This window comes from Cryobacterium levicorallinum, from assembly GCF_004402405.1.
GTDB classification, from domain to species: Bacteria; Actinomycetota; Actinomycetes; order Actinomycetales; family Microbacteriaceae; genus Cryobacterium; species Cryobacterium levicorallinum.
The window spans coordinates 1-57,671 of sequence record NZ_SOFE01000022.1; the positions used below are offsets into that span (position 1 = coordinate 1).

Below are 57,671 nucleotides of genomic sequence, written 5' to 3' on the forward strand. Positions count from 1 at the left end.
CCGCACACACGAGATCAATGAACTCAGTGCGAGTATTCGGCGGAAACAACTTGACCATAAAACGCTCCAATCACTAGAGCGTTGCTACGACCATATGACTTTGCCGCGGGTTCTCGGGCCGAAACTCACGACTCGGCGGCCGAAACTCACGGGTCGATGGGGGGAACTCACGGTTCGGTGACGGCAGACCAGGTCTTCGCCAACCGGATGTCGTTAGGCGCGCTCGAAGATGGCCGCGAGTCCCTGCCCACCGCCAATACACATGGTTTCGAGGAGGTAACGGCCTTCGGTACGCTGCAGGTGGCGGGCGGCGGTGGCGAGGATACGTGCGCCGGTGGCGCCGACCGGGTGGCCGAGCGAGATGCCCGAGCCGTTGACGTTGGTGCGGGCCCAGTCTTCCGGGGTGAAGTTCCACTCCCGGCTGACGGCGAGTACCTGCGCGGCGAAGGCCTCGTTGAGTTCGATCAGGTCGATGTCGGCCAGGGTCAGGCCGGCACGCTCCAGCGCGAGCTTCGTCGCCGGCACCGGGCCGAGGCCCATGCGGGAGGGTTCGACGCCGGCCCGTGCCCAGGACGCGAGCCGCACCAGAGGGGTCAGGCCGAGCTCGGCCGCCCGCTCCGGGGTGGTCACGATGCACGCGGCGGCCGCATCGTTCTGCCCGCTGGCGTTGCCGGCGGTGACGGTGGCGGCGGCATCCGCTTTGCCCATGATCGGTTTCAGGCCGGCGAGGGCTTCGAGGGTGCTTTCGCGCGGGGTTTCATCGACCGAGACGACGATGGGGCCCTTGCGTCCGGGCACGGTGACCGGCACGATCTCGTCCACGAAGCGGCCGTCGGCGACGGCGGCGAGGGCGCGGCGTTGGGATTCGACGGCGAGCTCGTCTTGTTCGACGCGGTCGAGACTGTAGTCGCGGCGCAGGTTCTCGGCGGTTTCGAGCATGCCGCCGGGCACCGGATAGTGGCGTCCACCGGCGGTTTCGCGGCCACGGCCGAGGGCGTCCCGCAGCAGCACCCCGGCGGTTCCGGCCAGGCCCCAGCGGGAATCGACCGTGTAGATGGGGGCCTGGCTCATGACGTCCACGCCGCCGGCAATGGCGAGGTCACTGACCCCCGTCTGCACCTGCATCGCAGCGTCGAGGATGGCCTGCAGACCGCTGCCGCAACGACGATCGACCTGCACCCCGCCGACGGTGACGGGCAGGCCCGCGTTGAGGGCGGCGACGCGGGCGACCGGCGCGGCCTCGGCCGTGGGGTAGGCCTGGCCGAAGATGACGTCGTCGACGACGGCACCGTCGAGGCCGGTGCGTTCCATCAGCGCGACAATGACGGCCGCGGCGAGGTCGGCCGGCGCGACGGTTTTGAACGCGCCGCCGAAGCGGCCGATCGGGGTGCGAAGCGGTTCGCAGATGACGATCTGGCGGAGGGTGGTGATGGTCATGCGGCGGCTCCGTTGCTGAGGATGGTGGTATGGGAGGTGAGGACGGTCGCGGCGACGAGCATCATTCGGCAACGCCGAGCAGCGTCGTGATCGTGGTTGGCGGGGTGGGCACGAGCAGGGTCGCCTCGGTGGCGGCCTGCACCGCCAGGGCGGTGACGCCGGGCGCGACCTCGCGCAGCACAAGCCCCTCGGGAGTGACGTCGATCACGGCGAGGTCGGTGATAATGCGGGTGACGACGGCCTTGCCGGTTAAGGGCAGGTCACAGACCTCTTTGATCTTGAACTCGCCCGTCTTGGTCACGTGTTCCATCACGACGATCACGGTGTCGGCGCCGTCCACCAGGTCCATCGCACCGCCCATACCCTTGATCATCTTGCCGGGCACCGCCCAGTTGGCGATGTCACCGACCACACTGACCTGCATGGCGCCGAGCACGGCCACGTCGATCAGGCCGCCGCGAATCATGCCGAAGCTCTGTGCCGAGTCGAAGTACGCGGCGCCGGGATTGACGGTGACGGTTTCCTTTCCGGCGTTGATGAGCTTGGGATCGGCCTCACCATCCCACGGGTAGGGTCCGACGCCGAGCACCCCGTTTTCGGAGTGCAGCACGACGTGCACCCCCTCGGGCAGAAAGTTCGGAATGAGGGTCGGCAACCCGATGCCCAAATTGACATAGGAATCGGGGGCGAGCTCCTGGGCGGCGCGGGCCGCCATCTCATTACGCGTAAGGGCCATCAGTTCGCTCCAATTTCAGACGAAGGCCGCGGCCGCGTCGTCGTTTTCTCGATCGGCAGGTCGGCGGCGTCCACCGCGCCGAGCTGCACGATGCGGTTCACGTAGATGCCGGCGAGGTGCACCTCGTCCGGGTCGATCTGCCCCGGTTCCACCAGTTCGTCGACCTCGGCGATGGTGATCCGGCCGGCCATGCCGGCGACCGGGTTGAAGTTGCGGGCCGATTTCTCGAACACCAGGTTGCCGTGCCGGTCGCCCTTCGCGGCCCGCACCAGGGCATAGTCGGTGACGATGGCCTCTTCCAGGACGTATTCCTTCTCGCTGCCGAGCGAAGAGAAGCGTCGTGTCTCCTTCGGCGGCGATGACACCGTCACCTCGCCATCCGGGCCGTAGCGCCACGGCAGTCCGCCGTCGGCGACCATGGTTCCGACGCCACTCGCGGTGTAGAACGCGGGAATTCCGGTGCCGCCAGCCCGCAGCCGTTCGGCGAGGGTGCCCTGCGGCGTCAGCTCGACCTCGAGTTCACCACCGAGGTAACGGCGAGCGAAGTCCTTGTTCTCGCCGATATACGAGGCGATGACCCTGGCTATGCGGCCCTCCCGAAGGAGTTCGCCGAGCCCCCAGCCGTCGACGCCGCAGTTGTTCGAGGCGACGTGCAGGTTGGTGCTGCCGAGGGCGAGCAGCGCGCGAATGAGCACGATCGGCACGCCGACCAGGCCGAAGCCACCGACGGCGAGCGAGGCCCCGTCGGGGATGTCAGCGACGGCGGCCGCGGCGGAGGGATAGGTCTTGTCCATGGTGCTTGGGTCCTTTAGCTCGGCCGAATGGCGGTGTCGTCGGGCGTGGTCGCGTCGGTATCGGGTTCGGTGGCAGCCGCATCGAGCCCGGCGAAGGTCTCCCGGGCCACGGCGAACGCGGCGTTGGCGGCGGGTACGCCCGCATAGATAGCGGTGTGCAGGATGGCTTCGCTAACCTCGGCGCGGCTCAGCCCGTTGGTCAGGGCCGCGCGCACGTGCATCGCGAGCTCGCCCTCATGCCCGCCGGTGACGAGCGCGGCGATGGTCAGGAAGCTGCGAGTACGACGGTCGAGCCCCGGCCGCGTCCATACTTCGCCCCAGGCATAGCGCGTGATGAAGTCCTGAAACACCGCGGTTTCGGGGGTGATCGCAGCCGTGGCCGCATCGACGTGCATATCGCCGAGAACCGCGCGACGCACGAGCACGCCGTCCGCATAAGCGGATGCCGCGGTGCGGTCAGCCGATAGCGGCTCGGCCGAGTCGCTGGGTCGCCTTGCGGACGAGTCGCCCGCAGAAGCCCCCGCGGCTCCGGCCCGGGCCGAAGCGCCGGCCAGCCATTCCCCGAGCAGTGCGCCGACCTCGATCGGCTGCTCGAGCGCCGGCAGGTGCGCGACCCCGGCGATCTCCACGGCACGGGCGCCGGGAATGCGCGCCGCCAGCTCCTGCAACTGCACGGTCGGTGTCACCGTATCGAGTTCGCCCGACACGCACAGGACGGGCGTGCGGATAGCGCTGAGTGCATCCGTTTGATCGAAAATAGCGAGCGCTTCACAAGCGAGCGCATAGGATTCGTCGTCGATGTCGAGCAGCGCATCGAGCGCGTTTGATCCGGCCTTGGGGTCGCGACCGAGAAAGTCGGGGGCGAACCAGCGACTGGCGCTGCCGATAATGAGCGAGGGGGTGCCGCTCGCGCGTACGCCGGCGGCTCGATCGGTCCAGGCCTCCGCGGTGCCGATTGTTGCGCCGGAGCAGAACACCGCGAGGCTCGTCAGGCGGCTCGGGTGGTTCACAGCCAGGGCCAGGCCGATGGCCCCGCCGAGCGAGATTCCGGCGTAGTGAAAGCTGTCGACGCCGAGGGAGTCGACCAGGCCGACGACGGCGTCGGCGATCTCCTCGATCGTGAACTCTGCGGTCGCACGAGGACTGAACCCGTGCCCGGGCAGGTTGAAGCTGAGTACCCGGTGGGTCACGGCGAGCGTCGGCACGACGCCGGCCCAGAGGTCGGCCCAGAGGTCGGCCGTGGTGCCGAGCGAGGGGCCGAGAACGATGAGCGGCGCGTTGGCGTCGCCGGTCGCGGCCGGCTCGATGGTGCACAGGATGACGGGCTGGCTCATGAAATCCTTACGTCTTTGTTGGAGTGGGCTGCGCCGGTGCCTGCTTCGACCATATCGGTTGCGGCGGCTGCCTCGGCACGCCGCTTCACGGCATCCGCTCGCTGCCGGAACGCGCGCACGACGCGGTCGATGCCCGCCGCCGACTGCCCCGGCTGGCCCTCATAGTCGAAGGCCGCCCAGATCTGCGCGCGCAGTTCGTCGGAACAGCCCTCGGCGATGAGGATGCTCGCGAGCACGACCTGCAGCGGCCGGTTGGTCACGAAGGCCTCCTGCGAGGCGCGCTCGACCAGCGAAAACGCGGTGGTCTTGCCGACGGTCTCGGCCAGAATTGTGGTGACCCGTTCGCTGAACAGGAGTCCGTCGGTGACGTCGAGGTTAGCGCGCATGCGCTCCGGGTCCACGTCGAGGCGAGCGACGCGGCGCCGGTCACCGCCGAGATCGTGAGCCGTTCGAGCACACGCAGCGACTGCCATTCGGCATGCCGGGCCCCGCTCGGCCGCTGGTCTTCGGCGAGCATGCTGCCATAGAGAGTGGATGCCAGACCCGGCGTTTGCAGCGCAGCCGCCGTGATCAGCACGGCGGACACCGGGTTGCGTTTGTGCGGCATGGCGCTGGAACCACCCTGGCCGGGAGCGAGACGCTCGCTCACCTCGGCGATTTCGGTGCGTACGGCGAAGTTGCCGACCCCGCCGCCGAACTGCACGGGCAGGGTGTCGCGGTTGTCCTGGCTGGTCGCGCCGACGTGAATGTGGTCGGATGCTCCGGCCCTCACCTTCTCGGCGGCGCGGCCGAGGTGCTTCACGAACGGGATCACGGGGTTGCCGCCGCCCCTGGCCTCGACAGCGATCGCACCGAGGTCGAACTGGCTCGCGTCCCCGAGTGCATCGCAGACCGCGAGCATCCACTCGGGGGCAAGCTCGACCTCGACGAGCGCGCGGGTGAGGGCGAGCTCGGCGTCCCCCATTGCCTGCAGCCACGTCTGGTCGCGGGTCAGCTCGGATTCCCGGCTGCCGTGGCTCAGCGGGTTGAGCAGCCCGGCATCAATGCTGTGGTCAGGCATCAAAGTCCAAAAAAACGGTCTCGTTCTCGCCCTGCACGCGAATATCAAAGCGGTACGACTCGGCTCCCCCGACGATTCCCTCTGAGACGCAGATAAGCGTGCTGCGGCGGTCGACCGGAACCGCGCTGAGCACGGCGTCGGTCGCGTGCAGCACGGCGTCCTCGGCGAAGTAGGCCCGGGTGAAGAGAGGTGGTGCGTGACACCGCGCGCGAACACCGTCACCAGGATGTAGGGCGCTGCTGAACCGGCTGCACCGGGCTTGACCGTCGTGAAGGTGTAGTTGCCAGCGATCGTGGTCGCACCCCGGCCGAAGCCGGTGAAGGTGAACCCGTCGCGGTCGATGCTGCCACGGGAGCGGCTGAGCACGCCGCTCCCGTCGGCCTGCCAGATCTCGAGCAGGGCGTGAAGAATCGGCTCGCCGGCGCCGTCGGTGACGGTGCCATGAAAGCGGATGGCGCGGGGATGGTACCCGGGGACCAGCTCCGGCCCGCCCGCAAAGGGCAGGGCGTAGCCGTAGAACGGGCCGATCGTCTGCGACGGGGTCTGCAGAGCATGCTTCTGCGGGGTGGTGGTCTGCACGGCGGCAGCTACTTCGGCAAGGTCAGTCATGGGCTTCTTCGCTTTCCATCCAGGTGAACTTGGGTCCGGTTAGCACGATGTCCCAGGTGTAGCCGAGCGTGAACTCGGGCACGCTCAGGCTGTGGTCGTACTGCCCGATCAGGCGGGCGCGGGCATCAGCTGAGGCAATCGACTGGTAAATCGGGTCGAGCGCGAACAGCGGGTCACCCGGAAAGTACATCTGGGTAATCAGACGCTGAGTGAACGCGGTGCCAAACAGCGAAAAGTGAATGTGCGCTGGGCGCCACTCATTCACGTGGTTCTTCCACGGGCACGTCCCGGGCTTGATCAACGCGGTGAGCGCGCTCGCGAGCTGGGTGACGTCGGAGATGGCCGAGTTGAGACCCTTCGCGCCGGTCGGCGGCACGATGTGGCCGGCGTCGCCGACCAGAAACACGTTGCCGTAGGCCAGGCGGGAGACCACGAAGCTGCGCATCGGGGTGATCGATTTGTCGGTGATCGGGCCTTCGTTCAGGGTCCAGCTGGGCGTGCCGAGCCGGGCGTGCAGCGCCTCCCGGATGCGCCCGTCCGACCAGTTCTTGATATCGTCGGCCGGGTCGACCTGCAGGTAGAGGCGGGAGACGACCGGCGAACGCATCGACAGCATCGCGAAACCGTCTTCGTGCAGCGCATAGATCAGCTCGTCGGAGGCGGGTGCAACGTCAGCGAGGATGCCGAGCCAGGCGTAGCGGTAGCTACGGTCGAACAGGGTGATTTCTTCGCTGGGAATCGACGCCCGGCAGATGCCGTGAAAGCCGTCGGCGCCCACGACGAAGTCGGCGTCGATGGTGTGGTGCTCGCAGTCGTGCACGAAGGTCACGCGCGGGGTCGACCGTTTCGGTCGTGCGGGTGCCGCCAACGAGCTTGAGCCAGCCGCCATCTCCTTAGACATGCGGGCGATCCCGGTCAGGCGAATTTCCGCCAAACGCTTGCGCACCGCCTCGGGCTCGGTGACCGTGCGCGGCAGAAAGCGCTCGAGGCTCGCGGCGAGATACCGCTGCACCACGTCCGGCGGAGCGTGCGCCAGCAGCACCAGCCCCACCCCGGTCGAGCGCAGCGGTAGGCGAGCGCCGACCCGCGAGATCAAGCGAATCGAGTGGTGGCCCGAGAGCATTTCCAGGTACAGAGCGTCGCGCTCGTCGAGGATGGCGAGGTGCACGTGTTCCCGCGTCGTCTCATACCGGTCTTCCAGGTAGGGCAGCGCGATCGTGCGCAGGTTGCGGGCGGTCGGCGTCTGCACCCCGAGCTCCCACAGTTTCATGCCGAGCGAGTCCTGCCCATTCTCGTGCTTGCTCAGGCCGCCCCAGCTCACCCACTCGGCGACAGGCCGGTGCGTGGTGGAGAGCGGCAGGCCAGCACGTTGGGCAATGGCCGTCAGGGTCAGGGTGAGCGACGTCGCCCCGGCGGGCGCTGCGAACGCGTCGAGAATGGCGAAGAGCCTGGCCGCGACGGAACGATCGTCGACGGGGAGCGCAAGCTCCCCCTCGGGTTGCCGAGACCGCGCGGGTTTTCCTGACATCGATCCCCACGCGACTCGAAACCGGGGCTTCACCGAACTGGAGTTGTGTCGTGCGGGCCGAGGCCCTGCCGCCGTTTTCGTGGAGCGTGCGCCGCTGCGCTTTTACCTCGCAGATATGATTTATCTGAACCTCGTTGCCAACGCGCGCTCGGGACAATCTGGTTGCAATGCACGGTGGCATCTGAAAAGGGGGAATCATGACCGGGTTGCAGGAACGGCTGCTGCAACCAGCAGACGCGGTGACCTGTCGAGAGATTGTTCTGGACTTCTGGGTCGACCCCGAACTCGTATTCCTGCGTCTCCTGAAGTCTGAGAAAAACGCCTTTTGGCTTGATAGCGGGTTCGAAGCAGAGACCGGGGTGAGCTACCTGGGATTGCCCTCGCCATCGGCCCCGGTGGTCACGGCGTCCGGCGCCGGCGACACCGTCCTCGTCTCGGGAGTGGGCACGAGCGACAGGTTCGAGGGCTCGATCTTCGACCTGCTCCGGCTGACGACCACCAGTCGCGGAGCCGGCCCGGTGGCTGACCCGGTGGCTGACCCGGCCGACGGTCTGCGGATCGGCTGGGTCGGGTGGCTGGGTTATGAACTGGGGGCCAAAACGGTGGGGTCGCCGCGTCACGCGTCTGCCCTGCCCGACGCTGCCCTGATGTGGGCCGATCGCATTATCGCCTTCGACCACCGCGCGTCAACCATGTCCCTCCGCGTCCCCGCCGGGTCGCCGACAGCAAAGCTGTGGGTCCGGGACGTTCAGGCGACCCTCCTCTCCCTGGTCGGAAGCACGGTACCGCCGCTCCCGGAAGTCGGGCAGCCGAGGAAGGCCTCGCTACGTCATACCCACGCGGAGTACGTCGACCTGGTCGAGCAATGCCGGGATGCCATCACGGAGGGTGATGCCTACCAAATCTGCCTGACCAACGAGATCACCATCGAGGGAGCCCTGGACCCGGTCCAGACCTATCACCGGTTGCGTCGCCTGAACCCCGCACACCATGGAGCGTTGATCCGTTTCGCCGACTTCGCGCTGTTGAGTTCCTCCCCTGAGCAGTTCCTCGAGGTGTGCCCGGACAAAACGATGACGACCCGACCGATTAAGGGTACGCGTCCCCGAGGCCGAACATCCGAAGAAGATGCCGGGCTGATCACCGAGCTGGCCGGTCATCATAAGGAGATCGCGGAGAACGTGATGATCGTGGATCTCATGCGCAATGATCTGGGTCGGGTGGCCGAAACCGGCTCGGTGCAGGTCCCCGATTTACTCCGGGTCGAATCCTACCAAAACGTGCACCAACTGGTGAGCACCATCTCGGCGAAGATCGACCCAAGACTTACCTGGGTCGACGCCGTTGAGGCATGTCTGCCGGCCGGGTCTATGACCGGAGCGCCAAAACACAGCGCGATGAGCATCATCGATCGACTCGAAGGCGGTGCCCGGGGACCCTACGCCGGCGCCTTCGGATACATGGGGGCAGACGGTCGCGTCGACCTGGGCGTGACCATTCGAAGCCTCGTAATTGGACCGACGACGACGACCATCGGCGCGGGTGGCGGCATCACCGTTTGGTCGGTAGCTGAGGAAGAGTACGAGGAAACGCTGCTCAAGGCCGCGCCGCTGCTGGCCGCCGCGTCTGCGGTGATCATCGCCTGACGAGGCCTGTCCGGTCAGGGCCGGCCCGAACTACCTATGCTTATTGTTACCAGCACGACCGAGATGGAAGTCTCCGTAAGTCTTCGCCACGCCGTGCTGGCGCTCCTTACCGTGGAACCGATGACCGGGTACGACCTGTCCAAGGCGTTCCAGGCATCCGTTTCGCACGTCTGGCATGCGTCCGACTCGCAGCTCTATCCGGAACTGCGGCGCATGGAGGCCGATGGGCTGCTGGTCGGTACCGAGGTGCCGCGGGGGCCGCGCCGAATGGCTCGAGAAAGTGCGGGAGATCGACACCGGAACCAGCGCGATGCTCGAAAAACGTCTCGCGCACGCGCCCAAGAGCGAGCACGCGAGCATCCGCGTCTACAAGCGCTACACCTACGAGGGTTTGATCGCGCGGGCTGAGCACGAGATCGAGTGGGCCGAGCGGGGACTCCGGCTCATCGACGAGCTCATCAAAGCGGATTCCGCGCCGCCGACCGCCCCTTGACACGGCCAGCGGGGCCCAATGCTGCACGCGCGGGTGGCGGCGGACGCATCCGCTTGCCGTGTCGTGGGTTGTGACGGGAATTCGTCAATGAGCCACAGAACGAGCCTACGTGCGTGCGCTGTCGTGCCAATTTCGGGCGCACTGGGCCAAAATCGGCACGACCCAACGGCGCGATCACGAGGAGACAGTCATGACCGACACGAGCATCGAAACCGGCAGCAAAGACGACCCGTTGGTGCTGCGCACTCCGCGGGGTCGTCGGAATACCTGATGTATCGCGACGAGACGGCCATTCCCTCGGCCTGGCCGAGGTCGAGCACAACCCGCGCAACAACCGAATGCGCGCGCTCTGACCGCGCTCGCGTTTCGGGCAGATTACAAGTTGAGCCAATATCCCCCAAACAGTTGCAGGGATTGTTGAACAATCATAGGCTGTCTCACAATCAGTGACCGCCGGTGCTGACTCGTATCCCAAAGAAGTGAGCAGCGCCCATGGCCACGTCCGTCACACCCGTCACGCGTAAACTGAAGAAACCCAAGAACAGGCACCGCGGGGCCCTGCTCGGAGCCATGTTCCTCATGGCCACGAGCGCGGTCGGCCCGGGCTTCATCGTGCAGACCACGACCTTCACAGTGCAGCTCGGCGCGGCGTTCGCTTTCGCCATCCTGGTGTCGATCCTCGTGGACATCGCCGTTCAGCTGAACGTGTGGCGGGTGATCGGCGTGAGCGGCAAGCGCGCCCAGGAACTCGCCAACACCGTACTCCCGGGCGCCGGCTGGTTTCTCGCCGCCCTCATCTGCATCGGCGGCCTCGTCTTCAACGTGGGCAACATCGCCGGAACCGGCCTCGGCACGAACGTTCTGTTCGGCATCGACCCGAAGATCGGCGGGCTCATATCGGCCGCCATCGCCATCGCCATCTTCCTGAGCAAGCGCGCCGGCGTGGCCCTCGACAAGATCGTGGTCGTGCTCGGCGCGGTCATGATCCTGCTTATCGGGTACGTGGCGATCGTGTCGCAACCACCGCTCGGTGAAGCCCTCAAGAATGCCGTCATTCCCGACAACGTCGACTTTCTCATCATCACCACCCTCATCGGCGGCACCATTGGCGGGTACATTACCTATGCCGGGGCGCACCGCATGATCGACGCCGGCGTCTCCGGCCCCGAAAACGTGGGCGAGATCACCAAGAGCTCCGTTCTCGGAATCATCATTACCGGTGTCATCCGCGTGCTGTTGTTCCTGGCGATTCTCGGCGTCGTCGCCGGCGGAGTGGCCCTCACCAGTGACAACCTCGCGGCCGAAGCGTTCCAGTCAGCAGCCGGCGACATCGGCCTCAAGCTGTTCGGCGTGATTCTCTGGGCCGCTTCGATCACCTCGGTCATAGGCGCCGCATACACATCGATCTCCTTCGTCACGACCGCGAAGACCTCGCCGCGGGTGCGCAGCATCGCCACCTGCGTGTTCATCGCGGTGTCGGCCACGGTCTTCACCCTGCTCGGCCAGGCCCCGGCTACGCTGCTCATCATGGCCGGCGCCGTGAACGGGCTCATTCTGCCCGTCGGTTTCGCGGTCATCCTCTGGGTGGCGTGGCGCCGCCGCGACCTGCTCGGCGGCTACATCTACCCCAAGTGGCTGCTCGTTATCGGTGTCGCCGCCTGGCTGCTCACCCTGTATCTGGGTTACCGCTCGCTCGGTGGCCTCGCGGCGCTGTGGGCGTGACCGCACTCGACCGGGCCGCTCTTTCGCCCGCCGAAGCCCGTGCGCTCTTCCGCGGCGGACTCGTCACACCGACGGCGGGCTGGTCGAGCGGATTCACCCAGGCCAATCTCATCATCGTGCCGAAAGAGCAGGCCTTCGACGTGCTGCTCTTCGCCGAGCGCAACCCCAAGCCGTGCCCGATTCTCGGGGTGCTCGAGGCCGGCCAGACCACCGGCCCACTGCTGGCCGGCGGCGACATTCGCACGGACGTCGGCCGTTACACGGTCTACGAGAACGGTGTGCTCGTGGCCGAACCGACCGACCTGACGGCCTGGTGGCGCGACGACCTGGTCACCTTCATCGTCGGCTGCAGCTTCACCTTCGAGGCTGCATTGCAACAGGCTGGCATTCCGATCGCCCACATCGAGCAGGGTCGCAACGTGCCGATGTATCGCACCAACCGGCGCTGCGCATCCGCTGGCAGTATGGCCGGGCCGCTGGTCGTGTCGATGCGCCCGATCCGTGCCGATCGAGTAGCGGATGCCGCGCGCATCACCGCCCGCTACCCCGCCGTGCACGGCGCCCCCGTACACAGTGGGGATCCGGCCGATCTGGGAATCCGCGACCTCGCCAGCCCCGATTTCGGCGACGCGGTGACAGTGCCCGACGGCTTCGTGCCCGTGTTCTGGGCTTGCGGCGTCACACCGCAGGCGGCCGTGATGGAGTCACGTCCGCCACTCGCGATCGGCCACGCCCCCGGCCACATGCTCATCACGGATGCCCGCGACTCCGACTACCTCGTGCCGTAGGCCCGCTGGGCGCCGGTTTGCGCAAGCGGATGCCGCGTCGCTGCCCTAGCGCGCGCGTGCGCCTCGAGCAGCTGTTGCTCGGCCCGGCGCAGGTAGTCGACCATGAGCGCGGCCGCCTCGGAGCGCTCCCCCGCCTCGAATTTCGCCAGGATGATGGCGTTGTCGTCGATGTAGGGCGCGTGGAATAGGGGATCGGCCACCATCGAGTGGAACACCAGCCGCATCTCGGCAAGCACCTGCGTCATCTGCGCATTAAGACGGTCGCTTCCGGTAAGCGCGACGACCCCGGCGTGGAAGTCCTGGTTGGCGCTGGCCATGCCCGGCACCGAACCGTCGGTGTGGGCTGACCGGGCACGCGCAATGGCCGCGTGGAGGGCATCCGTTGTGTAATCGGTCGACCAGGTGAGAGCGGCCGGTTCGAGAAAGCGGCGCACCCGGTAGATCTCGCGAATGTCGTCGGCAGTCGGGCGGGTCACGAACACGCCACGGTTGGGGATGCGGGTGACGACGTGTTCGCGGGCTAGGGTGGCGAAGGCCTCGCGCAGGGTGTTGCGGGAAACGCCGAGCACCTCGCACAGCGGTTCCTCCGACAGCTTCGCGCCGGGTGCGAGCTGGCCGGCCGAAATGCGATCGCGCAGCATCGACGCGGCCCACAGGCCCGTTTCGGCGTGGCGCACGTCGACGCTCTGGCGACGCAGGTCGGGGAGGATCTCGTCGAGGGTCATACCCACACAGTATCGACTCTCGCGCTCAAGCCTCGATGGTCGCGACGACGGCGTGCACGGCCACCGCGTCGCCGGGAGCCACGATCAGCCCCACGAGGCGGCCGGAACGGTGCGCGACGACGGTCGATTCCATTTTCATGGCTTCGAGCACCAGCAGCGGCTCGCCCGCGGCGACCGTGGCGCCAGCGTCGACGAGCCACTTGACCACGGTGCCGCTCATGGTGGAGCGCAGCTCGGCTGGATCGGTCAGCTCGATCGGCGCTGGCGCCACCGGCCCGCTGCCCTGCGCAAAACCTGCCAGCAGGTTCTCCGGCAGGCCGAGGGCCACCCGGCGCCCGTCGAGTTCGATCGTGATCGTGCGGCGAGCCAGGGCCGGGGCTGCCGGCATGAGCGAGGAATCAGCGGCAATCTGCTCGGCGAACTCGGTTTCGATCCAGCTCGTGTACACGCCTAGCCGATCAGGCCCAATGAACGCGGGCAGGTTCACCACCGCACGGTGAAACGGCAGCACGGTGGGCAGGCCCGCGATCTCGAACTCGGCGAGCGCCCGGCGGGCCCGCCGAAGGGCCTGGGCCCGGTCGGCGCCGGTGACGATGAGTTTGGCGAGCAGCGAATCAAATTGCGGAGCCACCGCATCACCAGAGCGGATGCCGGCATCAACCCGAATTCCCGGCCCGGTCGGCACGGTGAACGCCGTCACTGTGCCCGGTGACGGGAGAAATCCGCGGCCGGGGTCTTCGGCGTTGATACGGAATTCGAAGGAGTGGCCGTGCGGCACCGGGTCGTCGGCGACCGGCAGCGGCCCGCCGGCGGCGATGGCGAGCTGGGCGAGCACGAGGTCGACGCCAGAGGTCTCTTCGGTGATCGGGTGCTCCACCTGCAGGCGCGTGTTCACCTCGAGAAAAGAGATACTGCCGTCGTCGGCCAGCAGGTATTCCACGGTACCGGCACCGATATACCCGGCCTCCCGGCAGATGGCTTTCGCCGAGGTATAGATGAGGTCGCGCTGGTCCGCGGTGAGAAACGGTGCCGGCGCTTCCTCGACAAGCTTCTGGTTGCGGCGCTGAAGCGAGCAGTCCCGGGTGCCGACGACGATCACGGTGCCGTTGCCGTCGGCCAGAATCTGCGCTTCGACGTGGCGGGGCTTGTTCAGAAAGCGCTCCACGTAGCATTCGCCGCGCCCGAACGCCGCAACGCTCTCGCGCACGGCGGAGTCGAACGATTCCTCGATGGCGTCCAGCTCCCAGACGACCTTCATGCCCCGGCCGCCGCCGCCGAACGCCGCCTTGATTGCCACCGGCAGACCGTGCTCCTCGGCGAAGGCGCGCACCTCGGCCGCGGTCTCAACGGTGCCGTTCGACCCCTCCACGAGCGGAGCACCCACCCGCACGGCGATCTCGCGCGCCGAGACCTTGTTGCCGAGCAGCCGAATGCTCTCCGGGCTCGGGCCGATCCAGACCAGCCCGGCGTCCTGCACGGCTTGGGCGAAGTCAGCGTTCTCCGACAGAAATCCGTAGCCGGGGTGTACGGCGTCGGTACCGGCGCGGCGCGCGATGGCCAGCAGTTTCGGCACGTTCAGGTAGGTGTCGGCCGGGCTGTTGCCGCCAAGCGCATAGGCCTCGGTGGCCAGCCCCACGTGCAGCGCGTCGGCGTCGACGTCGGCGTAGACGGCGACCGAGTCGAGCCCAGCGTCGGAACAACCGCGAATGATGCGCACGGCGATTTCGCCACGGTTGGCGATGAGTACTTTCTGCACAGGTCAGCTCTCGTTCGAAGGAATTGATGTGGTCACAAAGCGGATGCGCGCGCCCGTTACGAGCTGCGCCGCGCGGTCGAGGTCGGCGTGCAGCACCACGCCGAGCACCGGGTAACCGCCGGTGACCGGGTGGTCGGCGAGGAACAACACCGGAACGCCCGAGGCCGGCAGCTGGATGGCGCCGGAGACGGTGCCCTCGCTCGGCAGTTCGCCACCGTGCGCCCGCTCGAGGGCCGGCCCATCCAGGCGCAGGCCGATGCGGTTGGACTGCGCGGTGACGACCCAGTCGGTGCGGTCGAAATCGGCGAGGATGTCGGCACTGAACCAGTCGGCGCGCGGGCCGGGAACGTAGCGCAGCACGGTAACCTCCGCGGGCGGGGCCGGCGCGGGTTCGGCCGCCCCGACCACGCTCGTCGGCGCAGCCGGCAGCACCGTCAGTTCGGTGCCGGCAACGAGCGGCGCCGGACCGACGCCGGACATGGAGTCGGTCGAGCGGCTACCGAGCACGAGCGGCAGGTCGAAACCGCCGCGTACGGCGAGATAACTGCGCACGCCCCACAGCGGGGCGCCGAGGGTCAGCCGTTCGCCGGTGTGCAGCGCGAACGGGGCGTCGGTGGGTACAACGCGGGGTGCGGCATCCGTTCTGCTGATCGTGATGAGAACGGATGCCCCAGCCACGGCGAGCACCTGCTCGGTGCTGGCGTCGAGTACGAGGCCGCCGAGGGCGTTTTCGAGCACTGCGGCGGAGGCAGGGTTGCCAACCAGTCGGTTGGCGCGGCGCAGGGCTCCGCGGTCGAGGGCGCCGGCGCCGGCCACGCCGAGGTGGGCGAGGCCGGGGCGGCCGAGATCCTGCACGGTGGTCTGCGGCCCGGGCTGCACGACGACAAGGTCGGCGGGCAGGTCGGCTGGCGCCGTCGGGGCCGTCGGCGCGGCCCGCACGAACTCGTGCACGGCCCGAAATTGCACCCGGTTACCGGGCTGTAGCAGGGCCGGCTGATCGCGGTCAAGGCTCCACAGGGCGGCGTCGGTGCGGCCGATCAGCTGCCAGCCACCGGGAGTGACCCGCGGATACACGGCCGAATAGCCGTCGGCGAGCGCCACCGCACCGGCCGGAACGGCCTTGCGCGGGCTGCTGCGCCGGGAGACGGTGAGCCGGTCGTCACCGACGAGATAGGCGAAGCCGGGGGCGAAGCCGCCGAACGCGGCGGTCCATAGCTGCCCGGTGTGCGCCGCGATCACACCGCCGCGGTCGAGGCCGGTGAACTCGGCGACCTCTTCGAGGTCGTCGCCGTCGTAGATCACGTCGATGGTCACGAGCTCGTCCGGCCCGGAGTCGGCGGTGCGCGGCGCGATCGCGCGCAGCCCAGCCGCAAAGCCGCGGGCCGCTGCTGCCGAATCGGCAGTCACGAGCACGGTTTCGGCAGCGGCGACGACGTCGACCTGGCCGGGCAGCGGATGCTCACGCAGCGCCTCATACAGGCCGAGCACCTCACTCAGCCCGCCCAGTTGCACCAGCACGGCCCGGTCGCCCACGGCGCGAATGGATCGGATGGGGGTGGGCATCCGCTAGACGAAACTCGCCACGGAAACGCCGGCGGCCAGCAGCGCGGAGCGCACCGCGGCGGCCAGCCGCACGGCGCCGGGGGTGTCGCCGTGCAGGCAGATGCTCTCTGCCGGCACCGCGATGACCGAACCGTCGACGGCGACGACGGTTCCCTCGAGGGCGAGGCGCACGACCTGCGCCGTGACCGCCTCGACCGAGTGCAGCACCGCGCCGGGCAGCGTGCGTGACACCAGGCTGCCGTCGGGGTTGTAGGCACGGTCCGCGAAGGCTTCGGCCACGGTGCGGAGGCCCGCGGCCTGGGCGGCCCGTTCGATCTCGCTGTTCGGCAACACCATGAGCGGCAGGCACGAGTCGACGGCGAGCACGGCATCAACCACGGCCTGCGCCTGCACCGGGTGACGGGCGATCGTGTTGTAGAGGGCGCCGTGCGGTTTCACGTAACGCACCGCGGTGCCGGCAGCGCGGGCGAGGGCCTGCACGGCGCCGATCTGGTAAATCACGTCGTTACTAAGTTCGGCGGCATCCATCTCGATGAAGCGGCGGCCGAATCCGGCCAGGTCGCGGTAGCCCGGGTGTGCGCCCACCATGACACCGGCGGCAGCTGCAGCAGCGCAAGTGGCGCGAATGGTCGTGGGGTCGCCGGCGTGGAACCCGCCGGCCACATTGACGCTCGTGACCGAGGCGATAATGGCGGCGTCGTCGCCGAAGGTCCAGTTGCCGAAGGACTCTCCGACGTCGCTGTTCAGATCGATGGTTGGCATGGTCCCCGTCTTTCGTTCACCCTAGACTGCCGTATTTCTGTGTATTGTTCAACAATCTCTGTAAAATCAGCCCTGAATCCAAAGGAGTGCGACCTGGCCCGAACGTTCTACACCCCTAATGGGCCTCCCCCATAAGGGGTAGACAGCGAGTGCACTCCTCAATATTGTGTTAATACCTGCGGCAACAAGGTCCGCTGGTTGCGATCGATAACTGGAGTGAAGCACATGATGCGAAGCAAAGTTAGAACCGGCGCCCTCTCGGCGCTTCTGATCGGCACGCTGGTCGGTGCTGGCGGTTTCCTGTCGGCCGGCGCAGCCTCGGCCGCAATCGCGCCCGAGTTGACAGGCACCACCTCGTCAGCGGATGTCGACCGCTGGGTCGTTCCGCAGACCCAACAGGGCGGTGACTACTGGACCCCGGAGCGTATGCAGTCCGCCATACCCGGCGAGGTCCTGGTACAGGACAACGTGGCAGCCGGAGCGATCGGTGCTGTCGCGGCCGGAACCACCTCCCTGGTGTCCCCGCAGGCAGCGGACTCGGACCAGTCGCCCGCAGCCACCCAGGTCTCCCCGATTTCCCACATCGGTAAAATCTTCTTCACCCTCGGCGGCACCGACTACGTCTGTTCCGGCAACGCCATCTCCGCGGCCAACGAGAACACTGTCGTCACCGCCGGCCACTGCGTCAACGAAGGCCCCGGCAATTTCGCCACACGCCTCATCTTCGTACCGGCCTACGAGAACGGCTCCGCCCCGTTCGGCCAGTGGAATGCCACCGAGCTCTACGCTCCCACCCAGTGGAGCAACAGCGGTGATATCAGCTACGACACCGGCTTCGCCATCGTCTCCTCACCCACCGGCACGTCGCTGAGCGACAGCGTCGGCGCGTCCGGAGTCACGTTCAACCAGAGCCGTGGCCTCACCTACACGGCCTACGGTTACCCGGCAGCTGCGCCCTTCACCGGCGAGACCCTGCAGTCCTGCTACGGCACGGCCAGCGCCGACCCCTACGGCCAGACCCAGTCCCAGGGAATCCCGTGCGACATGACCGGCGGCTCCTCGGGCGGCCCGTGGATGATCGGCAGCGGCTCCACCGGCCTGCAGAACTCGGTCAACAGTTTTGGCTACAACAACATCGCGAACACCATGTTCGGGCCCTACTGGGGCTCGGTCATCCAGAACGCATATGTCGCCGCGTCAGCCTGACCCGAGCGGCGCAGACCCGGTTGCCCGGCAGCGCCTCAATCCCGATGCAACCGACTGGCCCGACGCAACCGACTGGGACGACGAACGGATGCACGCGGCCCGGCCGCGCGTCATCCGCCTGAACCCCGACGGGTCGCGCGTGCACGACGCGCCAACCGAGCAATCGGAAGCCGACACGGAGACCCCGCCGCCGGCATCCTGAAACAGGGAAGGCCCCGTCCGAAACTCGGACGGGGTCTTCCCTTGCCGGAAGGCGGCAGCACGCTCCTCCTGCTCATAGCTCGGAGCAAGCTCCCCCTGCTAGCAGCTCGGAGCCAGCTCCTCGACCGTGAAGGCGGCCTCGGTGGTGTCCTCGATGTCCTGCAGGCTCACGCCGGGGGCGCGCTGCCGCAGAACGAGGCCGGTCGGCGTCACATCGAAGACGGCCGTGTCGCTGATGATGCGATCCACGACGCGTACGCCGGTCAGCGGCAGGGTGCACTCGGTGACGATCTTCGGGGTGCCATCCTTGGCGACGTGTTCGGTCAGCACGATCACGCGCGGGGTTCCGGCCACGAGATCCATCGCACCGCCCATGCCCTTGACCATTTTGCCGGGGATGGTCCAGTTGGCGAGGTCACCCTGGCCGGAGACCTGCATGGCACCGAGGATGGCGACCTTCACGTGCCCACCGCGGATCATGCCGAACGAGGTCGCCGAATCGAAGATCGACGCCCCCGGCAGTACCGTAACGGTCTGTTTGCCGGCGTTGATGAGGTCGGCATCTTCCTCGCCCTCCCACGGGAACGGCCCCATGCCGAGCAGCCCGTTCTCGCTCTGCAGCGTCACCTGAATTCCCTCGGGCAGGTTGTTGGCCACGAGCGTTGGAATGCCGATGCCGAGGTTCACGTAGTCGCCGTCGCTCAGTTCTTGCGCCGCGATCGCGGCCATTTCATCTCTGGTCCACGCCATGATCTACTCCCCTGCCTGTACGCCGGCCAGTACGGGCCGACTGCGCACGGTGCGCTGTTCGATGTCTTTGACCCGGGCCAAGGCCTGAACCAGGCGCTGCACATAGACGCCCGGAGTGATCACGTGATTCGGATCGATCTCGCCGGGCTGCACAATAATCTCGGCCTCCGCGATCGTCATAATGCCGGCGGTCGCGACCACCGGGTTGAAGTTGCGCGCGGTAAAGCGGTACTCGAGGTTGCCCAGGGTGTCGGCGCGCCAGGCCTTGACCAGTGCGACGTCGGCGACGATGCCGCGTTCCTGAAGATACGTTTCGCCGTCGAAGTCGGCGAGCGGCTTGCCCTCGGCGATGAGCGTGCCGACTCCGGTCTTGGTATAGAAGGCGGGAATTCCCGCGCCGCCGGCCCGCAACCGCTCGGCCAGGGTGCCCTGCGGACTGAACTCCACCTCGAGCATCCCCGCCAGAAACTGCTCGGCGAACAGCTTGTTCTCCCCCACATACGAGGCGATGACCTTGCGCACCTGCCCGGATTCAAGCAGCACCCCCAGGCCTTTGCCGTCGACGCCCATATTGTTCGATACGACGGTGAGATCTTTCACAGCGGATGCCCGCACCGCGTCGATGAGATCCGCCGGAATTCCGCTGAGGCCGAAGCCGCCGACCGCGAGCACCATCCCGTCGCGCAGGACGTCGTGCAGCGCCTCGCTGGCGCTGGCCTGAACCTTGGACATACGTTCTCCTCATCGAGTTGGTGTCGCGCCTGCCGCAGTGTCCACCTTGTGGACATCGGCCGATATCGTCATGCTATTCAGACCCGATAAGCCCTGTCAAACCCAAGCTTCCGTCGTTTCCACCTCGTGAACAGTAGGATATTAATCATCCACAATATGGACACAGGAGGCGAAATAATCTCTCAACCAGCCGCATCGGACGTGCCGACGCCACCCAACGGGTCGCCAGTGCCGGCCGGGCAATCAGGTCGCGATGCCTCGGTTCGCGCCACCCGCCCAGAACGCGGCGGCCAGCCAGCTCAGAGCGCACACCCCGTCCCCGCCGCACAACCCGCACAGTCGGTGCCGGGCGCACAGGTCGCCGGCCGGATCGCCCTGCTGCTGCGCCTGGTCGGGCGCAACCCGGCCGGCACGCCCCTGGCCGAGATCGTGCGGGACTCGGGCCTGACCCGGCCCACCGTGCACCGGCTACTCACCTCGCTCGCCGCCGAGGGCCTGCTCGACCATGATGCCGTGCGCCGCACGTGGCACTACGGCCCAGAGGTGTTCGTCATGGGCACCGTCGCCGCGGCGCGCTATCCGATCGAGGAGCTGGCCCGGCCGAGCCTCGTGCGCCTGGCCGAAGCGACCGGGGAGAGCGCCTTCCTGTCCATTCGGCGCGGCGCCGAAACCGTGTGTCTGCTCCGCGAAGAGGGCAGCTTCCCCATCCGCTCCTTCGTGCTGCACGAGGGGGTGCGCTTTCCGTTGGGGGTGGCATCCGCTGGAATGGCCATTCTGGCCTACCTGCCCGAGCCCGAAGTGGATGCCCTCCTGGCCGACACAGGATCCGTCGACACCGAGACCTTCGCGGCTCGCTGGGGCGCCCAGCACTCCCCCGCGAGCATCCGCGCCAATCTCGAACGCACCCGAGTGACGGGCTATGCGGTCAACCCGGGACTCGTCCTGGAGGGCAGCTGGGGCATGGGCGCCGCGATCTTCGATCGCAGCGGTCGCCCGGGGTGGGCGCTCTCCCTCACCGGCATCGAACCACGATTCAAGCCCGAGCGGCAGAAGATTCTGGGTCAACTTCTGCTCGACGAGGCCAGCCGCATCACCCAGACCCTGCAGCGCCCCCCGATAGCCTGACCGCCCGCGCAATGCCAGTTTCGGCCCCGCGTCCCTCGTTTCCGCGCGCAACTTGACGCCGTCGGCCCCAGCACCCGTGCCGCCCTGCATGAGGTGTCATCTTCAACCCGCTGAACTCGGCCTGGCCACGCGAGGTACCACCTTTTGCCCCATGAGTCCTCGTCAAGGGGCTGTAAAGTCTCGTTGCCAATCTGACAGTTCTGTCTCACCACCTCGCCAAAGCGCACCATCCCGGACCGGGCATGAAAACAGCCCCGACCGAGGCCGGGGCTGTTCTTACAGTCTGAGTGGAGCTAAGGAGATTCGAACTCCTGACCTTCTCATTGCGAACGAGACGCGCTACCAACTGCGCCATAGCCCCAAACTGCCTTTGAAGAATATCACGGGCTGGCCGCCACTTTCGCCGCTTCCCGCCCGAGCCGCCGATTAGACGGCGCGGCGACGACGCAGCACGGCGTCGAGGTCGGTCATGCCGGGGCTGGTTTCGCCGACGATTCCCATCGACGCGAAACGGCTCGGCACCGCAGCCACCGCGGGCCTGGCGATCGGCGTGGCGGCCCGGATTGCTTCCTCGGCGAGCGCTGCGGCGCGGCGCGTGACCTCCGCCTCGGCGGCGGCCTTGCGCAGCTGATTGGCCGCTTCAACGGATGCCATCGCCGTCTGCGCAATGGATCCGCGCGAGAGATGCATCGCTCGCGGCACCGGCTGCGGCGTCCAGGTCGCCGCAGCAACCGGGGTCTCCTCAAGCTGCACGGGCTCAAAGGCCTGGCCGACCAGAACGGGCAACACCACCGGGGCGTCCACGCGCACCACACGCGCCGAACGGGCAACCGTGGCCAGCCGGCCGAGAATGCCGAACGCGGCCACCATGACAACTGCGCCACCGACCAAGGCGGTGAACGAGCCAGCCAGGGCGGGAGCGATCCCAGTCACGGCCAGCACGAATCCGGCCAGCAGAATCAGCGACACCAGGCCGCGGAAACGGCGCAGGCGCCGGAGCTTCGAAACGGGCGACTCCGCCACGCGCGGCGCAGCGGCAGCAGCGACGGCCGCAGCGGCGCGGCGAACGTCGCGGGCAGCATCCGCCACCGCTTGCGCTTCGGCTCGTTCGCTCTGCTCAGCGCGCGCCAGAACACGTTGCTGCTCGGCCACGGTGCGGGCGGTGGCTTCGAGTCGCACCTGGTGCGGCACCTCGGCGGTTTCGGCCAGGATGCGCAGCGTTTGCTGCAGCCGCACGGCGTTTTTTTCGGTCGCCTGGTACTGCTTGCGGCGCGACCAGGTGGGCATCAGGTAGGCGACCCAGAGCACGGCGGCCACCGCCACCATGACCCCGCCACCCAATGCCTCATTACTCATGTTGACAACGGTAAGAGGCGCAGCGGCCAGAGCCGATGATTACCGGTGGCGTGTCACCGAAGTTAATACGCTGATTCCGCCCCCGAACGGGGCAAATCGGGGCGATCATCGAACGATGACCCGCACCGGATGCGCGGCCGACTCGAGATCGGCCGCGGTGACCGTGGCGGCATCCGCTGGGACCAGACCATCGTGCCAGCGGCGCAGCACGCCCTGGGTGAGTTCCTCGGCGACCAAACCGAAGCAGAAATGGTCGCGCCAGTCACCGTTGATGTGAATGTAGCGGCGACGCAATCCCTCATAGCGAAAGCCGAGTTTCTCCACGACCCGCAGGCTCGCCTTGTTTTCCGGGCGGATGCAGATCTCCATGCGGTGCAGGCCGAGCTGATAGAAGCAGTAGTCGGTCGCGAGCGCCACGGCCATCGGCGTGATCGACTGGCCGGCGAACTTCTCACTCACCCAGTAGCCGATGGTCGCCGATGACAGTGATCCCCAGGTGATCGACGACACGTTCAGCTGGCCCGCCAGTTCGCCGTTGCTTTCGATGATGAATGGCAGACCGTTACCCGACCGCGAATGCGTCAACAGGCTCCGGATGCTCGCGCGCGTGTCGAAAGACATCGGCGCGTACGGGTTCGTCGCCTCCCACTTGCGCAGCCAGGAACGGTTGGCCAGAAGTTCGCCCTCGAGGGCGCGGGCGTCGCGCAATCGGATCGGGCGCAGGGTGACGGCCCCCTCGCGAAGGGTGGGAATAGCGATCGGCACGGTTCGCCTGTCTGTCGTGGGCTGAAAACCCCGGTGGGGCTCTGTAAAACGTTAGTCGAGCGTGGCGACGAATTCGTGCAACCAGGGCTTGAGGTCGCGCCCGAGGTCTTCGCGATCGACGGCGAGTTGCACGATGGCCTTGATGTAGTCGAGCCGGTCGCCGGTGTCATAACGACGCCCACGAAAAATGAGGCCGTACACGCCGCCGGTGGTTTCGGGGTTGACGGCCATCTCCTGCAGGGCATCGGTCAACTGAATTTCGTTGCCCTTGCCCGGCGCGGTGTGCTCGAGAATGTCGAACACCTCCGGACGCAACACATAGCGGCCGATAATGGCGAGGCTTGAGGGAGCATCCTCTTGGCTGGGCTTTTCGACCAGCCCGGTGATGCGCACGACGTCCGGGTCGTCGGTCGTTTCGACCGCGGCCGCGCCGTACAGGTGAATCTGCGACGGGTCGACCTCGAGCAGCGCCACGATGCTGGTGTTGCGCTTGCCCTGCTCCTCGAGCATGCGGGTGAGCAGGGGGTCGCGGGCATCGATGATGTCGTCACCGAGCAGCACGGCGAAGGGTTCGTTGCCGACGTGCATGCGGGCGCGCAGAACGGCGTGGCCGAGGCCGCGCGGGTCGCCCTGACGCACGTAGTGGATATCGGCAAGCTCGTTGGATTCGCGCACCTTGGCGAGCCGGGTCTGGTCGCCTTTGCGTTCGAGCATGGCCTCCAGCTCGGTCATGCGGTCAAAGTGGTTCTCCAGGGCGTTCTTGTTGCGCCCGGTGACCATCAGCACGTCGCTGAGCCCGGCCGCAACGGCTTCCTCAACGACATACTGGATGGCCGGTTTGTCGACGACGGGCAGCATCTCCTTCGGCATGGCCTTGGTCGCTGGCAGAAATCGTGTTCCCAGCCCAGCTGCGGGAATGACGGCTTTAGTTATCGGGGTACCCATGGGCCCTAGGTTAGTGGCAAGTAGGATGCCTTATATGGACTCCGACATTGGTCATCGAAAGCGTGCGCTGAGAGCGGAGCTGCGCGAACGTCGCCAGAACATGACATCGTCGGAGCGTGAATCCGCCACGGCCGGCTTCACCGCAAACCTGCAAAGCCTCGTCGTGGATCTCTCCGCCCGATCGATTTCCTGCTATCTGTCGGCGCGCAATGAACCCGATACCCGGCCCTTTCTCAACTGGGCAACGGCAGAGGGCATCCGTATTCTGTTTCCCATTTCTCGCGAAGACGGTCTGCTGGACTGGACCGTCGGCGACGGCGAAGAAGAATTCACCGGCATTTCCGGGGTTCCCGAAGCAGTCGGAACCTTGCTCGGCCCGATCGCCATCAACGATGTCGACCTCATCATCGTGCCGGCAGCGGCCATCGACGAGTCCGGTCTGCGCATGGGCTGGGGCCGCGGCTACTTCGACAAGACCCTCGGCTCGATGGAAAAGTGCCCGCCGGTCTACGCCGTCGTCTTCGACAGCGAATACCTCGACGAGGTTCCCCGCGAGGTGCACGACCAACCGGTCAACGGGCTCGTCACCCCGACCAGAATCATCGCGTTCTGACCATTTAATACCGCCCGTGAACCCCGTTCTGCATGTGACGGGGCGCCAGCGCGCCTAACCTTAGTTCTGGCGGGCATTTTGCCTGTCGGCTCAACCAGCTGGAGATGCAGTGCCTACCTACTCTTACCGTTGCACCGAGTGCGACACCGCCTTCGACATCCAGCAGGCCTTCACCGACCACTCGCTCACGGTGTGCCCGACCTGCCAGGGCAAACTGCGCAAGGTCTTCTCCTCGATCGGCGTGACCTTCAGCGGCTCCGGTTTCTACAGCAACGACTCTAAATCGGATGCGAAGCGGTCCAACCCGAATCTCGACCGCAAGCCGAGCGAAAGCTCGAGCGACAAGTCCGACTCCTCGGCGAGTAAACCGGCCGAAACCAAGACCGAGAAGAAGGCGGACAGCACACCCGCCAAGTCCGCGGCCCCCTCCGTTCCGACCGCCAAGGCGTCTTAGAGCATGGCGCTGACCAAGACGGTCGCCCAAGTCATTCGTTTGGAGCACCCCGTGATCAACGGTTTCAAAGAATTCATCATGCGCGGCAACGTCATCGACCTCGCCGTCGCCGTCGTCATCGGCACGGCGTTCACCGCCCTCGTCACGTCGATCGTTACGAGCATTTTCAACCCGCTCATCGCGTCGATCTTCAGCGCCGAGTCTTTGGCTGACTCGCTCGTCCTGCCTCTACGTGGTGGCGACGTCATCTTATTCGGTGCCGTCATCGGCGCACTGATCAATTTTCTGCTGATCGCCGCCGTTGTCTATTTCGCGATCGTGCTGCCGCTGAACAAGCTCAAGGAAGCCCAGGACCGTCGCCGCGCCGCCGGGGTTCCCTCCGAGGTCGTCGCCGACCCCACGACCGAGCTCGACCTGCTCACCGAGATCCGCGACCTGCTGGCCAGGAACGCCGCAACAGCCGCTTCCGACGAGGGCTCCAAACACACCGCCTAAAATACCGTCTTCCCCGTTGTCGGGGGAACACCTATTCCCCCCCCTTTGGGGTAATGTGAGCACGCCCCCGGGCGATTCGCGCGGACTGGCCGCACGGTGAACGAATTACAGGAGCGGTCAGATGAACCAGCTATTCTTGCGCGCGAGCGGCTGCGCCGCAGCGCTCGCGCTCATCGCTGCCTCCCTCCTTGTGGCTGGCCCGGCCTCGGCCGCGACGACCACCCAAATCATCAGCGGCGTCACGTATACGCTCGACGACGCGGCCAATACCGCCTCGGTCACTGACTACGACCACTCTGCGGCGAGCGTGACCATTGAGTCCAGCGTCGGCTCGTATCCGGTAACGAGCATCGGCGTGGACGCCTTCCGGGTAGCGTACGAAGACACCACGTCCACGAAACTCAGTTCCGTTTCCATCCCTGGTTCTATCCTCGCCATTGAGGACGGTGCATTCCAAAACAATGCTCTGAACCCCATCGCGATCCCTGGATCGGTCATCACCATCGGGGCATTCGCTTTCGCCGACAACGACCTGACCACCCTCACGCTGCCCGACTCGGTGCTCTCCGTCGGCGCTTTCTCCTTCTTTGCCAACAAACTCACCACACTCGATCTGGGTGAATCTATCGTCGACATCGGCGGCACGGCCTTCAGCGGTCATCTGCAGGGCAACGGCACCGACAACAATATCGGCTCTGTCGTGATCCCCAACTCCGTCATCACCATTGGCGACGGCGCCTTTCAGCACCTGAACAATCTGACCGAGGTCGTACTCGGCGACTCGGTTGAAACTCTCGGTGAATACGCCTTTGGCTTCTCCTACAATCTTGAATCGATCAGCATCCCCGATTCAGTCACGACCATCGGACCGTATGCATTTGCAGTGAGCGGGCGTCTTTCCGAGTTGGCTTTGGGTAGCGGGGTCAGCACAATCGCCGCAGGCGCGTTCCAGCAGACGGCGCTCACGTCGGTGTCCATTCCCAATTCCGTCACCGAAATCGGCGACTTCGCCTTCGCTTATGGGCACCTGACCTCGGTGAGCATCGGCGCGTCAGTTTCCAGCATCGGTAACCAGGCGTTCTCCAACCAATCAGACTTTATGTCCCATGAATTCGTCAACGATCTGACTTCTGTGTCCTTCGCGGGCAATGCCCCCACGGTGTTCACTGCCGGTTCTGAGCAGGACCAAGGCTCGCTCGGCTTCAGTACCGGCCTGACGGTGTCATATTTCTCGGACCGCACCGGCTTCACCAACCCCTGGCAGGGGTACGCCACGACGCCCGTCGTGCGCGATGTCACAGCGCCAACCGTCACGATCGATGGCGGCGCCTTTGTGACCACACTCGATCTGACACCGGCGATCACCGGTACCACCGGCGAAGCCGCCGGCACAACCGTCACCGTGGCTCTCGGTGATCAAACATTGACGACGACAGCGACCGGAACCGGAACCTGGGCAATCTCCCCCACGGTCACTGCGGGCAGCTACACCATCTCAGCATCCGTTACCGACGAGGCCGGCAACACCGGAACCGCCACCCAGTCCTTGCGGGTCAACTCTCAGAACCCCGCAGCGTTACCGCCGGCCAGCACCACCGCCGAACTCGAGACCTTCATCGTCGACAACAGCCTCGACAGCGCTGCCACCTCCGCAGCCTTCATCGCCACCGGAGCCACAGTGGGCAACCCGCTCGACTCGCTCGACACCAGCGAACCCTTCTCAGGAAACCTGCCCTGGTCCGATCCCACGGACAGCTTTGTCGATGTCTACGCGTACTCCTCACCGACTTTGCTCGGCACGTTCCCCGTCGTAAATGGCATGGTCATCATCAACGGCGTCAACCTCGCCGCCTTGTCAACCGGCGCCCACCACCTCGTCCTGATTGGCCAGACTAGCGGCGCCGTCTCAGTACTCAACATCACCGTGCAGCCCGCACCCGGAACGGGCACAGGCACAGGCACAGGCACTACAGCCGCAGCCGCAAGTACAAGCGCGACGAGCACACTAGCCGGGACCGGAGTGAACGCCTCCGCACCGATCGGCTCGGCACTTGCACTCGTACTCCTCGGGGCCGTTCTCTTGCTCAATCGCCGTCGAACCGCGACGCAGTATTAGAGCCGCAACCAGCAACCGTAGTTCCGAAACCCGTACGTAGCCGCGGGTGCAGGCTATCTGCGGGGTGTCGAGGTGTTTCAGCTGAGAAGCAGCTGACCCGCTCCTGGGGTGTCACCACCTCGACACGAAGCGAGCCGTGCCGGACGCAAGCGGCGGCGGCACCCCACAACTACCAGTGCGGCGGGCGATCCTGCAGCAACTGTGTCTCGTTCGCGCTGGGTGCGCTTCCGGTGTGCGCGACGCCGCCCTCTTCCCGTAACACCGGCGGATGCGGGTTCGGGTCGGTGTCCGGTGCCGGCAGCAGCCGGGCGCGCCGAGCCGTGCCCGCGGCCTTCACGATCGGCTGACGCTCGGTACCTAGACGCGGCGCATCGTCCCGAGCGCTCACGCGCCCGGCCGCTTCGGCGCGATCGTGGAGGCGTCGCCGGACGCAAAGGGCGGGGCATCCGTTTGAGGAACACCGGCGATGGCGGCGACGCGCGCCGCCACGGCGTCTGGGTTACTAAACAATTCGAAGCTGTGCACGCGCAGGTAATGCCAGCCGAGGCGGCGCAGCACTTCGGGACGCAGGCGCAGGGACTCGCGCAGACTCGCGCGGCCGACCACGGCATCCGTTTCAACCACGATGGCGCGCGTGCCGTAGGAGGCGGCCAGGGCGAGCTTGCCGCGGTGCCCGAGACGCACGCTGAGGCCGAGCTTTTCGAGGCGGCCGCCGAGGTCGACGAGCATGGCCTCGCTCGCGTCTGGAACCTGCACCTCGTCGCGGCGGGCCTCGGTCTCACTGAGCACCTGGGACAACGCGAGGATGCCATAGCGCTGACGATCCTCGTCGATGTCAGCCGGGCGAAAGCAGGACACGATGTCGAGCGCGCGGCGGGCCCGGGTCATGCCGATCGCGAGCAGGCGTTCGCCACCGGGTTCGCCGAGCGAACCGAAGTTCGACAGCAGACGCCCGTGCGGGGTGCGGCCGTAGCCGATCGAGAAGATTACCCGGTCCCGGCTCTGCGCCACGGCCTGCTCGAGGGTGAGCACGGTGAACGGTTCGCTGCGATCCTTCAGGATGAAGTCGGACAGGTCGGTGCGCTTCGCGAACGCGGCCAGCACCGCCTGCTGAACGCGAACGGCGTGCCGGGTGCTCGCGGTGATCACCATGAGCGATTCGCGCGCGCGCTTCGATGCGTGGTCGAGCACGAGGTCGACAACCTTCACGACCTCAGCGTCCACGCTCTCGATGGCACCGCTGTCGGCGTCGGGCATGCCACGGCCACCGGCAACATAGTTAATGGTCAAGCTGCCGTGGCCGAGAAAGCTTCCGGCCCAGGGCAGCGAGTCGATACGGCCACCGTAGAAGCGGTGGTTGACCAGTTCGGCGAGGTCTTCGCCGCCGGCCCGATAGCTGCGGGTGAGGGTCAGGGTCGGCAGCAGTTCGCCGAGGCGGGCCAGCGCTGAGTCGGCGTGCAGGGCATCGACCGAGACATCGGGCGTCGGCGCGGCCTCCCCCGAGGCCGAAATTCCGGTCTCGAATGCTGACGGCGTCTGGGTGACCGGGTCACCGAACGCGACAATCTGGCGTCCGCGGCGAATCGCGCCGACGTTTTCGGCGAGGGTCGTCGCTCCGGCATCGACGAGTAGCACTGTGTCAAAGGTGATCTGGTCGCTGATGTCGGCGATCTCGTACGGCGAGGCGAGCCAGACCGGCGCGAGCACCCTCCCGAGGTGCGGGGCGACCTCGTTGAGCCGGGCTGGCGTGGCCCGGTCGGCGCGCAGCAGGCGGCGCAGCTGATCGGCTTCCTCGGGAAAGTCGACGACGCCGATCTTCCAGGTTTCGGCCAGTAGCCAAGCCAGCAGCTTGCCCGAAGCGGATGCGTGCGCCTCGTCGACGAGTTTGAAATCGGCCTCGAGGCGGTCCAGTACCTGCGTGTTCGCGTTGAGAAGGGCTCGGTCGCTCGCCAGCATAATCTCGAGCACGGACTGCCACCAGGCGAGTTCGAGCTCGACAGCGACGTTCTCCTCAGACACGTGCCGCTGGGACAGGTCGGTCATCAGCGGGTCGAGGTTGTGCTCGCGCAGCGTTGCGAGCAGCGCGGTGCGCTCGTGCAGGTTGGCGAGCACCTCACTCTCGGCGGCGAGGCCGGAGATCATCGACACCAGTTCACCGAGCTGACGCCCGGCGAGGGTGCGCGGCGTGCCGACGGTGCCGAGGGGAACGTCGAGCAGGCCGAGGTCTTCGGAGACGCGCTGAAAAGCGACGTGCACGTCGTTGATGCCGACCGGCACCTCGGGCGTGACTCCCGCGGCGGCGTAGCGCTGCCAGAGCGTGCGCTGGTCCTGGATGCGGCGCAGGCTCTCGTTCATATCGCTGACCCGCACGCCGGGGCGCTGGTACTCCTCGGCGAGCTTGCGCAATCGGCGCCGGCTGGCCGAGCTCATCTCGGAGGATTCACGCCGCGACGACGTGGCGGCGATCAGCTCGATCAGCGAGCGGTCGTAGACGCCCGGCTGGAACTTGTCGAGCGTTTCTCGAATATCGAGCAGCAGGCGTAGGTAGATGCCGAGTTCGTTGATCGTCTCGAACGGGCGCAGCCGGGTCTGGCCGATCAGACCGTTGGCGCGTTCAAGCAACCGCGGCAGTTCAACCTGGTTGATGCGCTTGGCGAGTTGATGCGAGTTGGAGGCATCCGCTGAGGAGGTGAAGGAAGCGCCGTACCAGGGTGAGTCGCCGGGGCCGTACCGAAACTCGCCGAGGATAGCGGCTTTGATCAACGTATTGGCGGCGGCGGATCGGGAGTGAGCGAGCAGCTCGAGAGCGTGCCGGTCGAGCCGGGCCGTCGTCGACGGCGGCTGCGGCAGCTGCGCGAGGCGCGCGAGCTCACCCAGGGCATCGAGGACAGAGACGCCGAGCGCCGAATCGCGGCGGGTGAGCGCCGCGCGGTAGTCGAGCAGCACCTTGCGCAAGCGCACCAGGGCATCGTCCACGTCGCCGACCCGCGGCTGGGTGGCCTTCTCGTTGCGTGTGATCGACTGGATCAGGTCGCGGCGCAGCGAGCGCGGAGTCACGGCGATGCCGGGCAGGCCCACCTGCACCAGGCGACCGGCGATTCCGTCGAGGCTGGAGCGGCGGGCGCTGACCACGAGCACGCGCTTATGCTGGGCGACGAGCGAGCCGATCGCGTTGACGATGGTCTGGGTGCCGCCGGTTCCGGGCAGGGTCTTCACGACCAGAGAGTTTCCCGCCGCGATCTGCGCGACGACATTCTCCTGCTCTGGGTCTGCGTCGCCGAGCAGCGTGTCGGTGGCGGGCGGACGGGCATCCTGGCCGATCGGCACCACCGGGTTGTAGGCGGACCCGATATTGCGCTTGGCGGTCATATTACCGGCGACGGCGTCGAGCAGCGGGTGGTCGAGGTTCGAGGCGTCGGCGGCGAGTGCCTGGCCGCAGGAGGCGAAACTCGAAACGACGAGCCGGGGCACGACGTTGAACCAGGGCAGATGGGAGGTCAGGCCGCGCAGGCGGTCGATGACCGGCTGCGGTTTGAACGCACCGTTCGTGACGGCGAGCGCCACAAAAGCGTCGGCGTCGAGCACGATCTGAAACTGGTCCTTCAGCGCGCGGGCCAGTTCGGGGTTGAGAAAGGGCTGGCCCTTGAGCTTGAGCTCGTAGTCACGGCCGTAGCGGCGGATCGCAAGCGGGCGCAGCAGTACCGGGGCACTGTACTCGACGTCCTGGTAACGCCACTCGGCGAGGCCGATGGCGAGGTTGACCGACTCGATGCCGCGCATCGAGCGCAGTTCGATGCCCTTCTGGGTGATCTCGTTCGCGGCCAACCGGGCGTTGCGGAGCGCGAGTTCATCGCGAATGAGGTTGGACAGCAGGGTGGTCTTGCCGATGATGAACTGCGGCAGGCCCCCGGGATGGGTGGCGCTGAGCTCGATGCGGGTGCGGGCTTCGTCGGTGAAGTGCAGCAGCGGGGAGCGCCCGCCGAGCGCGGCGAGTTCATCGCGCCAGCGCTGCCAGACCGGCTCGGCGATGTTACCGGCAGTGAACGCCGGATCGCCCAGACTGAGGTTGTGGGGACTGGTCACGTTTTGCGGGTCGATGGGGACGACGTCCAGGTACTTGGAAAGCACGTCGTCGTCGTCTTGTTTTCTATCGAGGTGCCACACAGGGATACCCTAATTGCGAAACCACTGTTTTTGTTTGAGGCGGCCGGGGTTTCGCGTGATTTGGCCCTTACAGCCAGTCCCGACGCTTGAAGACGATGTACAGGGCGCATCCCATCGCGAGCATCAGGGCGAGCGCGAACGGGTAGCCCAGGGTCCAATGTAGTTCGGGCATGTGGTCGAAGTTCATGCCGTAGATGGTTCCGACCAGGGTCGGTGCGAACAGGATCGCCGCCCAGCTGGAAATTTTCTTGACCTCTTCGCTCTGCGCCAGGCTGGTCTCCGACAGGTGCCGCATTTCGTCGTTCTGGGCCTGTCCCACGAGGGTGCTGTGCACGGTCAGCGCGTTTTGCAGCAGCTGCCGAAAGGCGTCGCCGCGTTCAACGATGCGCAGGGTATGGTCGAGCACATCGCGCAGGTGCCGGTGCAGTTCCAGGTCGACGTTGTATTTGTCGAAGCCACGCTGCATGGCCTCAAACATACCCACGAGCGGTTGGGTGGCTCGTTGAAACTCGATCACTTCGCGGGACAGGGCGTAGATGCGTCGGCTGACCTCGGGGTCACCGTCGAAAAGTTGGTCTTCGATCTCATCGATGTCATTTTCGAGGCCGGCCACGACCGGCCCGTACTCGTCGACGACCTGGTCAAGAATCGCATACAGCACGGCTTCCGGGCCGAGGGCGAGCAGGTGCGGTGCCTGCTCCATCCGCTGGCGCACCTGGGCGAGGTCGGGCGATTCCGCGTGACGGATGGTGACGACGAAGTCCGGGCCGACGAAGACGTGCAGCTCACCGAATTCAACGCGTTCCTCGTCGTCCATATAGCGAGCGGGGCGCAGCACCACGAACAAAATATCGCCGAACCGCTCGATCTTCGACCGCTGATGGCCCTTGAAAGCATCCTCAATGGCCAGGTGGTGCAGGCTGAACTCGGTGGCGACGGCCCGCACTTCCTCCTCGCTCGGCCGGTACAGTCCGATCCAGGCGAAGCCCTTATGCTCCTTCATGGCCTCGAAGGTCTCGTCGAGGCTGGGCGGTGTCGAAACCCGATGCCCGTCCACGTAAACCGCGTTGTCCACCAGGGCCATGGGCTCTCCTTGTTCGCTCCTAGTTTGCCACCGCGTACGGTTGCAGAGTGACGCAAACGGATGTCTCCCTCTTCCTGGCTCCGCGGGCGCCGCTCCCTGAGACCGACCGTCTGCACCTGGCCGAGGCCGTCGCCCGGGTCTGCCGGGTTGAGCTCACCGAGGTCACCATCGCGCAGCGCTGCGAGCGCTGCGGTGGCGCACACGGGAAACCCCGCGTGCTGCGGCCCCCGGGCACCTTCGTGAGCCTGAGCCGCGCCGCCTCGACCGTCGCCGTCGCCGTGTCGCTGGCCGGGCCGATCGGTGTCGATATCGAGAGCGTCAGCGCGGTCGGCCGGGCCGGGTTCGACGACGTCGCGTTCAACGGGCCCGAGCAAGAAGCCCTGTGGGCGGTGCCGATGGCGGCACGCGACCGGGTGCGCGCGACGCTCTGGACGGCGAAGGAAGCGGTGCTCAAGCTGTCCGGGGCGGGGCTGACGGTGGACCCGCGGGAGCTGACCGTTGTATACCCGAAAGCGGCGGCATCCGTTCTCGTGATGGAGCCGCGGTGGCAGCTGCTGAGTTGGCCGGGCGCTTCCCTCGATCTGGCCGACCTGCACCTGGCGGGCTTCGACGCCGGCCCAGGCCTGGTCGGCACGGTGGCGACCCTCGGCCCGGAAGCGCCCCGGATCGTGCTGCTCCCCCAAACGTGAGGCGCAGCGTAACGGATGCCTGTTGCTGGTGCCCACAGGCGCCGCCGCCGGCATCCATTTCATGCTGCGCGGGACTTGCGCCGCTGCGCGGGAGGCCCAACTACCGCGCAGCGGCGCAACACCCGCGATACGCGCGACCCCGAGGCCACTCACCACCCCGCGCACTGGCACGACTCCAGCGGAGCGCACGAGCCGGGCCACCCGCCCAGCGCGGCTATCGGCTCGGCAGAGCCCGCTACCGCACCCAGCGCAGCTAGAGGCTTGGCAGGGGCCGCTCTTGCACCCAGCGAGCCACGAACCCGCCGATCGCCCGACTGCCGGTGTGCTCGGCGAAGAACTCGATGAAGTCATCGGTGGAGACATACCCGTGCCGCCGGGCCAACGTGTATGCGCGCAGGGCTGAAAAGAAGGCCTCGTCGCCGAGCGACTTGCGAATGGCGTGCAGGGCGAGCGCTCCCCGTTTGTAAACGCGGTCGTCGAACATGGCGTGCGGGCCCGGGTCTCCGACGACGATGTCGTGGGGCAGCGCAGCGACCTTGCCGCGGTGCAGGGCGGCCAGAACGTCGGCGGTGCGACCGCCGCGTTCCTCCTCCCAGAGCCATTCGGCGTAGCAGGCGAAACCCTCCTGCAGCCAGATGTCCTGCCAGCGGGCCACGGTGAGGCTGTTGCCGTACCACTGGTGCGCCAGTTCGTGGGCGATCAGCCGGTCTTCGCCGTGGTTGCCGTCGACGTGGTTGCTGCCGAACACGGCCAGGCCGTGCGCCTCGAGCGGAATCTCCAGCTCGTCCTCGGTGACGACGACGGAGTATGACGCGAACGGATACGGCCCGAATCGGTCGGCGAAGAACGCGATCATCTCGGTGAGGCGGGCGAAGTCGGTGCCGACCCGGGTGGCCAGTTCAGCCGGAAAGTACAGGCTGTGCGCGACCGGCCGGGCGGCGAGGTCGCGGCGGCGGTACCGACCGATCAGCACGGTCGCGAGGTAGGTGGCCATTGGCTCCCGCACGTCGAAGGTCCAGCTGGTGCGCCCAGAGCGACTCGACTGTGCCGACAGCACCCCGTTGGACACCACGGTGTACCCGGATTCACAGCCGACGGTGATGCGAAAGGTGGCCTTGTTGCTCGGATGGTCGTTGCACGGAAACCAGGAGGGGGCCCCGCAGGGCTGCCCAGAGACGAGTACGCCGTCGTCGAGTTCTTCCCAGCCGACATCACCCCAATTGCTGCGCACCGGATGCGGCGCCCCGCGATAACGCACCACGACCTCAAACAGGGCCCCGGCTTCCACCGGTGTGGCGAGCGTGATCACGAGTTTGCGGGCCGTGTGCGTCACCTTCGCCGGCCGCGCGCGGTTCACTGTGACTTTTTCCATGCTGAGCCCGGCGAAATCGAGACTGAATCGGTCCAGCCGCATCAGCGCCCGCGCGGTGATGATCGCGGTGGCGTTCAGCCGGTTGGTGGCCACTCGGTAGTCGAGGGTCAGCTCATAGTGCTCGGCGCTGTAGCCGCCGTTGCCGGAGGTGGGAATATAGGGGTCGCCGGCGCTGGCGGCACCGTGAGTGGTCTGCAGAGTCTGGCCCATCAGTCAACTATTCCACGCTCGACCACGGCGGCTGGTGCCACGGCGTAATCGGGTTGCCGGACCAGAGCGACCCGGTCGGCACGCGTTCGCCGCGCATCACGAGCGAGCCGGGGCCGACGGTCGCTCCGGCATCGATTGACGCCGCTGGCAGAATGACACCGTTCGGGCCCAGGGTGGCACCCTCGGCGAGTTCGACCGCGTCAAGCTGCATGATCCGATCGTGAAACAGGTGGGTCTGCACGACGCAGCCGCGGTTCACCGTGCTGCCGGCACCGAGTCGCACGAGATCGGCTTCGGGCAGCCAATAGGTTTCGCACCAGACACCGCGCCCCACCGTGGCGCCGAGGGTGCGCAGCCACACGGCGAGCGCCGGCGTGCCCGATGCTTTCTCGGCGAACCACGGGCGAGCCACCATCTCCACGAAACTGTCCGACACCTCGTTGCGCCAGATGAACGATGACCAAAGCGGATGCTCCGACGCGTCGATCCGCCCGACCAGCGTCCACTTGACCACCGTCGTGACCCCGGCGGCGACCGCGCCGGCCACGAGCATGACCACGCCGGACAGGGCGATGGCCGCGCCAAGTCCGAGCCTGAGCCAGACCAGGTCGAGCAGGGCGAGTACGAGCAGCGCGATCCACGCGGCGGTGACGCCGGCCACGATGCGCAGCAGTTCCCAGAGTGACCGGGCGACTTTCAGGCGTACGGGAGGGTGGAACGTTCGCGAGTCGTCGGCATCCGTTTGCCTGCGCCGCAGGCGGGCCGGCGGGTTGCCGAGCCAGCTGGAGCCGCGCTTGGCCTTGCGCGGCGTCGAGGAGAGCACAGCGACGAGCCCGTTGCGCGGCACGGTACGACCGGGGCCGGCCATGCCGCTGTTGCCCAGAAAAGCCTTGCGGCCGATCTTGGCCGGGCCAATGTGCATCCAGCCGCCGCCGAGTTCGTAGCAGGCGACCATGGTGTCGTCGGCGAGAAAAGCGGCCGGCGCGATCGTCGTCAGCGAGGGCAGCAGCAGCACGGTTGACGCCTCGACGTCGGCGCCCACCTTGGCGCCGAGCAGGCGCAGCCAGGTCGGGGTGAGCAGGCTCGCGTAGACCGGAAACAGCACGTTGCGAGCGCCGTCCAGGATACGTTCGGTCATCCAGACCTGCCAGCCGATGCGGCTGCGCACCGGATAGTAGCCCTCGCGCAGCCCGATACCGAGGGCTCGCACGAAGGCGATCACGAGCAGGGCGTAGGCGAGTCCACCGGCCAGAACCGCGACCGGCATGATCAGCGCTGCCCGCAGCGCGGCGACACCGAGACTGCCGGCGTCGCCGACGGCACCGCCGACGATGACGGCGCCCAGCGCGAGGGCCAGCGTGGGAATGGCCGTCATCGCGACGGACCCGGTGGCGAACGCGCCGAGCCACCGGCTGGCCCTTGCCGGCCGCTCGGCCGGCCACGGACGCCTTGCCGACCCCGCCCGGCGGGCCGGGGAACCAGCCCAGCGCTCCCCCGGTGGCACGCGGGACGAAACTGCAGCGCCGGGTTCGATCTCCGCGCCGTTCCCGACGTGGGCCCCGCCGAGCAGGGTGCTGCGCGAGCCGATTCGGGCGTCGGCACCGACGTGCAGGTGGCCGATCCGCAGCACGTCGCCGTCGATCCAATGGCCGGCCAGGTCGACCTCGGGCTCGATCGAGGCCTGGGCGCCGATGGTGAGCAGACCGGTGACCGGTGGCAGCGAGTGCAGGTCGACGTCGCGGCCGATCTCTGCGCCCAACGCCCGGGCGTAATAGCTGATCCAGGGGGCACCGGCCAGGCTCGCTGCGTCAACGAGCAGTGCCACCTGCTCGGCGAGCCACAGCCGCAGGTGCACGGAGCCGCCGCGCGGATAGTTACCCGGCACCAGGTTGCGCAGCAGCAGCCTCGATGCGATCACCGCGATCAGCATTTTGCCGGGCGGCGTCACGAACAGCGCAAAACCGAGCGCCACCCACCACCAGGACAGCGTCGGCGCGAAGGTCGCCCCGGCCAGGCTCAGCAGGTTGTTTGCGATGGCAAGGTAGACCAGCCAGCGGGCGCCGCTGAGCACGTGCAGGGGAATGCCGAGCAGGGTCTGGGCGAGCTGGCTGCGCGCCGGTGTCGGCAGCACGGTGCGCACGACTGGGACTTCCACGGGAGTGCGCGCGTCGAGTTCCTCGGCCAGGGAGCCGATGCGCGGGTGGTCGTAGAGGTCGGCGACGGTGGTTTCGGGGTGCCGGGCCCGCACAGCCGACACGAATTGCGCGGCTGAGAGCGAACCGCCGCCCTGGGCGAAAAAATCATCGTCGGGGCCGGTCACCGGCACGCCCAAAATGGATGCCCACGCCTCGGCCAGCCACTCGGCCGTCGGTGACAGCGCCGCGGTCTCATCGGCCGATTGAGGCAACGGCCAGGGCAATGCAGCCCGATCGACCTTGCCCGAGGTACGGGTCGGCAGCGCGTCGACGATGGCCAGCAGCGGCACGAGTGCGGCTGGGAGTTCCTCGCGCAGTCGGTCAATCGCAGCCGGCCGATCGAACGCGGCGTCCGCGTTGAGGGCGATATAGCCGACCAGAATGTGGTTGCCGGCCGGGGTGGTCTGGACCACGGCGGCGCCGCCAGCGACTCCGGGGAGAGCGCCCAGGGCAGCATCCACTTCACCGAGCTCGATGCGGCGGCCACCGAGTTTCACCTGGTCGTCGGCGCGCCCGGCAAAGACAAGGCCCGCCGTTTCGAAGCGCACCAGGTCCCCGCTGCGGTAGGCGCGATCCCAGCCGAGCTGCGGGTGCTGCGCATATTTCTCGGCGTCCTTCTCGGCGTCGAGGTAACGGGCCAAACCAACGCCGCCGATGATGAGCTCGCCGGTCTCCCCCTCGGCGACCCGGTGCCCGGCCGCGTCGACGACGGCGAGGTCCCAGCCGTCGAGCGGGAGGCCGATGCGCATCTCGCCGATGCCGTTGACGAGGGCGCCGCAGGCCACGACGGTCGCTTCGGTCGGGCCGTAGGTGTTCCACACTTCGCGTCCGCGGGTGGCAATGCGGGCGACCAGTTCGGGCGGGCAGGCCTCACCGCCGAAGATGAGCAACCTAACGGCCTCGAGCGACTCTTCCGGCCAGAGCGCGGCGAGGGTCGGCACGGTCGAGACGACGGTGATGCCGTGGGTGATCAGCCACGGGCCGAGGTCGGCGCCGCTGCGCACGAGCGAGCGCGGGGCGGGAACCAGGCAGGCGCCGTTGCGCCACGCCAGCCACATTTCCTCGCAGCTCGCGTCGAAGGCCACAGAGAGCCCGGCCAGCACGCGGTCTCCGGTCCCGATCGGTTCGTCCCGCAGAAACAGTCCGGCCTCGGCGTCGACGAACGCGGCCGCCGAGCGGTGGGTGACGGCGACGCCCTTGGGCACGCCGGTCGAGCCGGAGGTGAAGATGACCCAGGCATCGTCATCGGGCGTCGGAATGTTGCCGGTCGGAAAGACCAGCGCGGGATCCTCGTGCGGTCCGACACGGCGAGCGCGCAGGGCCTGCACGTCGAGGCCGTCGCGAGGCGCAAACACGCCGCCCTCCCCGATGATGCCGACCACGTGGGCTTCGGCGAAGACCAGCCGGGCGCGTTCCTCCGGGTCGTCCGCGTCGACCGGAACGTAGGCGGCACCCACCAGCAGCGTGGCCAGGATCGACACATACAGGTCGCGGGTGCCGGAGGGAATGCGAATTCCCACGGTGTCGCCGCGCCGCACCCCGGCCAGGCTCAGCGCATTCGCCTGTGCCTGCACGCGTCGCAGCAGGCCGCGATAGCTGATCGTTCCGGCCGCATCTTCCAGGGCCAAAGCCTCCGGATGCTGCGCCGCGGTTTCCGCAATAATGTCGGCGAGGGTGCGGGCCGGCTTGGCCCGGTGGCCCGCCGCCAGCACCTCCTGGCCGCGCCCGCCCCGGTCGGACGCGATCGGGTGACTTTGGCTCTGGTGCTCGCTCACACTGCTCCTTGATCAGGTCGTGGCAGTGGTGCACGGCGCGAAAACACCAGTCTAGAACTCACCGGTAACGCGCAGGTGAACAACCCCCGCCGGGGGTCGTCCGGCCTGGCAGTGGCGTGCAGAGTCTCAATGAAGTGTGCTTGCGCATCCGCTCCCCCTGGGTCGACACCTCGGGGAGCGTCGCAACAGCATTTCCCGGCTCGCAGCCGCGGATACTGGGTAACGTCCCGCCATCCGGGGACGAATGGAGTACTTGATCTTGAAGCACGCATCGAACTCCACCTGGACACGTCTGAAGGAAGAGGCGGCCGTTCACCTCTACGACGAACTACATAATGACGCGCGCGGCGTGAGGGCAGCGGCCCACGACACGGAAACCTCGCCAATCCAAGTGCAACGCCCCGTGGATTCCTAAACCCTCGCAGCCTTCCGCACAATCATCGAATAGGCGAGTTGCGACTCGCAGCGGCCTTCAACGCGAGCGTCTCCACGGCAACGTGTGGCAGCGAGGTGTTGGCCTCCGGCGCCCGAGAAACACAAAAACCCTGCATCTCAGATTTTGCGAGGGATGCAGGGTCGTAAACCGGTGTGCCCCTGGAGGGATTCGAACCCCCAACCGTTTCCTTAGGACGGAACTGCTCTTCCGTTGAGCTACAGAGGCTGGCCGGGCAAGTTTAGCCTGCGCAACGTCGCTGACGCGAAAGCCCGCAGTACCCCACGTGCCGCGGACGCTGCAGTAGCCCCGCTGCAGCAGTCGCACTGCAGCAGTCGCACTGCAGCAGTCGCACTGCAGCAGTCGCTCGGACGTACCTTAAGGGCGCACGCCAGCGCATCCGCTTTGGTGCCGTCAGGCGGCGGGTGCCAGATAGGCGTCCCAGTCCTCCAGCGGTCGCTCGATACCGCGCACGACCCAGGTCGTGCCCTGCGGCATCCGCGGGGTGAAGCGCAGTTCCCACCCCATTTCGGCCGGTGTGTGGTCGCTCTTGAGGTTATTGCAGCGCAGGCAGCAGGCGGCAAGATTGTCCCAGGTGTCGCGGCCACCGCGCGAGCGCGGCAGCACATGGTCGATCGTGGCCGCGGACTTACCGCAGTAACAGCAGCGGTGATCGTCACGGCGCAACACTCCGCGGCGACTGACCGGCACGAGTCTCGACATGGGAATGCGCACGTACCGCGTGAGCAGAATAACGCTCGGCCGATCCCACGAGCCCGACGCCGCGAAAACGGGGTGATTCTGATCGGACTGCACGATCGTCGCCTTCTGGTTCATCACCAGAATGAGTGCTCGTTTGAACGAGACAACGGCGAGGGGCTCATAGCCCGCATTGAGTACCAGTGTGCGCATGCGCTCCCTTTCGAAGGAGGCTGGACGGCTTCCAGCCATTCGAACTACATCCGATGCGTACAGAACAGGAGCGTGACAGCGCAAGAGAGGGTACAAAAAAGGCGCCGTCACAATGACAACGCCTTACGGCTGCTCACGCAGCTCTTCTCGCTCTGACAACTATGCCGAAAGCACTCGCGACCGCGCACATCCATGGTGTGGATAGTGCGTCGCTCATGCATGGGCTCTCCTAAAGACCTACAACTACATCAGGGCACTAGGTTAACCCACAAATGGCGCAACAGGGAAACCTGTGTGCGCCATCGGTGTGAGCTGTCACCCAGTGTTCACCGCGGGGGCGACTTAGATGCCGATCCGTACGATGTAGTAGTCGCTGGTCCAGATGGGCTGGATCCGCACGGACTGGCCCGTATAGGGCGCGTGCAAAATGTTGCCGTTGCCGGCGTAGAAACCGTCGTGGCCGTCCATGATCACGAGGTCGCCGGGCACGGCATCCTCGATCGCGATCTTGGTTCCGGCTGCACCCTGGCCCGTCGAGGAGTGCGGCAGGCTGATACCGAACTGCGCATAGACGTACATGATGAAGCCGGAGCAGTCGAAGCCGGCCGGGGTGGCGCCGCCATAGACATAGGGCACGCCCTGATACTGCGAGGCCACATTGAAAACGGATGCGAGATCAAAATTCGGGTAGGTCGGGTTGGCCAGGTAGTCGGCGACGCTCGGGCCGGAGTAGCTCGCGGCGTACGAGGTCATCTGCGCGGCAACTTCGATGCGGCGGGTTTCGGCCGCGGCAGCAGCAACGGCAGCTTCAAGTTCCTCCGGGGTGGTGGCGGTGAATCCCTCGCGAGCAACACTCACGGTCGCTGCCTGCGCGTCGACTTCAACGGCTTGAGCCTGAGCCTTGGACATCTCGGAGGATTCACTGGCCTGAAAGCTGGCTTCGTTCGAACCGGGGGCGAAGGCATAGGCCGGGAGGGCCATCGTGGCGATCATGCCGGTAGCGAGGGTCATGACGACGGCATTGCCGAGGCGGCTGCGGCGCTTCTTCGGGGCAGCGCGGGGCAGCGCTCGCTGGGTGTCTGCCGTCGATTCCACTGCTGCCAGGGCATCGGATGTTCGGCTCAGCCCGCGGCGGGACCTTCTCGTTCCTAATGCAGCCAAAGTTTTAACCTCCGGCGCCTCGACAACACTAGGTTGTTGTCCCGTCCACTTCGCTAATCGCGGGTGTGTTCCTAGTCAAGAGACGGGGCGAACAGGCGTCCTAACTAGAGTCCTTCGACCGTTTCTGATCTGTGGGACTCCCCGAGGCTACAAGAAGCACACCCATTTGTCACCCTGAAATACCATTTTTCTAACGAATTGGTAACGGAACGCGTGTCCCCGGGAGGCGACCGGCGGCATCCGTCGACCAGCGATGCGGGCTGGATCTCAGTGAACGACCGGGATGTAGCCGTCCGGTGTGCTGACGAAAATGTGACTGGCGACCTCACTGGGCAATTCCAGGCCAGCACCAAAACCTTCGACCTGTACTAGAACGTATGATCCGGCCACCGAGAAGACTCCGGTGGCGCCGGGCATGACGCCGCTCTGCTTGAGCTGCAGCAGCAGCTCGGGGTCGAACTGCACCGGTTCCCCCAGGCGACGGATGACCGCGGTCACCGGCTCGGGTGAACTCGCCACCACCGCCACCACGTTGGTCACTCCCGCCATGAACGCCACGGCCGCCGATTCGCCGAACTCGTCCAGACCCGGAATCGGATTGCCATACGGAGACTCGGTGGGGTGACCGAGCAACTCCAAAATCTTACGTTCCACCTGTTCGCTCATCACGTGCTCCCAGCGACAGGCCTCATCGTGCACGAACTCCCACTCGAGCCCGATCACGTCGCTGAGCAGGCGCTCGGCCAGACGGTGCTTGCGCATCACGTGCACGGCCTTACTGCGGCCCGCCACCGTCAATTCCAGGTGCCGGTCGCCGGAGACGACGACGAGGCCGTCCCGTTCCATGCGCGCGACGGTCTGAGAGACCGTGGGGCCGGAGTGCCCGAGGCGCTCGGATATGCGCGCCCGCAACGGCACGATCTCTTCTTCCTCCAGGTCGAGGATAGTGCGGAGATACATTTCGGTGGTGTCGATCAGATCGCTCATCCGCAGCCCTTCGTTCAGCTCGTGCGCGCACCGCTCATCTGGTGACGGAAGGGTGCCTCGTTGGCGGCCTCGGCAATGGCCCGCACAGCGTCACAAGCCTACCTGCCAGTGGGAGGGCAACTAGAATTACGGCATGGCCGACCTTCTCATACCCACCGATTTGCTCCCCCTCGACGGACGATTCGGCTGCGGCCCATCGAAAATCCGGCGAGAACAGCTCGACCACCTGCTCGGATTCGGCACGGGAGTGCTCGGCACCTCGCACCGCCAGTCCCCCGTGAAGGACCTCGTCGGCCGAGTACGTGGCGGCCTCGCCGAGCTGTTCAGCATTCCGGACGGCTATGAAGTCGTGCTCGGCAATGGCGGCTCGACCGCCTTCTGGGACGCCGCAGCGTTCTCGCTGATCGAGAAGCGCGCGCAGAACCTGGTCTTCGGCGAGTTCGGCGGCAAATTCGCCAAGGCGGCTGCCGCCCCGTGGCTCGACGCCCCCGACGTGATCAAGGCCGACACCGGTTCGCGCAGCGCCTTCATCGTGAAGGGCGGCATCGACGTCTACGCTTGGCCCCAGAACGAAACCTCGACCGGCGTCATGGCCCCGGTCACCCGGGTCACCGGCGATGCCGGCGCCCTCACCGTCATCGATGCAACGAGCGCCGCCGCCGGCATCGACTTCGACGCCAGCCAGGCGGACGTCTATTACTTCGCCCCGCAGAAAAACCTCGCCTCCGACGGTGGCCTGTGGATCGCCCTGTTCTCCCCGGCGGCCCTCGAACGAGTCGAACGTATCGCTGCGAGCGGCCGCTACATTCCGGAATTCCTCAGCCTCAAGAACGCCGTCGACAACTCGCGCCTGAACCAGACGCTAAACACTCCAGCCCTCAGCACGCTGCTGCTGATGGAGAACCAAATCGACTGGATCAACCAGAGCGGCGGTCTGGCGTGGGCGTCCGCGCGCACCCAGGCATCGTCATCCGTTCTGTATGACTGGGCGGAGGGCGTCGATTACGCGACCCCGTTCGTGGCGGACCCGACCCACCGTTCGCAGGTCGTCGTCACGATCGACTTCGACGACGCCATCGATGCGTCAGCGATCAGCAAGACGCTGCGCGCCAACGGCATTGTCGACACCGAGCCGTACCGCAAGCTCGGCCGCAACCAGCTGCGCATCGCGACCTTCACCGCGATCGACCCTGAGGACGTCAAGAAGCTCGTCGCGTCGATCGAATACGTCGTCGGCCACCTCGGCAACTAGCGCGAACCGCGGGCGAAAGGATCGGGCCATGCGTCTCTGGTTAAAAGACAGTGAACGGCGACCCGATCCGCTGCCCGCCAGAACGGATGCCCGCACGGCACTGGTCGTGGGCACGCTGATCTGGCTGATGGCCCTCGGCGCCGCACTCGTCGTTGAGTTCACGGCGCCGCAGGCGTCAGGGGCGGCGAGCGCGGCGGGACCGGGTTGGTGGCTGTGGTGCGCTGTGATCGGCGTCGGACTCGGACTCGCCGGTCTCGCCTGGGTTCAGTTCCGCCGCCGCTAGCGCCTCATCGAAATCGATGCCGTCGAGGGCGTCAAGCGAGTCGTCGTCACCGTCGTCGTCGTCGGACTCATCGTCGTTGTCGTCGTCTGAGTCGTCGTCGTCAGAGTCGTCGTCAGAGTCGTCGTCAGAGTCGTCGTCGTCGTCAGAGTCGTCGTAATTCTCTGATTCTGAATCGTCGGCATCCGCCTCCGAGTCGTCCTCGACCAGTCGATCCGACCACGGCACCCACTCGGGTGCGAGCAGGGAATCGTCGCCGGGGGTGAGCTCGGTCTCGAGCACCGTCGGCGCGGCGTTTTCATCGACTCGGGCCAGGGAAACCGTCCAGCGCCAGCCCGGATAGCCCGTCATCAGGCAGTCGAACAGTAGCGAGATCACGAGTTCGCCCTCATCGAGGTGCCCGATCACCTCGCCGATCGTGTCCTCGTCGGTGATCTCCAAAAGCGCAGCGCGGGCCAGATCGACAGCCGCGAGCAGGGTGGCGTCGGTCGGTTTCGCCGTCGTCGGCTGGACGTCGGTCGGCTGGACGTCGGGCACGTCAGGCATCCAGTTCCTCGGCGACCTTGCGCAGCATCGCCGCGATCTTCTTACTATGGCTCGACTCGGGGTAGCGCCCGCGCTTGAGGTTGGTGCCGATGCCGTCGAGCAGCTTCACCAGGTCTTCGACGATGATCGCCATGTCGTCGGCGGGTTTGCGGTTGATCTTGGACAGGCTTGGCGGAGCTTCAATCACCCGCACCGAGAGCGCCTGAGCACCGCGCTTGCCATCGGCGATGCCGAATTCGAGCTTCGCGCCGGCCTTGACGGTAACGCCGGAAGGCAGGGCGGAAGCGTGGAGGAAGACTTCCTGGCCGTCATCGGAAGTGATGAAGCCAAAACCCTTCTCCTCGTCGTAAAACTTGACCTTGCCGGTAGGCATCTGAACCTCACTGAGTTTTGGGCGCACGAAAAAGTGCGGGGTGTGCACCCAGCATATTCGGTTGCGGCCGCTGCGTGCCCGTATCCTTAGGCTGTGACCAATCAAACTCCACGACCCGTCAGCCGGATAGAACGTGTTCTCGCTTACATGGTCGCGAGCGTGGTCGGGTTGTCGATCCTCGCCTTCATCGCGGTGATCGCGGCTACGGCGATGGGCGTCAAGGCGGCGCAATTCGGGCAGGGCATCTGGCCATCCGTTATCGTCCTCCCGACCTTCGGTCTGCCGGTTGGATTCCTGCTGGTCATCGCGCTCATGGTCACGGTGGGAGTTCGCCGCAGTCGCGAAGCCCGACGAGACCGCGAGTAATGCTCGGCCTCGCGTCACGACTCCGGGCCCTGTCCGATGCCGAGCTGCGGCACGTGATCGGGGTGCGCGGTGTGAGCGCGAGCGGCATCCACGATTTTTTTGACCTCGCCGAGGCACTGCTGCACCCCGACAGTATCCAGCTGGCGCTCAGCCACCTGGACCGATCCGTCCTGGCCGTCCTGGCCGTCGCCGGCGAGTGCACGAGCGCTGATTCGGCACCCAGCCTGCACGCCGTCGCCGGGCGGCTCTCAGCACTGAGTTCCGCCGAGGTCACGGCCGTCGATGTGGCCGCCCGCGCCGACTCCCTCGACGCCCTGCTGCTCACCGTTCGCGCGGACGGATGCTGCATCCCCTACGACGCCGTCTCGGCTCACCTGGCTAAATGGCCGGCCCAGGGCCTTCCGGGAGCCGCCGATCTGGCCATCACGGTCTCCCCCGCTGCCGTAGCCGCCGTGCCGGACGCCGATATCCCGTTCATCGACCAGCTCGCCGCCGAGCGCGCCTTCTCGGTTGTATCGTCGATCGCCGAGCTGGTCAATGAGCTCAGCCGCGAGCCGGCCCGCGAGCTCAGCCGCGGCGGACTCGGCCTGCCCGACACGAAGCGCCTGGCCGCCATTATGACCGTCGAAATCGAGCTGGTCGCCCCGATTGTGGCTCTGGCCGCGCGCGCAGACCTGCTGGCCCGCTCCGACGGGTATTGGATGGAAACCGAGGCCGGCGAGGCCTGGCTGCTCCAGGGCACTACCTCCCGCTGGGCCGCCCTGGCTGCGGCCTGGCAGGCGGCCCTTCCGCCGATCGTCGCCGACATTCTGCCGCGGCAGGCTGGACTGTTCTGGGGCGAGGCGCTATCGGGATTCATAGCCTGGCTCTACCCGGCAGGCGGCGAGTGGATGCAGACGCAGCTGGCCGAGTTTGCCCGTGACGCCGAACTGATCGGAATCACCGCCCACGACACCACGAGCACCGCCGGCGCGAGCGTGCTGCGCGGCGACCCCGAGGCGGCCGTGGCGACCATGGTGGCCGCCCTGCCCACCGAGGTCGGTGCCGTGTATCTCCAGCACGACCTGTCAATGGTGTCCCCCGGCCCGTTGGCCCCGTCGATCGATGCCCGCCTGCGCGGGATGGCCGACGTGGAAAGTCGGGAACTGGCGTCGAGCTATCGCATCACCGCGGCATCCGTCAATCGTGCGCTGGCCGCGGGCGAGGACGCTAAGTCCCTGCTGGCCTTCCTGGCATCGATCTCGCTCACCGGAATTCCCCAGCCGGTGGACTACCTCATCAACGAGTCGGCCGCCCGCTACGGTCGTGTGCGGGTGGGCACCCTAGCCGAGGACGCCGCCCTCGCGTTGAGTTACGTTTCTTCAGCGGATGCCGCGCTGCTGAACACGATCGCGGTCGATCAGACCCTCGCCCCACTCGGGCTGGTGCGCGCCGACGACGGCGAGCGCCTGCTCAGTCGGTTCGGCGGCGACGCGGTGTTTTGGGCGCTCAGCGATGCGCGCTATCCCGTCGCCGCTGAGAATGAACACGGTGAGATCGTGCACCTGCGGCGACACCAGGTCGCCCGGATCACCGAGACGCCGCCGAAAGATCCGGCCCTGAACCTGGTCGAGAAACTCCGCGCCGGCGACGGCCACGGCGTGTCGGTCGCGGATGCCTGGCTCGCCCGCCAGCTCGACTCCGCCATCAAAGCGAAGCAGACCATCCTGGTCAGCATCGCGATGCCCGGCGGCTCGGTCGTGGACTATCTGCTGCAACCGGCCAGTGTCAGCAACGGCCGCTTCCGAGCTCGCGACCGACGCGCCGACATCGAGCGCACCCTGCCGCTCAAGAGCATCCTGAGCATCACCCCGGCACCCTGACCGATCGGGACACCCAGCGCGAGCATTGGCTGAGTGCGCGGAACCAGCCGGGTGCCAGGGACGTCACCCGACGCGAGTAGGATTAGGCGCTATGTCTGATGGCCCCCTGATTGTCCAAAGTGACCGCACGGTGTTGCTCGAAGTCGCCCACCCTCTTGCCGAGGATGCTCGTCACGACCTCGCCGTCTTCGCCGAACTCGAACGAGCCCCCGAGCACATCCACACCTATCGCATCACGCGGCTGGGTCTGTGGAATGCCCGGGCGGCCGGCCACGACGCTTCGGACATGCTCGCCACGCTGGAGAAATATTCTAAATTCGCCATACCCCAGACGGTCAGCGTGGACATCACCGAGACTGTCGGTCGCTACGGGCGTCTCGTCATTGAACGCGACTCCGAGGGCGCTCTCGTGTTGCACAGCAGCGACCAGGCCGTTCTCACCGAGATAGCAGGAGCCAAGCGCATCGCGCCGCTGCTGATCGGGCATCCGTCGCCGGAAACGTACCTGGTGGAGCCGTGGGCGCGCGGGCAGCTCAAGCAGGAGCTGGTGAAGCTCGGCTGGCCGGCCGAGGACCTCGCGGGGTACACGCCGGGCACCCCGCACGACATCGCCCTGCGCGAAGACGGCTGGGCGCTGCGCGACTACCAGAACAAGGCCGTCGCGAGCTTCTTCGACGGTGGCAGCGGCGTGGTCGTGCTGCCCTGTGGCGCCGGTAAGACACTGGTCGGTGCCGGAGCCATGGCCACAGCGAAGACCAACACCCTCATCCTGGTGACCAACACCGTCTCGGCGCGACAGTGGCGCGACGAACTGCTCAAGCGCACCACGCTCACGCCCGACGAGATCGGCGAATACTCCGGGCAGGTCAAAGAGGTCAAGCCCGTCACCATCGCGACCTACCAAATTCTCACCGCGAAGCGCAAGGGTGAGTACGCCCACCTCGAGCTGCTCGATGCCATGGACTGGGGCCTGGTGATCTACGACGAGGTGCACCTGCTGCCAGCACCCGTGTTCAAGCTCACCGCCGAGCTGCAGGCGCGCCGCCGCCTCGGCCTGACCGCCACCCTGGTGCGCGAGGACGGCCGCGAGGGCGACGTGTTCAGCTTGATCGGCCCCAAGCGGTTCGACGCACCGTGGAAGGAGATCGAAGCCCAGGGCTTCATCTCGCCCGCCAACTGCTATGAGGTGCGCATCGACCTGCCACAGTCGGAGCGGCTCAGCTATGCCGCGGCAGCGGACGACGAGCGGTACCGCATGGCCGCAACCGCACCGGCCAAGCTTGGCGTGGTGCAGGCACTGATCCAGAAGCACGAGGGCGAACGCATCCTGGTGATCGGCCAGTACCTCGACCAGATCGACGAACTCGCCGAGGTCTTGAACGCTCCCCAGCTCACCGGTGCCACCCCAATCGACGAGCGAGAACGGTTGTATCAGGCGTTCCGGGTGGGCGAGGTCAAGGTGCTTGTGGTGTCGAAGGTTGCCAATTTCTCGGTCGACCTGCCCGAGGCGACCGTGGCCATCCAGGTGTCCGGCTCGTTCGGCTCCCGCCAGGAAGAGGCCCAGCGTCTCGGCCGGCTGCTGCGCCCGAAGGAGTCCGGCCTGTCGGCGAACTTCTACACCCTCGTCGCCCGCGACACGGTCGACCAGGACTTCGCCCAGAACCGCCAGCGCTTTCTCGCCGAGCAGGGCTACAGCTACACGATCCTCGACTCGCACAGCCTCGAGGCCGCCTAGCTCCTCTCCCGCGCGCCTGATTACTTCCCGGGCCCGGGCCCGGAAAGCGGGCCCATGCTAGATCATGGGCCCGCTTTCGCAAGGTGGGCCCAGGCGGATGCAGACGCCGGGATCAGCGCATAATCCCGCCTAGCGCCACGGCCACCGACCCGTGAGTTTCGCTCGCCGAGCCGTGAGTTTCGCGGCGTTGAAACGATTAATTCGCCCAACACTCACGGCTCAGCAACGAGCGCGCGCTCAGGATCGGGCGTAGCGCAGAAAGAGCATGTCGCCGGCGCGCAGCACGTGCAGCAACTCCATAGCGCGGGTCACAGCACTAGCGCCAACGGCGATACGCCCAGCAGAGCCCCCCACCAGCACCGGGCTGAAACTCAGGCACAACTCGTCGACACAGTCCGCCGCGAGCAGGTCGCCGAACAGGTGCGGCCCCCCCTCGCACAGGATCTGCGGCAATCCGCGTGCGGCGAGCGCCGCCACCACGCGGTGCGGCTCGACTTCTTCGTCGCCGCACACGATCACGTCGGCCACCGCGGCGAGCGCGGCCCGCCGGTCTGACGGGGCGGCGGCGTGGGTCAGCACGATGGGGCGGGTCACGGCTTCCGTGAAAAGCGGATGCCGCGGGTCGAGATCCAGACGCCCCGACACCACGGCTAGCGGAGGCTGGGCGGCCAGACCCGCCTGCGTGCGCCAGGCCGCGTCATCCGCTGATAAACGAATGCCACCGTAGCCCTCGGCCCGAACGGTGCCGGCCCCGATGAGGATCACGTCGGTCAGTAGCCGCAGGGTGTCGAACACGAGTTTGTCGTCGGCGTTGTTCAGGCCACCGCTCAGGCCGTCGATGGTTGCGGCGCCGTCGAGGCTCGCGATGAAGTTGACGCGCGTCCGCGGCGCCCCGCGGTCGGCCACCCGGTAGTGCTCGATAAGTTCCGCCCGCGGCGGCAGCTCGGCGCGCATCAGGCGAGGTTGTGACGCTCGTAGGCGGGCTGCCGAAGCCCGAGGATGGCCTCGGTCATGCGCACGGCATCGACCGCCGCGCGCACGTTGTGCATGCGCACGATCCGCGCCCCCTGCAGAATACAGACCGTCATGGCGGCCAGCGACCCGTCGACCCGTTCACCGCGCGGCCGATCGAGGCTCTCCCCGACGAAATCCTTATTGGAGACGGCCACCAGCGTCGGCAGGCCGAGCCCGGTAATCTCGCCGAGCCTCCGGGTGAGTTCGAGCGAGTGCCGCGTGGTCTTGTTGAGGTCATGGCCGGGGTCGATGATGATGCGGTCGGCCCGCATCCCCCGCCCGAGGGCTCGGTCGACGCGGGCGAGCAGAAACGCGCTGATCTCGCCGACAACATCGTCGTACTGCGGCGCCGGATAGGGCATGCGCGGCGCCGCGAGGCTGTGGGTGATCACGAGGGTGGCATCGCTGTCGGCGACGACGTCGGCCATCGCCGGGTCGTGCACGCCGGTGGTGTCGTTGATCACGTGCGCGCCGGCGGCAATGCTCGCGGCGGCCACGGCCGGGTGGAAGGTATCGACCGAGATGACCACGCCGGCGCCGCGCAGCGCCTCGACCACCGGAACGACCCGGTCGATCTCCTCCTCGATCGGCACGATTGGCCCGGGCGCGAACTTGGCGCCACCGATGTCGACCCAGTCTGCCCCGTCGGCAATGGCCTTCTGCGCCGCCAAAACGGATGCGTCGAGCGCGAACGTTGCACCCTGGTCGTAGAACGAGTCCGGCGTGCGATTGACGATGGCCATCACGGCCACCTCGCGATCGAAATCGAAGGTGCGGCCGCCGATCAACCGGCGCGGAGCATCCAGTTGAGGAAGCATCACTCCCGGAGCGGAGTTGATTCTCGTGCGTGTCATAACGGTCCTCACCATTGGAACAAATCGATTGTTCCATTCCATCATGTCGCCAACTCCTGCCGCGGAACGGATCATCGGCCGTCGATCCCCGCACACGGACTTACTCTCAGTAAAGCTTCAGCTAACACGCAGATACTGGGGGCATGACTGACGGCCCCCGCATCCTTATCGTCGATGACGAACCCAATATCCGCGACCTACTCACCACCAGCCTCCGCTTCGCCGGCTTCGCCGTACGCGCAGTGGGCAACGGCGCGCAGGCTATCTCCGCCGTGCTCGAGGAGGAACCCGACCTTATCATTCTCGATGTCATGCTGCCCGACATGAACGGTTTCGGTGTCACCAAGCGCCTGCGTTCGGCCGGCTACACGGCCCCGATTCTGTTCCTGACGGCCAAGGACGACACCGAAGACAAGATCACCGGCCTCACCGTCGGCGGCGACGACTACGTGACCAAGCCGTTCAGCCTCGACGAGATCGTCGCCCGGATCAAGGCCATCCTGCGTCGCACCATGCACGCCGATGAAGATGCCGTCATTCGAGCCGGTGAACTCACCATGGATCAGGACACCCACGAGGTTCTCGTCGGCACCGAGGCCATCGAACTGAGCCCGACCGAGTTCAAGCTGCTGCGCTACCTCATGCTCAACCCCAACCGGGTGCTGTCGAAGGCGCAGATCCTCGATCACGTCTGGGAATACGACTTCAACGGTGACGCCGGAATCGTGGAGAGCTACATCTCCTACCTGCGCCGCAAGGTCGACGTGCACTCGAGCGAACCGCTCATTCAGACCAAGCGTGGCTTCGGCTACATGCTCAAGGCCGCCAAGGCGTAGTCACGGCGTTCGTTATACACAGCGAGCTTTCGTAGACTAAATCCCCTAATGCACGAAACCCTGTCCAGGCGGTGGAGCAGCATCTCCCTCCGTTCCAAGATCACCGGTGTCACGGTGTTGATGCTCACGCTCGGCCTGCTCGTTTCCGGCATCGGCACAATGGCCATGCTCAAGCAGTATGTGGTGACCCAGGTCGACACCCAGCTGCAGGTCGACACGCAGACCGCGCTCAGCGGTTACTCGTCGAGCGTGTTCTCGCAGGGTGATACCGAGGGCGTCGCCTCGGACTATTTCGTGGCCCTGTACGACCAAGACGGCGCGCTGATCACCCGCACCTGGCAGGAACGTGACCACGCCGAGCTGCCGGTTGTCGGCATGCCGCTCGACCTGAAACGGGTCTCGCAGCTTGACGGACAGATTCAAACTCTGTGGGACGCCGCCCACGACACCGAGTTTCACGCGATCATGGTTCCCGTGGTGATCAGCCCCACCGGTACCTACGGCACCCTCGTCATGGCCGTGTCGCTGCGGCCCACCGAGAACACCATGGCCACCTACCTCACGATCTTTCTGGGTTTCGGCGCCGGGGTCGTGCTGATCGGCGCCATGCTCACCCGCGTGCTCGTCACGACCACCTTCGTGCCGTTGCGCGAGGCGGAGCAGACCGCGGCCGCCATCGCCGACGGTGACTTCAGCCAGCGTCTCGGCGGCGCAACGCCGAACACCGAGGTCGGTCGTCTCAACCGCTCGCTCAACATCATGCTCAGCCGCATCGACCGGGCCTTCAAAGACCGCGCCCGCACCATTGACCAGATGCGCCGCTTCGTCGGCGACGCCAGCCACGAACTGCGCACCCCCCTGGTTTCGGTGCGCGGCTACGCCGAGCTGTACCGCATGGGTGCCCTGCAGACCCCCGAAGATGTCGCCCAAGCCATGGAACGCATCGAAAAAGAGGCCATTCGTATGGGCGGTCTGGTCGAGGATCTGCTCGAACTCGCCCGCCTCGACGAGACCAAGCCGCTCGCGCTCACCCCGGTCGACCTCGTTCCGCTGGCCCGCGACGCCGCCCTCGATGCCATGGCCAGCTCACCGGGCCGCCAGGTGACGGTGGTGATTCCCCCGCCCGTGCTTGTGTCACTCGAGGCTGACGCCGATCTGGACCACCACTTCGGTGACTCCGGCGAGATCGACAACGATGGAACGGAGAGCGTCACCACCGGCACGATTACCCGGCCGTCCGGAACGGGCACTCCGACCGGTGCCATTGCCTTCGCCGGCGCCACCCTGGCCCGGCTGCGCACCCGCAAACCGCGCCGCACAACCGCTGTGCTGCCCGATGCCGGCCTGACTGTGTTGCCCGTCGTGCCCCAGCTGCCGCCCGTGGTGATGGCCGAAGAGAACAAGATTCGCCAGGTCATCACCAACCTGATGGGCAATGCGATGCGGTTCACCGCCTCAGACAGCCCGATCGAACTCGAGGTCGCAGTCGACCCGCGCACCCTGCGGGCATCGATCGCCATCGTCGACCACGGCGAGGGCATCCCGCCGCAGATTCGGGAGAAGATCTTCCAGCGCTTCTGGCGCGCCGACTCCAGCCGCGCCCGCGAAACCGGTGGCAGCGGCCTCGGCCTCGCCATCGTCGCCGCCATCGTCGCCAGCCACAACGGCACCGTCGACGTCGTCGACACCCCCGGCGGCGGCGCCACCTTCCGGGTCTCGCTCCCCCTCGCCGGCACGCCGAGCGCGCCGCTGCACGCCCAGCCCGTCATTCCGTAGCGGCCCTCCTGCACCGGCCGCGGCAGGCGGCATCCATTCACAAATTGACTGCCGGGCAGCGGATTCTGCACGCTCGCCTTCTACGCTCATGGTCACCAACATCCATGTTTGAGTAGCAGGAAGGCACACCATGACGAGCTTTCAGGTCGACAGCGATGCGGTGCAGAGCACCGCCAACACCGCACGCGGCACGATCGGGCGGGTGCAGGCCGATGTGGCCGAGCTCAACGCCCAGCTCACCAGCCTCGAAGGGTTCTGGACCGGCCAGGCGTCTGCCGCGTTCCAGGGGGCTTTCGCCGAGTGGCGCGGCATGCATCAGCAGCTGGAAGAGAGCCTGACCCTGCTCAACCAGGCGCTGAGCCTGGCCGGGCAGCAGTACGCCGAGACCGAGCAAGCCAACACCCGGCTGTTCGCGCGGTAGGCGATTCGTGGCCGGTCGGAGTGTGTTATCTCGCGCGGGATAGCACTACCGCACCCAGCGCATCCCGAAAAAGCCCGGAAAGACGCGGATTTTCGGTTGCTAGACTGACAGACGCGCGTACGCCGCCACCGCGGCCACTCGGACAGCCAGCCCGCGCACACGCGGCCGGCGCCACCCCGACATCACACCAAGCACCAAGGATGAGATGACTCTCTCTGCCCACACTCCCGCCACCGAACCATCGACCGGACCGCCTGGCCTCCCCCCGGAGAACAAAACCCGGGTGAACAAGACGGTCTTCTTCGGTTCAGCCTCCGGCATCATTGCCATCGCCCTCTGGGCGATTCTCGCCCCCAGCAACGCGAGCGACGTCATTGCTGCCGTCGTCGGCTGGGTGTCGGTCAACCTCGGCTGGTATTACTTTCTGATCGTCACTGTCGTGCTGGTCTTCGTCATCGTCGTCGCGCTGTCCCGGGTCGGCAAGACCCGCCTCGGGCCAGACCACTCCAGGCCGCAGTTCAGCCTGTTCACCTGGACCGCCATGCTCTTCGCCGCCGGAATCGGCATCGACCTCATGTTCTTCTCGGTCTCCGAACCGGTCACCCAGTATCTCGTTCCGCCCACCGGTGATGGCAGCTCCGTTGAGGCCGCCCGCCAGGCCATGGTCTGGACCCTGTTCCACTACGGCCTCACCGGCTGGGCCCTCTACGCCCTCATGGGTCTGGCCCTCGGCTACTTCGCTTACCGGCAGAACCTGCCGCTGAGCATCCGTTCGGCGCTGTACCCGATCTTCGGCAAGAAGATCCACGGCCCGATCGGCGACGTGGTCGACATCGCCGCGATCCTCGGCACCATTTTCGGCATCGCCACGAGCCTCGGCATCGGCGTCGCCCAGCTCAACTACGGCCTCACTTTTATGTTCGGAACGCCGGAGACCCTGCTCGTGCAGGGCTCGCTCATCGCCCTGAGTGTGGTCATGGCCACGATCTCCGTCGTCTCCGGGGTCGAGAAGGGCATTCGTCGACTGTCCGAGCTGAACGTTCTGCTGAGCGTCGGCCTCATGCTGTTCATTCTGATTGCCGGCAACACGAGCTTTCTGCTCGACGCCATCGTCCTCAACATCGGTGACACCCTGAGCCGGTTCCCGGCCATGACCCTCGACACCTTCGCCTACGACCGCCCCGATGAATGGCTCAACTGGTGGACCCTGTTCTTCTGGGCCTGGTGGATCGCCTGGGCGCCGTTCGTCGGGCTGTTCCTGGCCCGCATCAGCCGCGGCCGCACCATCCGCGAGTTCGTCGCCGGCACCATGATCGTGCCGTTCGCGTTCATCCTGATCTGGATCGCCGTGTTCGGCAACAGCGCCCTCGCTATCGTGATCGGCGGAGATGCCGGCTTCGGCGAGGTCGCCATGAATTCGCCGGAGCGTGCGTTTTACTCGCTGCTGGCCGAGTTCCCGTTCGCCCCGGCCACCGCCGCGATCGCGACCTTCACCGGACTGCTGTTCTATGTCACGAGCGCCGACTCCGGCGCCCTCGTCATGGCCAATTTCACCTCGCATCTCAAGGACTCCGAGTCCGACGGCCCGAAGTGGCTGCGCATCTTCTGGGCGGTGACCACCGGAGTGCTGACCATGGCAATGCTGCTGGTGGGCGGCATCCCGACCCTGCAAAATGCCACGATCATTATGGGGCTGCCCTTCTCCGCGGTGCTGCTGCTCGTCATGCTCGGGCTGTATCGGGCGCTTCGGTTGGAGCAATCGCTCACCGACAGTTACCGGGCCAGCCTGCCCGGCCTGTTGTCTGGCCGCAGCACCGACCCGGCGCGGGCGCGCAACTGGCGTCAGCGGCTGACCCGCGCCATGAGCTACCCTGGCCCACGCCAGGCCGAACGCTTCGTGTCGAGCGTGGCCCTGCCCGCCCTGCAGGAAGTGCGTGACGAGCTCGTGACGCAGGGTGCCGAGGTGACGCTATCGCAGGGCGTGGTCGATGGTCTGCAGATTCCGCACCTCGACCTCAACGTGTCGATGGGCGACGAGCGTGGTTTCAAATACCAGATCTACCCCGTGCAATTCGACACTCCGACCTATGCGGTGCGTTCGGCGAGCGCCAGCGGCAAGTATTACCGCATGGAGGTTTTCTCCCTCGAGGGCAGCCACGGCTACGACCTCATGGGCTACAGCAAGGAGCAGGTCATCACTGACGTGCTCGATCATTACGAAACCCACCTCGACTTTCTGCACCTGAACCGGGCAGAGCCGGGAAACACCGCCCTCGCCGAGGACCAGGTGGCTAAAGACAATTGGGAAGCCGATTTTGAATCGGACGAGGTCAAGCAATGAACACACCGATCGATACCGCGCCGCCGGCCACGCTGTTCATCAGCGGCGCCTGGGTACCAGCGAGCGACGCCGGCACCCGCGAAATCCACTGCCCGGCCGATCAGAGCCTGGTCGGCACGGTCAGCGAGGCGACCACAACGGATGTCCATGCTGCGATCCGCGCGGCCCGCACCGCCTTCGACAGCGGCCTGTGGAGCAGCGTTCCGGCGCCCGAACGTGGTGATTTTCTGCTGTGCGTCGCCGCTGAACTGCGCGTGCGCCGGGCCGAGTTCGCCCGCGCCGAAACGCTCGACACCGGCAAGCGTCTGGTCGAGAGTGAAATCGATATGGACGACATCGCGAACTGCTTCGCCTACTTCGGCAAGATCGCCGGGCAGGACAGCGGACGCATCGTCAATGCCGGCGATGAAAACGTTGTCAGCCGCATCGTGCACGAGCCCGTCGGGGTCTGCGGGCTGATCGCGCCGTGGAACTACCCATTGCTGCAGGCCGCGTGGAAGATCGCCCCGGCCCTCGCCGCCGGTAACAGTTTCGTGCTCAAGCCGAGCGAGCTCACCCCGCACACCAGCATGCTCATGATGGTGCTGCTGGACGACCTCGGCCTGCCGGCCGGCGTCGCCAACCTCGTGCTCGGCGCTGGCGCTGTGGCCGGGGCCCCGCTCTCCAGCCACCCCGACGTCGACCTGGTCTCGTTCACCGGCGGTCTCGAGACCGGCCGGAAGATCGCAGCGGCCGCCGCCGGAACGGTCAAGAAGGTCGCCCTCGAACTCGGCGGCAAGAATCCCAACGTGATCTTCGCCGACGCCGACTTCGACGCCGCCGTGGACAACGCGCTGAACGGCGCGTTCGTGCACTCGGGGCAGGTCTGCTCGGCCGGCGCGCGCATCGTGGTGGAAGCATCCGTTGCGGAGAAGTTCGTCGACGAGCTCGTGCGCCGGGCCAACCAGATCCGTCTCGGCGGACCGTTTGACCCGGAAGCCGAAACCGGGCCGCTGATCAGCGCAGCGCACCGCGACAAGGTCACCGCCTACGTTGCGAAGGGCATCGCCGAGGGCGCCCGCCTGCGCTGCGGAGGAACCTGGGGCGCAGGCGACCTCGCGCAGGGCTTTTATTACACGCCGACCGTGCTCGACCAGGTTTCAAGCGGCATGTCCGTCGTGATCGACGAGGCTTTCGGTCCGGTCGTGACGATTGAAACCTTCGAGACCGAAGCCGAGGCCGTGCGCATCGCCAACGACACCGTCTACGGCCTGGCCGGAGCGGTCTGGACCCAGGACGCCGGCAAGGCCCAGCGCATGGCCAAGGCCTTGCGGCACGGAACC

At 66.6% G+C, this 57,671-nt stretch carries 48 protein-coding genes, 2 tRNA genes and 3 pseudogenes (1 of these 53 running past the window's edge); 22 read left to right on the forward strand and 31 right to left on the reverse strand.

Going from position 1 to position 57,671, the window contains the following annotated elements:
- Positions 1–213: 213 nt before the first annotated feature.
- The 8 genes and pseudogenes from E3O11_RS10395 to E3O11_RS18780 all read right to left on the reverse strand — a co-directional run.
- Positions 214–1,437: an acetyl-CoA C-acetyltransferase gene (locus tag E3O11_RS10395; protein WP_092451002.1), complete on the reverse strand. Its 1,224-nt coding sequence runs from the start codon at positions 1,435–1,437 to the stop codon at positions 214–216.
- A 61-nt stretch (positions 1,438–1,498) separates the two neighbouring features.
- Positions 1,499–2,173 (reverse strand): 3-oxoacid CoA-transferase subunit B, encoded by a 675-nt coding sequence (locus E3O11_RS10400; protein ID WP_092451004.1) that lies wholly within the window; start codon positions 2,171–2,173, stop codon positions 1,499–1,501.
- Entirely contained in the window at positions 2,173–2,967 is a 795-nt protein-coding gene (locus E3O11_RS10405) for a CoA transferase subunit A (RefSeq protein WP_092451006.1), read from the reverse strand. The genes E3O11_RS10400 and E3O11_RS10405 overlap by 1 nt, the downstream gene beginning before the upstream one ends.
- Positions 2,968–2,981: 14 nt before the next feature.
- Positions 2,982–4,301 (reverse strand): bifunctional 3-oxoadipate enol-lactonase/4-carboxymuconolactone decarboxylase PcaDC, encoded by a 1,320-nt coding sequence (pcaDC, locus tag E3O11_RS18200; RefSeq protein WP_092451008.1) that lies wholly within the window; start codon positions 4,299–4,301, stop codon positions 2,982–2,984.
- The gene (locus E3O11_RS17650; protein ID WP_092451010.1) at positions 4,298–4,561 is read right to left on the reverse strand and encodes a hypothetical protein; all 264 of its coding nucleotides are present in this window, start codon (positions 4,559–4,561) and stop codon (positions 4,298–4,300) included. Before E3O11_RS17650 ends, pcaDC begins: the two co-directional genes overlap by 4 nt.
- A complete protein-coding gene (locus E3O11_RS18560) occupies positions 4,558–5,970 on the reverse strand; it encodes a lyase family protein (RefSeq protein ID WP_307725691.1) in 1,413 nt (470 codons plus the stop codon). Before E3O11_RS18560 ends, E3O11_RS17650 begins: the two co-directional genes overlap by 4 nt.
- Positions 5,963–6,268, reverse strand: a pseudogene (locus E3O11_RS18775) (dioxygenase family protein); the annotation flags it as partial. The pseudogene E3O11_RS18775 and the gene E3O11_RS18560, both read right to left, overlap by 8 nt.
- Before the next feature lie 6 nt (positions 6,269–6,274).
- Positions 6,275–7,498: pseudogene (locus E3O11_RS18780) on the reverse strand (FAD-dependent monooxygenase); the annotation flags it as partial.
- A 197-nt stretch (positions 7,499–7,695) separates the two neighbouring features.
- Here E3O11_RS18780 and pabB point away from each other — a divergent pair.
- From pabB to E3O11_RS10445, 5 genes and pseudogenes are all read left to right on the forward strand, one after another.
- Positions 7,696–9,144, forward strand: a complete 1,449-nt coding sequence (gene pabB / locus E3O11_RS10430; protein ID WP_092451016.1) for an aminodeoxychorismate synthase component I — start codon at positions 7,696–7,698, stop codon at positions 9,142–9,144.
- A 120-nt stretch (positions 9,145–9,264) separates the two neighbouring features.
- Positions 9,265–9,351 (forward strand): annotated as a pseudogene (locus E3O11_RS18565) (PadR family transcriptional regulator); the annotation flags it as partial.
- 73 nt (positions 9,352–9,424) lie between these two features.
- Positions 9,425–9,637, forward strand: coding sequence for a hypothetical protein (locus E3O11_RS18570; RefSeq protein WP_307725692.1), 213 nt, complete (start codon positions 9,425–9,427; stop codon positions 9,635–9,637).
- A gap of 492 nt (positions 9,638–10,129) precedes the next feature.
- Positions 10,130–11,359 (forward strand): NRAMP family divalent metal transporter, encoded by a 1,230-nt coding sequence (locus E3O11_RS10440; RefSeq protein WP_241994698.1) that lies wholly within the window; start codon positions 10,130–10,132, stop codon positions 11,357–11,359.
- Positions 11,356–12,147 carry a putative hydro-lyase gene (locus E3O11_RS10445; protein ID WP_373866162.1) on the forward strand — a complete coding sequence of 264 codons (792 nt, stop codon included), beginning with the start codon at positions 11,356–11,358 and terminating at the stop codon, positions 12,145–12,147. The genes E3O11_RS10440 and E3O11_RS10445 overlap by 4 nt, the downstream gene beginning before the upstream one ends.
- Here E3O11_RS10445 and E3O11_RS10450 read toward each other — a convergent pair.
- The 4 genes from E3O11_RS10450 to E3O11_RS10465 are packed head-to-tail and all read right to left on the reverse strand — an operon-like array spanning position 12,132 to position 16,953.
- Positions 12,132–12,872 (reverse strand): GntR family transcriptional regulator, encoded by a 741-nt coding sequence (locus E3O11_RS10450; RefSeq protein WP_092451021.1) that lies wholly within the window; start codon positions 12,870–12,872, stop codon positions 12,132–12,134. The two genes, E3O11_RS10445 and E3O11_RS10450, sit on opposite strands and share 16 nt — an antisense overlap.
- 25 nt (positions 12,873–12,897) lie before the next feature.
- Entirely contained in the window at positions 12,898–14,628 is a 1,731-nt protein-coding gene (locus E3O11_RS10455) for an acetyl/propionyl/methylcrotonyl-CoA carboxylase subunit alpha (RefSeq protein ID WP_092451024.1), read from the reverse strand.
- A gap of 3 nt (positions 14,629–14,631) precedes the next feature.
- Positions 14,632–16,191: a 5-oxoprolinase subunit B/C family protein gene (locus tag E3O11_RS10460; RefSeq protein WP_092451025.1), complete on the reverse strand. Its 1,560-nt coding sequence runs from the start codon at positions 16,189–16,191 to the stop codon at positions 14,632–14,634.
- A gap of 3 nt (positions 16,192–16,194) precedes the next feature.
- Positions 16,195–16,953 carry a LamB/YcsF family protein gene (locus E3O11_RS10465; RefSeq protein ID WP_092451026.1) on the reverse strand — a complete coding sequence of 253 codons (759 nt, stop codon included), beginning with the start codon at positions 16,951–16,953 and terminating at the stop codon, positions 16,195–16,197.
- A gap of 225 nt (positions 16,954–17,178) precedes the next feature.
- Here E3O11_RS10465 and E3O11_RS10470 point away from each other — a divergent pair, with 225 nt between their 5' ends.
- Positions 17,179–18,159, forward strand: a complete 981-nt coding sequence (locus tag E3O11_RS10470) for a trypsin-like serine peptidase (protein ID WP_174775300.1) — start codon at positions 17,179–17,181, stop codon at positions 18,157–18,159.
- Complete coding sequence (locus tag E3O11_RS10475) at positions 18,140–18,361, forward strand: hypothetical protein (RefSeq protein WP_092451027.1); 222 nt, start codon at positions 18,140–18,142, stop codon at positions 18,359–18,361. Before E3O11_RS10470 ends, E3O11_RS10475 begins: the two co-directional genes overlap by 20 nt.
- A 98-nt stretch (positions 18,362–18,459) precedes the next feature.
- On the opposite strand, the gene E3O11_RS10480 is transcribed toward E3O11_RS10475, so the two are convergent.
- Entirely contained in the window at positions 18,460–19,110 is a 651-nt protein-coding gene (locus E3O11_RS10480) for a CoA transferase subunit B (RefSeq protein ID WP_092451029.1), read from the reverse strand.
- 3 nt (positions 19,111–19,113) lie between these two features.
- Positions 19,114–19,842, reverse strand: a complete 729-nt coding sequence (locus E3O11_RS10485) for a CoA transferase subunit A (protein WP_092451031.1) — start codon at positions 19,840–19,842, stop codon at positions 19,114–19,116.
- Positions 19,843–20,184: 342 nt separating this feature from the next.
- Here E3O11_RS10485 and E3O11_RS10490 point away from each other — a divergent pair, with 342 nt between their 5' ends.
- The gene (locus tag E3O11_RS10490) at positions 20,185–20,967 is read left to right on the forward strand and encodes an IclR family transcriptional regulator (protein WP_241991154.1); all 783 of its coding nucleotides are present in this window, start codon (positions 20,185–20,187) and stop codon (positions 20,965–20,967) included.
- A gap of 288 nt (positions 20,968–21,255) precedes the next feature.
- Here E3O11_RS10490 and E3O11_RS10495 read toward each other — a convergent pair.
- The 4 genes from E3O11_RS10495 to galU all read right to left on the reverse strand — a co-directional run bounded on the left by E3O11_RS10495 (position 21,256) and on the right by galU (position 24,033).
- Positions 21,256–21,328 (reverse strand) — tRNA-Ala (locus tag E3O11_RS10495).
- A 65-nt stretch (positions 21,329–21,393) separates the two neighbouring features.
- Positions 21,394–22,323, reverse strand: a complete 930-nt coding sequence (locus E3O11_RS10500; RefSeq protein ID WP_092451034.1) for a hypothetical protein — start codon at positions 22,321–22,323, stop codon at positions 21,394–21,396.
- Positions 22,324–22,428: 105 nt separating this feature from the next.
- The gene (locus tag E3O11_RS10505) at positions 22,429–23,088 is read right to left on the reverse strand and encodes a GNAT family N-acetyltransferase (protein WP_092451036.1); all 660 of its coding nucleotides are present in this window, start codon (positions 23,086–23,088) and stop codon (positions 22,429–22,431) included.
- Between the two features lie 51 nt (positions 23,089–23,139).
- Positions 23,140–24,033, reverse strand: coding sequence for a UTP--glucose-1-phosphate uridylyltransferase GalU (gene galU, locus E3O11_RS10510; protein WP_092451038.1), 894 nt, complete (start codon positions 24,031–24,033; stop codon positions 23,140–23,142).
- 34 nt (positions 24,034–24,067) lie between these two features.
- Between galU and E3O11_RS10515 the strand changes: the two genes are divergently transcribed.
- The 4 genes from E3O11_RS10515 (at position 24,068) to E3O11_RS10530 (ending at position 27,711) form a co-directional block, all read left to right on the forward strand.
- A complete protein-coding gene (locus E3O11_RS10515; protein ID WP_092451040.1) occupies positions 24,068–24,646 on the forward strand; it encodes a 5-formyltetrahydrofolate cyclo-ligase in 579 nt (192 codons plus the stop codon).
- A gap of 109 nt (positions 24,647–24,755) precedes the next feature.
- Positions 24,756–25,100, forward strand: coding sequence for an FmdB family zinc ribbon protein (locus E3O11_RS10520; RefSeq protein WP_092451042.1), 345 nt, complete (start codon positions 24,756–24,758; stop codon positions 25,098–25,100).
- Between the two features lie 3 nt (positions 25,101–25,103).
- Positions 25,104–25,595, forward strand: coding sequence for a large conductance mechanosensitive channel protein MscL (mscL, locus tag E3O11_RS10525; protein ID WP_241994699.1), 492 nt, complete (start codon positions 25,104–25,106; stop codon positions 25,593–25,595).
- Positions 25,596–25,716: 121 nt separating this feature from the next.
- The gene (locus E3O11_RS10530) at positions 25,717–27,711 is read left to right on the forward strand and encodes a leucine-rich repeat protein (protein ID WP_092451044.1); all 1,995 of its coding nucleotides are present in this window, start codon (positions 25,717–25,719) and stop codon (positions 27,709–27,711) included.
- A gap of 169 nt (positions 27,712–27,880) precedes the next feature.
- Here E3O11_RS10530 and E3O11_RS10535 read toward each other — a convergent pair whose 3' ends face one another.
- The 3 genes from E3O11_RS10535 to E3O11_RS10545 form a co-directional block, all read right to left on the reverse strand.
- Entirely contained in the window at positions 27,881–28,099 is a 219-nt protein-coding gene (locus E3O11_RS10535; RefSeq protein ID WP_092451045.1) for a hypothetical protein, read from the reverse strand.
- Positions 28,096–31,875 carry an ATP-binding protein gene (locus E3O11_RS10540; protein WP_092451047.1) on the reverse strand — a complete coding sequence of 1,260 codons (3,780 nt, stop codon included), beginning with the start codon at positions 31,873–31,875 and terminating at the stop codon, positions 28,096–28,098. The genes E3O11_RS10535 and E3O11_RS10540 overlap by 4 nt, the downstream gene beginning before the upstream one ends.
- A gap of 67 nt (positions 31,876–31,942) precedes the next feature.
- On the reverse strand, positions 31,943–32,959 hold the full coding sequence (locus tag E3O11_RS10545) for a magnesium and cobalt transport protein CorA (RefSeq protein ID WP_092451048.1): 1,017 nt from the start codon (positions 32,957–32,959) through the stop codon (positions 31,943–31,945).
- A 47-nt stretch (positions 32,960–33,006) separates the two neighbouring features.
- On the opposite strand from E3O11_RS10545, the gene E3O11_RS10550 reads away from it, so the two are divergent.
- Positions 33,007–33,648 (forward strand): 4'-phosphopantetheinyl transferase family protein, encoded by a 642-nt coding sequence (locus E3O11_RS10550; RefSeq protein ID WP_092451050.1) that lies wholly within the window; start codon positions 33,007–33,009, stop codon positions 33,646–33,648.
- Positions 33,649–33,901: 253 nt separating this feature from the next.
- Here the strand turns inward: E3O11_RS10550 and E3O11_RS10555 are convergent, their stop codons facing one another.
- The 6 genes from E3O11_RS10555 to E3O11_RS10580 all read right to left on the reverse strand — a co-directional run bounded on the left by E3O11_RS10555 (position 33,902) and on the right by E3O11_RS10580 (position 42,693).
- Positions 33,902–35,230, reverse strand: coding sequence for a M1 family metallopeptidase (locus E3O11_RS10555; RefSeq protein WP_092451052.1), 1,329 nt, complete (start codon positions 35,228–35,230; stop codon positions 33,902–33,904).
- A gap of 7 nt (positions 35,231–35,237) precedes the next feature.
- Positions 35,238–39,137 carry a Pls/PosA family non-ribosomal peptide synthetase gene (locus E3O11_RS10560; RefSeq protein ID WP_233195094.1) on the reverse strand — a complete coding sequence of 1,300 codons (3,900 nt, stop codon included), beginning with the start codon at positions 39,135–39,137 and terminating at the stop codon, positions 35,238–35,240.
- 652 nt (positions 39,138–39,789) lie between these two features.
- Positions 39,790–39,861 (reverse strand) — tRNA-Arg (locus E3O11_RS10565).
- 186 nt (positions 39,862–40,047) lie between these two features.
- Complete coding sequence (locus E3O11_RS10570) at positions 40,048–40,545, reverse strand: HNH endonuclease (protein WP_092451054.1); 498 nt, start codon at positions 40,543–40,545, stop codon at positions 40,048–40,050.
- Positions 40,546–40,887: 342 nt separating this feature from the next.
- Positions 40,888–41,640, reverse strand: a complete 753-nt coding sequence (locus E3O11_RS10575) for a C40 family peptidase (RefSeq protein WP_241994700.1) — start codon at positions 41,638–41,640, stop codon at positions 40,888–40,890.
- 333 nt (positions 41,641–41,973) lie between these two features.
- Positions 41,974–42,693 carry an iron-dependent transcriptional repressor DtxR gene (locus E3O11_RS10580; protein WP_092451056.1) on the reverse strand — a complete coding sequence of 240 codons (720 nt, stop codon included), beginning with the start codon at positions 42,691–42,693 and terminating at the stop codon, positions 41,974–41,976.
- Positions 42,694–42,826: 133 nt separating this feature from the next.
- Here E3O11_RS10580 and serC point away from each other — a divergent pair, with 133 nt between their 5' ends.
- Entirely contained in the window at positions 42,827–43,945 is a 1,119-nt protein-coding gene (gene serC, locus E3O11_RS10585) for a phosphoserine transaminase (protein WP_092451058.1), read from the forward strand.
- 175 nt (positions 43,946–44,120) lie between these two features.
- Here serC and E3O11_RS10595 read toward each other — a convergent pair whose 3' ends face one another.
- Positions 44,121–44,771: a DUF3027 domain-containing protein gene (locus tag E3O11_RS10595; RefSeq protein ID WP_092451062.1), complete on the reverse strand. Its 651-nt coding sequence runs from the start codon at positions 44,769–44,771 to the stop codon at positions 44,121–44,123.
- Positions 44,764–45,144: a cold-shock protein gene (locus tag E3O11_RS10600; protein WP_092451191.1), complete on the reverse strand. Its 381-nt coding sequence runs from the start codon at positions 45,142–45,144 to the stop codon at positions 44,764–44,766. The genes E3O11_RS10595 and E3O11_RS10600 overlap by 8 nt, the downstream gene beginning before the upstream one ends.
- 93 nt (positions 45,145–45,237) lie before the next feature.
- Here E3O11_RS10600 and E3O11_RS10605 point away from each other — a divergent pair, with 93 nt between their 5' ends.
- The 3 genes from E3O11_RS10605 to E3O11_RS10615 all read left to right on the forward strand — a co-directional run bounded on the left by E3O11_RS10605 (position 45,238) and on the right by E3O11_RS10615 (position 49,107).
- Positions 45,238–45,510 (forward strand): multidrug ABC transporter ATPase, encoded by a 273-nt coding sequence (locus E3O11_RS10605; protein WP_134443801.1) that lies wholly within the window; start codon positions 45,238–45,240, stop codon positions 45,508–45,510.
- Positions 45,510–47,372, forward strand: a complete 1,863-nt coding sequence (locus E3O11_RS10610; protein WP_092451066.1) for a helicase-associated domain-containing protein — start codon at positions 45,510–45,512, stop codon at positions 47,370–47,372. The genes E3O11_RS10605 and E3O11_RS10610 overlap by 1 nt, the downstream gene beginning before the upstream one ends.
- 91 nt (positions 47,373–47,463) lie before the next feature.
- On the forward strand, positions 47,464–49,107 hold the full coding sequence (locus tag E3O11_RS10615) for a DNA repair helicase XPB (protein ID WP_092451068.1): 1,644 nt from the start codon (positions 47,464–47,466) through the stop codon (positions 49,105–49,107).
- A 237-nt stretch (positions 49,108–49,344) separates the two neighbouring features.
- On the opposite strand, the gene E3O11_RS10620 is transcribed toward E3O11_RS10615, so the two are convergent.
- The gene (locus tag E3O11_RS10620; protein ID WP_092451070.1) at positions 49,345–50,061 is read right to left on the reverse strand and encodes a pyrimidine reductase family protein; all 717 of its coding nucleotides are present in this window, start codon (positions 50,059–50,061) and stop codon (positions 49,345–49,347) included.
- Positions 50,061–50,975 carry a dihydropteroate synthase gene (gene folP, locus E3O11_RS10625; RefSeq protein ID WP_092451072.1) on the reverse strand — a complete coding sequence of 305 codons (915 nt, stop codon included), beginning with the start codon at positions 50,973–50,975 and terminating at the stop codon, positions 50,061–50,063. Before folP ends, E3O11_RS10620 begins: the two co-directional genes overlap by 1 nt.
- Positions 50,976–51,118: 143 nt before the next feature.
- Here folP and E3O11_RS10630 point away from each other — a divergent pair, with 143 nt between their 5' ends.
- The 5 genes from E3O11_RS10630 to E3O11_RS10650 all read left to right on the forward strand — a co-directional run.
- On the forward strand, positions 51,119–51,811 hold the full coding sequence (locus tag E3O11_RS10630) for a response regulator transcription factor (RefSeq protein WP_092112483.1): 693 nt from the start codon (positions 51,119–51,121) through the stop codon (positions 51,809–51,811).
- 48 nt (positions 51,812–51,859) lie between these two features.
- Positions 51,860–53,587, forward strand: coding sequence for a sensor histidine kinase (locus E3O11_RS10635; protein ID WP_092451074.1), 1,728 nt, complete (start codon positions 51,860–51,862; stop codon positions 53,585–53,587).
- A 130-nt stretch (positions 53,588–53,717) separates the two neighbouring features.
- Positions 53,718–54,008 carry a WXG100 family type VII secretion target gene (locus E3O11_RS10640; protein WP_092451076.1) on the forward strand — a complete coding sequence of 97 codons (291 nt, stop codon included), beginning with the start codon at positions 53,718–53,720 and terminating at the stop codon, positions 54,006–54,008.
- A gap of 205 nt (positions 54,009–54,213) precedes the next feature.
- Positions 54,214–56,349, forward strand: coding sequence for a choline BCCT transporter BetT (betT, locus tag E3O11_RS10645; RefSeq protein ID WP_092451078.1), 2,136 nt, complete (start codon positions 54,214–54,216; stop codon positions 56,347–56,349).
- Positions 56,346–57,671, forward strand: the 5' portion of a protein-coding gene (locus tag E3O11_RS10650; RefSeq protein WP_092451080.1) for an aldehyde dehydrogenase family protein. It continues 171 nt past the right edge of the window; the window shows 1,326 of its 1,497 coding nt (coding positions 1–1,326); it begins with the start codon at positions 56,346–56,348; its stop codon lies off the right edge, out of view. The genes betT and E3O11_RS10650 overlap by 4 nt, the downstream gene beginning before the upstream one ends.

Coding starts and splice junctions, on each gene's coding strand:
- E3O11_RS10460 (WP_092451025.1), bottom strand. CDS start 16,191: ATGCCCACCCCCATCCGATCCATTCGCGCCGTGGGCGACCGGGCCGTG.
- E3O11_RS10595 (WP_092451062.1), bottom strand. CDS start 44,771: ATGCCTGACGTGCCCGACGTCCAGCCGACCGACGTCCAGCCGACGACG.
- E3O11_RS10470 (WP_174775300.1), top strand. CDS start 17,179: ATGATGCGAAGCAAAGTTAGAACCGGCGCCCTCTCGGCGCTTCTGATC.
- E3O11_RS10600 (WP_092451191.1), bottom strand. CDS start 45,144: ATGCCTACCGGCAAGGTCAAGTTTTACGACGAGGAGAAGGGTTTTGGC.
- E3O11_RS10395 (WP_092451002.1), bottom strand. CDS start 1,437: ATGACCATCACCACCCTCCGCCAGATCGTCATCTGCGAACCGCTTCGC.
- E3O11_RS10400 (WP_092451004.1), bottom strand. CDS start 2,173: ATGGCCCTTACGCGTAATGAGATGGCGGCCCGCGCCGCCCAGGAGCTC.
- E3O11_RS10485 (WP_092451031.1), bottom strand. CDS start 19,842: ATGTCCAAGGTTCAGGCCAGCGCCAGCGAGGCGCTGCACGACGTCCTG.
- E3O11_RS10515 (WP_092451040.1), top strand. CDS start 24,068: ATGGACTCCGACATTGGTCATCGAAAGCGTGCGCTGAGAGCGGAGCTG.
- E3O11_RS10500 (WP_092451034.1), bottom strand. CDS start 22,323: ATGAGTAATGAGGCATTGGGTGGCGGGGTCATGGTGGCGGTGGCCGCC.
- pcaDC (WP_092451008.1), bottom strand. CDS start 4,301: ATGAGCCAGCCCGTCATCCTGTGCACCATCGAGCCGGCCGCGACCGGC.
- E3O11_RS18560 (WP_307725691.1), bottom strand. CDS start 5,970: ATGACTGACCTTGCCGAAGTAGCTGCCGCCGTGCAGACCACCACCCCG.
- folP (WP_092451072.1), bottom strand. CDS start 50,975: ATGACACGCACGAGAATCAACTCCGCTCCGGGAGTGATGCTTCCTCAA.
- E3O11_RS10440 (WP_241994698.1), top strand. CDS start 10,130: ATGGCCACGTCCGTCACACCCGTCACGCGTAAACTGAAGAAACCCAAG.
- mscL (WP_241994699.1), top strand. CDS start 25,104: ATGGCGCTGACCAAGACGGTCGCCCAAGTCATTCGTTTGGAGCACCCC.
- E3O11_RS10475 (WP_092451027.1), top strand. CDS start 18,140: ATGTCGCCGCGTCAGCCTGACCCGAGCGGCGCAGACCCGGTTGCCCGG.
- serC (WP_092451058.1), top strand. CDS start 42,827: ATGGCCGACCTTCTCATACCCACCGATTTGCTCCCCCTCGACGGACGA.
- E3O11_RS10450 (WP_092451021.1), bottom strand. CDS start 12,872: ATGACCCTCGACGAGATCCTCCCCGACCTGCGTCGCCAGAGCGTCGAC.
- E3O11_RS10580 (WP_092451056.1), bottom strand. CDS start 42,693: ATGAGCGATCTGATCGACACCACCGAAATGTATCTCCGCACTATCCTC.
- E3O11_RS10610 (WP_092451066.1), top strand. CDS start 45,510: ATGCTCGGCCTCGCGTCACGACTCCGGGCCCTGTCCGATGCCGAGCTG.
- E3O11_RS10480 (WP_092451029.1), bottom strand. CDS start 19,110: ATGGCGTGGACCAGAGATGAAATGGCCGCGATCGCGGCGCAAGAACTG.
- pabB (WP_092451016.1), top strand. CDS start 7,696: ATGACCGGGTTGCAGGAACGGCTGCTGCAACCAGCAGACGCGGTGACC.
- E3O11_RS10570 (WP_092451054.1), bottom strand. CDS start 40,545: ATGCGCACACTGGTACTCAATGCGGGCTATGAGCCCCTCGCCGTTGTC.
- E3O11_RS10620 (WP_092451070.1), bottom strand. CDS start 50,061: ATGCGCGCCGAGCTGCCGCCGCGGGCGGAACTTATCGAGCACTACCGG.
- betT (WP_092451078.1), top strand. CDS start 54,214: ATGACTCTCTCTGCCCACACTCCCGCCACCGAACCATCGACCGGACCG.
- E3O11_RS10545 (WP_092451048.1), bottom strand. CDS start 32,959: ATGGCCCTGGTGGACAACGCGGTTTACGTGGACGGGCATCGGGTTTCG.
- E3O11_RS10630 (WP_092112483.1), top strand. CDS start 51,119: ATGACTGACGGCCCCCGCATCCTTATCGTCGATGACGAACCCAATATC.
- E3O11_RS10615 (WP_092451068.1), top strand. CDS start 47,464: ATGTCTGATGGCCCCCTGATTGTCCAAAGTGACCGCACGGTGTTGCTC.
- E3O11_RS10635 (WP_092451074.1), top strand. CDS start 51,860: ATGCACGAAACCCTGTCCAGGCGGTGGAGCAGCATCTCCCTCCGTTCC.
- E3O11_RS10465 (WP_092451026.1), bottom strand. CDS start 16,953: ATGCCAACCATCGATCTGAACAGCGACGTCGGAGAGTCCTTCGGCAAC.
- E3O11_RS10555 (WP_092451052.1), bottom strand. CDS start 35,230: ATGGGCCAGACTCTGCAGACCACTCACGGTGCCGCCAGCGCCGGCGAC.
- E3O11_RS10405 (WP_092451006.1), bottom strand. CDS start 2,967: ATGGACAAGACCTATCCCTCCGCCGCGGCCGCCGTCGCTGACATCCCC.
- galU (WP_092451038.1), bottom strand. CDS start 24,033: ATGGGTACCCCGATAACTAAAGCCGTCATTCCCGCAGCTGGGCTGGGA.
- E3O11_RS10640 (WP_092451076.1), top strand. CDS start 53,718: ATGACGAGCTTTCAGGTCGACAGCGATGCGGTGCAGAGCACCGCCAAC.
- E3O11_RS10530 (WP_092451044.1), top strand. CDS start 25,717: ATGAACCAGCTATTCTTGCGCGCGAGCGGCTGCGCCGCAGCGCTCGCG.